The organism is [Ruminococcus] torques ATCC 27756, from assembly GCF_000153925.1.
Taxonomy (GTDB): Bacteria; Bacillota; Clostridia; order Lachnospirales; family Lachnospiraceae; genus Mediterraneibacter; species Mediterraneibacter torques.
Genome location: NZ_DS264344.1, coordinates 171,750 through 221,713 on the forward strand (window position 1 = coordinate 171,750; position 49,964 = coordinate 221,713).

The window sequence follows — 49,964 nt, forward strand, 5'->3', positions numbered from 1 at the left end:
AAAAGACGGCAAAATTTCCGTCAATCAAAGCTCGGTCAAACCCAACTATAAAATCAGTGAAAACGATAAGATCGAAGTTTTTATTCCGGATCCTGAAGTATTGGATATTCTTCCCGAGAATATTCCGCTTGATATTTTATACGAAGACAGTGATATCCTTATTGTTAATAAACCCAAGAATATGGTCGTTCATCCGGCGCCGGGGCATTATGAGCACACTCTTGTAAATGCAGTAATGTATCACTGCAAAGATAATCTGTCCGGAATTAACGGTATACTTCGTCCGGGAATCGTACATCGAATCGACATGGATACAACAGGTTCGCTTTTGATATGCAAAAATGATAAGGCGCATCAGATCATAGCAGAACAGCTAAAAGAACATTCGATTACCCGACGATATCATGCGATCGTTCATGGAAAGATAAAAGAAGATAACGGAGTGGTAAACGCTCCTATCGGAAGGCATCCCATTGATCGAAAAAAAATGAGTACGAAAGCAAAGAACGGAAAACATGCAGTTACCCATTATACCGTCCTGCGCAGATTTAAAGATTATACTTATATCGAATGCGAACTGGAGACAGGACGAACCCACCAGATTCGTGTTCATATGGCAAGCATTGGACATCCCATTCTAGGAGACAGTATGTATGGTCCGTCAAAATGTCCGTTTAAACTTCAGGGTCAGACATTACATGCAAAAGTTCTTGGAATCACTCATCCTTCCACAGGGAAATATATCGAAGTCGACGCACCTCTTCCGGAATATTTTAATAAACTTCTCAAACAATTAGAAGAACGCTGATTTTGTTGAAGGAAAAAAGAAAAGAAAATAGAAATTTGATTGTATTTTTCTTTGTTTTTAGTTATAATACTCACATATAGTTCATTTGTATATGTATTTTTTATGCAAAATCACATATTGTTGACGTAAAGGAGAGTGACCTTAAATGAAAACAAATACGATCATTACTATTGGAAGAGAATTCGGAAGTGCCGGCCGGGAAATCGGATATAAAGTAGCCAAAGAATTCGGAATCAAACTTTATGACAAAGAAATGCTGGCCCGTGCAGCAAAAGAAAGCGGAATCTGTGAAGAAATATTTGAATCACATGACGAAAAACCTACAAGCAGTTTTCTCTATTCACTAGTAATGGATACATATTCAATGGGATATTCCGGAAACACCTATACAGATATGCCGATCAATCATAAGGTTTTTCTTGCACAGTTTGATGCAATCAAAAAAATCGCAGATGAAGGACCTTGTATTCTTGTCGGAAGATGTGCAGATTATGCACTTGAATCATATAAAAATGTAGTAAGCGTTTTCATTCATGCCGATCTTGATGCAAGAATACGCCGTATTGCAAGGATCTATAATCTGACGGATGCGAAGGCAAAAGATATGATCTTAAAAACAGATAAAAAACGAGCAGGTTATTATAATTATTATACAAATAAAAAATGGTCCGACTCAAAAAGCTACGAACTTTGTCTTACAAGTTCCGAACTTGGCATAGACGGAACGGCGAATGCGATTATTGACTATGTAAAACTAAAAGAAAGTATTGCGAAAGAAAGCAAACGAATTTAAATAAAGAAACTTAGAATAACTTAAAAAGCCCGAAAACTATAAAACCGATCTTGAAATTAAGATGATGTTTTATGATTTTCGGGTTTTTATTGTGTAATTTCATAATTTTTATTCATTGATTTTAGTTGATTTGTGTAGTATCATTAAAATAATAGGTAATTTTTGTATGAAATAACGAAAAAGGAGCGGGAACATTTTATGAAAAAGCTGAAACTCTTTAGGAAAATCAAAAGCATATTGAGCATTTTGCTCATATCACTACTTATCATACCTCTATGCAGCGGTATCGGAATTCATGCCAAGGAAAAAAACACAGAATCAAACGAATATAAAATTTATCCGATTCCTCATTCTGTTGTATATGATAACGAACAATTTGTGATGTCAGATAGAGTTCATGTTGTCTTCGAGGAAGGTATAGATAAAGCTACACAGAACTTTTTGGAAGAAGTTATAACAGACTATGGGAAAACAGTTGTACATTCTGAAGAGATCGTCAACGGAGAAACTACGATCCTGTTGGGAATAAAAGGTTCCAATGGAAAAGCGGACAGCTATATCAATAAAAATACAACGATTAAAACGTCTGATCTTTTCAATCGAACTGATTCATATATACTTAGCGCCAAAGAAAATATTATCTCAATCGTAGGAAAAGATACCGACAGTACATTTTTCGGTATCGCTACGTTACAGATGATGCTTACATCTTATGAAGATCCAGCCCTTCGCAGCGTACAGATCGAGGATTTTTCTGACATACAATATCGAGGATTTATTGAAGGCTTTTACGGAGGGTGGGATTATAAATCACGGGAAAGCCTTATGAGATTTGCACGTGATGTTAAAATGAACCATTATATTTATGCATCAAAAACTGATCCTTATCATACATCAAAATGGGGAGAACTTTATCCGCAAAGCGAAATCGATCAGATACAAAAACTTGTAAAAGTAGGTGAAGAGACAAAATGTTACTATACATGGTCCGTACATATTTCGGGATTTTTCACCAATTTAGATACATCGAATGAAACCGCCTATAATGAACGGTATCAGAAACTACTTGCAAAATTCCGTCAGCTTTATGACGCAGGCGTTAGAAAATTTGACATTTTAAATGACGACTTCGGACAAGGAACTCATGAAGATGTAGTAAATCTTTTAAATAAGCTGACAAAAGAATTCATTATTCCAAACAACTGCAAGCCGATCACTTACTGTATGCAGGGATATAACAAAGCATGGTCAAAAGAGGCTGAATTAAGTGCATTAAAAAAACTTGACAAGTCAATTATCCTATATTGGACAGGTGATGACGTAAACTCGCCGATCACACAGGAAACAATCGATTATGTTTCAGAGAAAACAGGACACAAAGTTTGTTTCTGGCTGAATTATCCGGTAAACGAACATGGAAAATCAGGACTTTATCTTGGAGATATCACACATTACGCCCGCGATGGCATAACAGGACTTACAGGAGCTGTCTCAAACCCTTCCCGCTTTGCACAGAGTAATAAAGTCGGTCTGTTCCAGCTTGCATCACTATTCTGGAACAATACTAATTACACTGCAAACGCGCAAACTGTTTGGCAGGATGCATTCCGTTATCTTGAACCTGAAGTACAGGACGCTTACTTTAAAATTGCATCTAATGTTACAAACTGTCCTCGTTCCGTACGTGTACCGCAAGGCTTTCCGGAATCAGAATATCTGAAAGAAAAGCTTGAAAATGTTACAGCTAAAATCAGTAATGGAGAGAACTTGAAAAATGATAAAGAAACGGCAGCTTTAAAATCGGAATTTGAATCTATTCTTGCTGCAATCGAAACATTTAGATCAACATGTGACAATGCTGATTTAAAATCAGAATTAGATCCATGGCTGAAATCACTGCAAGATATCGCTTCAGGCGGAAAGGCAATTATCGAAAGTATCATTGCTATTCAAGAAAAAGACATAGATACAGCTTGGGAAACGTTTGCAACAGCAGGCAAGGCGCTACAAACATGGAATACATATCCGACAGCAGAAGGAGTAAAAGAAGGCGCAGAAGCAGGAAGTAAACGTATCCAACCGTTCGTATCGAAAGCAGCCGCAACGGCAAAAAATAAATTAACACCGTTTTTCGATCCTGATAATACGAATGTAATTCCTTCGTTTTATGCAGTTCTTGCAGGTGTAAAACGAACAGATGATACTGTTTCCGCAAAATTATTTGACAAAGATCCATCAACTGCCGGCGAATGGAATCAAAACCAAAAGATAGGAGATTACTATGGCGTAGATTTAGGTCGTGTTATCCCTGTAACAGATATTACAATTCTTCAGGGAGCATCAGAAACTGATCATGACTATTTCCACAATTTCGTTTTAGAATATTCTGAAACAGGTGAAGACGGTTCATGGGTCACAATTCAGGAGTACAAAGAAACAGATGAATCACATAAAATAGAAAAAACAGGGTTAAACATAAATGCACGCTATGTGCGTCTGCGTCTTACCAAGACAGGAACGACAACTCCGAACAAAGCAAATTATTGGACAAAAGTACGCGAATTTACAGTAAATAAGAAATTTACTGACGGGGAACGTATTTATACAAATATTGAAAAATTAAAAGAGACTCCGATCCACATTTACGAAAACGAATTTCGTATAAGAGACATTAAGGATTTAGAATTAAAACCGAATGAATATGTCGGTATCAAAATGACCTCCCTTGTCTCAGTGTCTGATATTTTTTCCGAATCAGACGAATTTGAAAAAGCAAAAATACAATATTCAACAAATGGAATTGAATGGACAGATGCGAAAAATTTCAAAGGGCCACAACCGATGCGATATGTCCGTCTTGTCAATCAGACAAATGAAACGCTAAAAGGATCATTGACAAAACTAGGTATTTCCGTAAATAATCTTAAGATCACACCGAAGATGAGCGAAACAAGTTTTACAAATCCGCTTAAAGAAGGTACGTGGGAGAATATGTTTGATGGAGATTTTACAACCCATGCCTGGACGAATCAGGGTCAAAATAATGGCGGATACATTATTATAGACCTCGGAACTTCAACACCGCTTTATGATGTTACAATCGTCACAGCGGATGGAAAACCTCATTTATACGATGCAGATATACAAATCTCCTCTGATAAAAAAGAGTGGACCACGATCGCGTCTGTAAAAAATGACAATACAAAAGTGGAACCTCCCTATCGTTATGTAAGAGCAAATGCCCAGGGAGCTAAGAGCAGATATCTTCGTATTCTCGTAACAGATGACGTTATCGGTAAATATGATAATCCGTTCCTTTGTATCAAAGAAATTGAATTTAACAAAAATATTGAAGAAAATACAAGTACATATCCGATTGCTTCGAGTGCAGAAGGTAATCTTGAAAAATGTATCGATCAGGATCTGTCCACTGTATTTACAACAGAAAACAAAACTGCCGGATGGCTGGAATATAAACTGACAGACAATACAAAATTAAAATCGTTCTCTATTTTGCAAGATGTACATACTATTTCCGAAGCTAATGTAAAGGTACGAACCGGAACTGATAAATGGAAAGACTTAGGTACATTTGATAAGGGAACAAAAACTTTTGATGTATCAGAATATGACAATATTTTCGCGATTCGACTTGAATGGGCAGAGGGAAAAGCGCCTTCTATATATGAAATTTATACAAACGAAGATGAAAAACAAAATACAGATGATATCGGAATCTATGTAGAACAAATCATCGATACAGAAGCAGATTCCGAAAAACCAAAGCCTGAACAACCTGAAATCCCGGATTCAGAAAATCTTGCTATAAACCGTCCGGTAGAGGTATCAGGAACCGAGCTTGACAGAGATCAAAAAGATTTTGCCGTGGACGGGAACCGTGAGACAAGATGGAACAGCAATTACATCAAAGGCGATCATGCATCTGAAGAAGCATGGATCATCGTTGATCTCGGTGAAGAAACAAATATCATCGAATCACTTACTGCAGAGTATTTTAATTTAGTTTATCCGACAGACTATGACGTTCTCGTATCTGCTGATAAAGAAAACTGGATCACTGCAAAAACGATAAAAAACGAACCGAACGGAGCAGCCCATCCAACAGATGAAATTTCACTTGATCAACCAATCATCGGAAGGTATGTCAAATTATTATTCCGTGAATTAAACAGTGCTGCTGTCGGAAACTGTGTAGGTTTAGAAGAGCTTACCATAACAGGAAAGAGGATATCCTCCGAAACAGAATTAAAAGAATATATGCCGATCAGCGATATTAAAATCGACAAAGGTACGTCACAAGAAGAATTAAGAAAGCTGCTTCCTTTAATTATCAGTGGAAAGCTTGCATTAAAAGACAGTGATAAAATACTGGACTTGGCATCATTATTTGTAAACTGGGATCTTTCAGAATATACTTCTGCTGAAGATACGATCCTCACTTTAAAAGGGAATTTGATCGGTGCAGGAAAAGCAACTGGAGACGAGATTTCCCTAAATGTGATCATAGGCACCGGATCAACAGAACCTCCTGTTGACCCTGAAGGTCCTACTGATCCGGATACACCTGATTCAGGAAAGATTGAACAATTAAAACAGGAATTAGCTCTACTCATTGAAACTGCTCAAGCAAAAGTGGAATCCGGTAAATACACAGACGAAACAGTCAAAATACTTAAAGAGCAAATCATAAAATCTGAGGCGCTTTTAACAGACAACGTCACTGCCGAACAACTTGAACAGCAAATCAATAGTATTAAAAAATCAATCAACGGATTAACCGAAAAAAAAGCCGACTTAGAAACTTCTGACCGGCCAAATCAAAACATCACTCATTCAGAAAAAAGTACAGCAGTAAAAACAGGTGACTCAACTCATATAATACCTCTATTTCTGCTGATGATTTGCACCGGATTTTCCTTGATCCTATTCAGGAAAAGAAATACTTATAATAAATAATAGGTGTTGACATGCGATAATGTCACATATTATAAAAACACATCCGATGGATTAAACATCGGATGTGTTTTACTTGCCGCTAGTTTATTCACTTTTAAGATCTTATTTAACGTCTCGATATCGTGCGCTGCGGCCAACCTTTAATATCTCCTGTTAAAATAGCGTGAAACATTCGTTCTTTTGTTCCCGGATGTTCTTTGTTAAGTTCTCTTAAAAGTTCTTTTGCATATTGCCGCTTCGTATGTCCGTCTACAGGACATTTTCCTTTTACAACCGGAAGAGAATATTTATTGCGAAAACCGATTACTTCCATTTCATCTATAAACATCATAGGACGGATAACAGTAAGATCCATACGATCTAAATATGTTTTTGGAGAAAAGGAATAAAATCTTCCTTCAAAAATCAATGAGAGCAACATTGTTTCAATAATATCATCTTTATGATGAGCATAAGCCACTTTATTACACCCCATCTCCTTAACCGCCTCATTTAAGGCGCCTTTACGCATTTTTGCACAAAGCGAACAAGGATTACTCTCTTGGCGTACATTAAAAAGAATATCATAAATATCTGATTTTACTATTTTATAAGGAACTTCTAATTCCCTGCATAAATTTTGAATCGGTTCCAAATTAAAATCTGCAAATCCAAGATCTACAGTTACAGCACTTAAATCAAACTTACGGGGATAAAACCGTTTTAATCCATGAAGCGCATAGAGCAGGGTAAGGCTGTCTTTTCCGCCCGAAATACCTACCGCAATATGATCCCCTTCCTGTATCATACTATATTCATCCACTGCTTTACGCGTATAACTGAGTAACCGTTGTAACTGCATTTTCTTCCTACCTTTCATGATTGATCTGTAATTATAACGTTTATATTATATCGGCAGAAGAATATAAATACAAGTCGAAAACTTACAGAAAATCATAGAATCACCGGTTGTTTATGAAAAAAATCAGATTACGATCCGTAAGTTAAAAATAGTAATAAATAATCAAAGAATTTGATTGAAATTCATCTCTGATAGAGATAAGATATTGTTTAGGGAAAATTTATTTTTTATTTTTTTGTAAATAGATGTCCCGTAACTATATTTTACCAGAAAAGAGAGTATTAAAATGAAAAACAAAGGAATATCTATTCGTGAAATATTAATCATTACATTTGGAATGTTTCTTGTAGCCGCAGGGGTTTATTTCTTCATGATTCCCGGAAATATCGTAGCCGGAAGTGTTTCCGGTCTGGCTCTCGTATTATCGAAATTGTTAGGGATACAAGTTTCTGTATTAACATTTATCTTAAATACATTCCTTCTTATTATCGGGTTTATCTTCATCGGAAAAGAATTTGGAGCAAAGACAGTGTACACATCTATGCTTCTCCCTGTATATCTTTGGATTTTCGAGCATTTCATACCACTTGACAAATCGATTACCAATGAACAGGTAATCGATCTCGTAATTTATGTTCTGCTGATTGCTCTTGGTCAGGCATTACTGTTCCATGTAAACGCATCTTCCGGAGGATTAGATATTGTGGCAAAGATGCTGAATAAGTTTACACATATTGAAATAGGAAAAGCACTGACAATTTCCGGGCTTATCACTGCAATGACTTCTATATTTGTTTACGATATACCGACACTTATTATCAGTCTTCTCGGAACATATGCAAACGGAGCAGCAGTAGACTATTTTATTGACGGCTTTAAAAAACGAAAACGCGTATGTATTATTGCAGATGATTACCGTCCGATCCAACAATATATTATTCATGATCTAAATCGCGGAGCAACTTTATATACAGCTCAAGGCGCTTATGACGAAACACACAGAACCGAATTGATCACAATTATCACACAACAAGAATATCGTACACTTTTAAATTATCTTCATTCATGTGGGCAGAAAGTATTCGTTACCGTCTCTACTGTAAATGAAGTGATCGGTCAATGGAATTCAAAATAAATACTTATACCTCGCGAAGTTTCACTATGTTTGCAGCCTGCCGGCGTCTGTCTTCATCAATGGCTGCATAATGCTTTTTCGTTGTATTTACATCTTTATGTCCGAGAACATCGGCAACAAGATAAATATCTCCTGTTTCTTTATAAAGGGAGGTACCGTAGGTACTTCTAAGCTTATGAGGAGTTATTTTCTTGTTAGGCGTTACTTCCCGGGCATATTTTTTTACCATATTCTCAATAGCTTGAACGCCCATACGTTTTCGCTGAGTAGATAAGAAAAGCGCATTTTCATGCCCCGGAAGCGGGAGAGTAGTTCTCCGTGTTGTATACATATATGTCTTTAGTGCATTTTCCACTTCTTCGCCAAAATATACAATCATTTCATTTCCGCCTTTTCGCATCACTTTGATTCCATTATTTTCAAAATCCACATCATTGATATCCAGCCCCACGCATTCCGAAACACGAATGCCCGTTCCTAAAAGTAAAGTTAATATAGCAAGATCTCTGTTTCTCGTTTTCTCAAAATAAGCCTTTTTCTGTCCGGTTAAATGATCGCCTCCATGATCAACATAATCAAGCAATCGGACAACTTCATCCGCATCAAGACGAATAATTGCCTTTTCGTGAAGTTTAGGCATATCTACAAGAAGAGTCGGGTTTTTCGATATTGCCTGACGTTTAAAATAATATCCATAAAAGCTACGAAGCGCTGACATTTTTCTTGCAAGTCCTTTTTCTGTATTTGTAACTTGCTTTTCATCATTTTTATATACTTTTAAATATTCTTGGTATTCCTCAATATCAACCGGTTCAAGATTTTCTATATCTGCCAATGTAAACTGATCGATCGTATAGTTTTTATAAACCGGATTATTTTCCATTAAAAAACGGAAAAACACACGAATATCGTATGCGTAGGAAATTCGTGTGTTAGCGGATGTCGTTGGCTCTATAGCTCTGAAATAATCTTTCGCAAACGATGGTAATGTTTTTAATATTTCCCTTAGCCGTAATGTATAATCGATATATTTTTGTTCATGATATGTTTTTACATCATAACTTACACGTAAACCTTCATCTGAAGTATTTTCCTTATTTGCCATAATTATATTCCTCCTTTATTTATTCGGATATACATATTATATCAAATGTATATCTTTACGTCCATATCTTTTGGAAAAATCAGTATTTGTCGTATAGATTGATCTATATTATAAGACAGCCGATAAAAATGAGTATTACTTCTATTTCTCACGGCTGTCGGTTGGAGTGTATATATCAATACATAGGGTGTATATTGATACCGATTTAAACATATCATTCAGTCATATACATAATCATAAGATTTTCTCCCGAATAAATTTTATCAGAAGAAAGTCCGTTTATCTCCTTAAGAACTTTAACATATTCTTCTGTCGAACTATATTTTTCAGGAAGATTTTCATTTGCGATATCCCACAAAGTATCGCCTTTTTCAATCTTAATACTTTTATAATAGATATAAGTACTTTCGTGATCCGGCGTATCCTTTTCCTTTGCGGAAACAAAAAATGCACTAAACGACATACTTACAAATAAAACAATAACAACTCCCACGAATAAATTACGAGCATGTTGTTTTAATATAGCCGATTTTTTTGATCTTTTTTCATTTCTTTTTCCCTTCATAATAGTATCCCCTTTATCTCTGCTTATTTTTACACTTTGTTTTCTCTTATTATTTTGTAATATTCAGTCTGCAAGAAAAATGTATACATGTATTCTTCGATTCGAATATTTGTTCCGCGAACTTATGTTCTATATTTGGATTATACAATAAGAACAAATGTTTGTCAACACGGAAATCGAACATATTTTCGCAACAAATGTTTGCTTTTTGTTCTTCGTTGTGTTACCATTATTTTAATAAAATAAACGGACTATAATATCGGAGGAAACTATGTCACAAGGAAAAATAAGTAAAAAACAACAGGAAATTTTAGAATATATTAAATCACAGATTCTTCAACGGGGGTTTCCGCCTGCTGTTCGGGAAATATGCGAAGCTGTAAATTTAAAGTCTACTTCTTCTGTTCATTCACATCTTGAAACATTAGAAAAAAACGGTTATATTCGGCGCGATCCGACAAAACCCCGTGCGATCGAAATTTTGGACGATATGTTCAACCTGACGCGGCGTGAAATGGTTCATGTACCGATTATCGGGCAAGTTGCCGCAGGAGAACCGATTCTGGCTCAGGAAAACATTGAAGATTACTGGCCGGTTCCCGCTGATCGTATGCCGAATAAACAGACATTTTTTTTAAAGGTAAAAGGAGAAAGTATGATCAATGCCGGTATACTTGACGGCGATATGGTTCTTGTGGAAGAAGATTCCACAGCTTCTAATGGAGATATGGTCGTTGCGTTGATCGAGGACGGAGCAACCGTAAAAACATTTTATAAGGAAGAAGGAGTTTTTCGTCTCCAGCCTGAAAATGATTTTATGGATCCGATCATTGTAAAGAATGTTACTATTTTAGGTAAAGTTATTGCTGTGATGAGATTTTTCTCATAACTTCCGAATATAAAGTACCGAAAAAATCATAAGACAAAAAGAGAAGTATCCTGTATTTAAAGATTTTGGATACTTCTCTTTTTGGTTTTTAATCAGGTTTTCTAAAAACTTGCTTCTCTTCCGCTGACTGCACCGCTCGCCCATGCCCATGTCAGATTATATCCACCGCACATGCCATCTACGTCGAGTATTTCTCCTGCAAAATAAAGTCCCGGAACATAACGCGATTCTAAAGTATCAGGATGAACGTCCTTTGTATCGATACCTCCTCGGCAAACCTGTGCCTGCTCATAAGAATTTGTTTCTGTTACAATCACTTTAAAATTCTTGATTAAACGGACAAGCTGCTGAATTTCTTTTTCTGCAAACACTCCGACTTTTTTCTCTTTTGAAATCCCTGCTTCTTTCACCCAAAGATCGGACAACTTTTTATTAGATAACCCTGTGAAAAATTGATCTGCTCTCTTATACGGACGCATTTTCGCCCGTTTTATTAAAAACTTTTCCAGCTCATCTTCCGAAAATTCCGGCATAAAATCAAGAATCGCCTGAACTTTTTTCTTTTTATATAATGCAATCGCCGCATATCTGCTCACTTGAAATACAGGAATACCTGATATGCCATAATTGGTCAGTTGTAATTCTCCCGTATCTTTTGCCAGACATTGATTTTCCGACCATATCGAAACAGTTCCCTGAACTCTTACTCCTGCGATTGATTTAAAAAATTTTTCTTCACATCTTAATTGTACAAGAGCAGGAAGAACAGGAATTATTTTATGTCCGAGTTTTTTTGCCAGATCATAACCGGAACCATCGGATCCGCTGGCAGGGAAAGCTCTGGATCCCGTACACAGGATTACATGATCCGCATATATTTTCCCCTTTTTCCCGTCTTTAACAATCTGAAGAGTAAACCCCTTTTTACGAGGGAAAATATCCGTGCATTCTGTTTGAAGTCTTACATCGATTTGCAGACGCTCTAATTCCATTTTCAAAGCCTCAGTTACAGACGATGCCTGATCCGAATAGGGATACATGTATCCATTTCTGTTTTTCGCATAAACGCCGAGTTCTTCGAACAATTTTATAATCTGCTCTGCATTAAATTTCTCAATGATCTTCCATGGAAATGATTCGTTATCAGAGTGATAACAGCTTCGATCCTGATAAGTATTTGTAAAATTGCATCGTCCGTTCCCTGTCGAAAGAATTTTTTTCCCGACGCGGTCCATATGTTCCAATACAACTACTTCTGCCCCGTTTGAAGCTGCTGTGATCGCTGCCGTCATCCCGGCTGCTCCCGCCCCGATTATCGCTACTTTTCTCATAATATAAATCCTTTTCTTTTCTAAGCATCAAAACACTGTTTTAAAGCGACTGAAGTTTGGATCTGTCAATAACTCCTGCATCAATCAAACTTTGAAGAGATTTTAAAATGCCCAGCTTCGCATGCTGCCATGTAAGACCGCCTTGAAAATAAACGGCATAGGGAGGTTTGATCGGACCATCTGCAGATAGTTCAATCGAGGACCCTTGTACAAATGCTCCGGCAGCCATGATGACTTCACTGTCGTATCCCGGCATTGCCCAAGGTTCGGGAGTTACATAACTGTCTACCGGAGCCGCTGCCTGAATTCCCTGGCAAAATGCAATCACTCCATCTGCACTGCCAAACGTAACTGCCTGAATAATATCATGACGGCTCTCGCTTGCATTTGGAACAACCGAATACCCGAGTTTTTCATAAATATTCGCTGCAAAAACAGCTCCTTTAAGCGCTCCGCATACAACTGTCGGCGCCATAAAAAATCCTTGATAAAAAGACTGCATCACTCCGAGAGACGCTCCCACTTCTTTCCCTAATCCGGGGGATGTCAATCTATACGCACAGTTTTCGATAAGTTCTTTTTTGCCTGCCACATATCCTCCGATCGGTGCAAGACCGCCGCCGGGATTTTTAATCAATGAACCGACAATCATATCTGCACCTACATCGCTTGGTTCGATCCGTTCTACAAATTCTCCGTAGCAGTTATCTACCATACAAATAACATCCGGTCTTTTCTTTTTTATAAATGCAATCAGTTCTCCTATTTTTTCTACAGAATAACTCGGACGTGTCTGATATCCTTTTGAACGCTGGATCGTCACAAGCTTTGTTCTTTCGTTTAATGCTTTTTCGATTGCCGGATAATCAAAATAACCGTCTTCCAACAGATCGACCTGTTTATATGTCACTCCATATTCTGCGAGAGATCCTTTAGACTGGCGAATGCCGATTACTTCTTCCAGTGTATCGTAGGGTTTCCCTACAGGAGATAACAATTCATCACCGGGTCTTAAGTTTGCCGATAACGCAAGTGCAAGTGCATGTGTACCGCATGTAATCTGCGGACGCACAAGAGCCGCTTCTGTATGAAATGCCGCCGCATATACTTCTTCCAGCGTATCGCGTCCTTGATCGTTATAACCGTATCCACTTGCATAATTAAAGCAGCTTTCATTTACCCGGCATTGCTGCATGGCAGAGATCACCTTCAGTTGATTATATTCTGCATTACTGTCGAATTCTGCAAATCGTTCTTTCAGACCTTCCTCTATCTTCTGCCCATATATCCACACATCTTCTGAAATTCCCAACTGTCGGTATATCGTTTTTGTTTCTGTATTACTCATATATATTTTCCTCTTTTTTTATTAGTTTTTCTCTTTAATCTTGTAAAGTTTTCGTTATATTGATCCATTATTTTGTTGGTTTTATATTTTATACTAAAATCTGCTTTTTTCTCAACTCTTCGATCATAAAATCAAGAATATGTTCCTCGTCGTCTCCGATAACGGCACGATCTATCCATGTGACATCCTTTTCTCGCTTAAACCATGTAAGCTGGCGCTTGGCAAAATGTCTTGTATCGCGTTTTATAATACGTACCGCCTCTTCCAATGAATACTCTCCGTTCATATATGCATACAATTCTTTATACCCAAGTCCCTGCATCGCTGTAGAAGTTGAACTCACGCCTCGGTCTTTTAAGAAACGAACTTCCTCTTCTAAACCTGATTCCATCATAAGATCTACGCGTCGGTCAATACGTTCATACAGTTTTGCTCTGTCGTCTGTCAAAACAAAATATGCATATTGATACGGAGATTCCTTTTCTCTTTCCGCTTCATTATGTTCGGATATTTTCATTCCTGTCTGATGATAAAATTCAAGCGCACGTATTGTCCGTTTTATATTATTTGTATGAATCTGCAATGCCGACTTAGGATCTACTTCCGTCAACATTGTATGCAAGTATTCTGCCCCTTTTTCCTTTGCGAGAATCTCCAGTTTTTTCCGATAATCATTTGGAGAATCATTTTCCGTAAAATCAATATTATAAAGAACCGATTGGATATAAAAACCGGTTCCTCCTACAATCAAAGGAATTTTTCCCTTTTCATAAATCTGTTCCATTTCCTCAAGAGCCATCTTCTGAAAACGAACAACATTAAATTCCTCTTCCGGCTCGAGAATATCAATCAAGTGATGCGAAATCCCGCTCATTTCACTGCGCGTAATCTTTGCCGAACCGATATCCATATGTTTATATACCTGCATAGAATCTGCCGAAATAATTTCTGCCCCTATTCTTTTTGCAAGCCCTATAGATGCTTTTGTTTTTCCGACCGCTGTAGGTCCGGCCAAAATAATCAGTGGTTTTTTCATTTATACAATCCTCTTAAACTTCTTCTCTAATTCTCGTTTCGTCATGGCAATGATCGTCGGTCTTCCGTGGGGACAATGATACGGATTATCTAAAGTAAGTAATTCACCGATCAGAGCGTCTACTTCTTTTGCCGATAAACGGTTATTGCCTTTTACCGCCGCCTTACAAGACATAGACGCTACCTTTTCATCAATCAAATCAGGAGTCATAGATGTGTTTATCCCATCTGCCAGATCGTCGATCATCTCCATAAGAAGTTCTTTTTTTGCGATACCGAACAAATTATCCGGCACTGCCCTGACAGCATATTCTTCTCCTCCAAAATGTTCGATTTCAAAACCGATTCTCGTAAAACGATCTATATGCTCCTCCAAAAGCTGAGCTTCCTGCATCGAAAGCGATAAAATGATCGGAGGGCTTAAATACTGAGATGTATATTCCCTGGATTTCATCTCTTTTAAAGTTCTCTCATACATCACTCTTTCATGCGCGGCATGCTGATCTATAATATAAAGACTGTCTTGGAATTGTACAAGCCAGTATGTATCGAACACCTGACCGATCAATGTGTATTCTGCCTTCACTTCACGCTTCAAGAAATTTTCTTCAAACAGATCCATCTGCTTCGGAGTCTTGTCTGCCTCTTTTGCCCGATATGCAGCAGCTTCCCGGATTCGTTCTGCCTGTTGCTGCGGACGATAAATTTCCCCACGGTCTAAAACTTCTGCAGACGAGGAGCGTTCATGATATGCCTTCACCCTTTCCCGCATTTTCCTTATAAAATAATCTTCATCATGAATTTGAGGTTCAGACTGCAAAACAGATTCTTTATCTGCCTCGATAGCAGACGTCTGTTTCCGGGCTTGCCCCTGTTCTTCATCCTGTACTTTTTCCCGTACTTGCTCCGGTTTCGTTTCCTGCGCTTTCTCCCGTACTTGCTCCGGTTCTCTTTCCTGCATCTTTTCCCGGATTTTTTCTATTGGATCATATTTTGTATTTTCTATAGATTTGGGTTTCAGCAAAAACGGACTTTCTTTTTTCTTTTGAGCTGCATCTGCCGGATCCGGAACTGTAGCTGTTTGAATCAATTCAGGTTCAAGAAGCCTTCTGTGAACAGCTTCGTACATTGTATTGTAAACTTCCTGCTGACGTTGAAAACGAAGCTCCATTTTCGTCGGGTGAACATTTACGTCAATAAGATCCCCTTCTACCTGGAAATGAAGAACAGCAAACGGAAATTTATGCTGCATCGTAAAATCTTTATAAGCGTCTTCCAGCGACTTAGAGAGCATTGCACTTTTTACATAACGCCCGTTCACAAAGAAATTTTCAAAATTCCGGTTTCCTCGGGTGATGACCGGTTTACCTAAAAATCCGGAAATAGAAAGACCGTCTTTTTTATAATCAAGTTCCAAAAGATTCGACGTCACTTCGCGTCCATATACATTATAAATCACATCTTTTAGTTTTCCGTTTCCTGACGTCCGAAGTTTTTCTTGTCCGTTATTGATAAATAAAAATGAAACTTCCGGATGTGACAGCGCCAGATGGATCAACAGATCCTGCACATGCCCCGCCTCTGTCACCGGTGTTTTTAAAAATTTTCGCCTCGCGGGTATATTATAAAATAACTGATGAATAAGAAAAGTCGTTCCGTTGGGAGCTCCTGTCTCTTCCAATGCAGTCTCTTTTCCGCCTTCTATGACATATTTTATTCCACTTTGTCCTTCCTCTGTTTTTGTGATAACTTCTGTTCTTGTTACCGCGGCAATACTCGACAAAGCCTCCCCACGAAATCCGAGAGAATGTATGGATACAAGTTCTTCCGCTGTACGGATCTTACTAGTTGAATGGCGCAAAAAAGCACATCTTACTTCATCTGCTTCAATCCCGCATCCATTATCTGTAACACGGATAAATGAAATTCCTCCGTCTTTAATTTCGACTGTAACAGAGGTGGCTTTCGCATCAATCGCATTTTCAACCAGTTCTTTCACAATAGACGCGGGTCTTTCAATAACTTCCCCGGCTGCGATCTTATCAATCGTTATCTGATCTAAAACTTGAATATGAGGCATGACTGCTCCTTTTCTTTTTGATTTTATCAACTTTACCAACGGTTCTTTAATTTATTCTGTAATCTGTATATCGTATTAAGAGCATCGATCGGAGTCATATTTCCAACGTCAAGATTTTTCAATTCTTCAAGAACATCGTCATCTTTTACTGTGTCAAAGAGCGACATCTGCGCAATATCTACATCATCGTATTTTTTTACTTTCGGTTTCTTTTTTACGACACGTTCTTTTGACGCAATCTCACTTACTCTTGCCGTAATATCTTCATCACTTAGCTCTTCTACAATCTCTTTTGCGCGGCCGATCACAAGCTCCGGAACACCTGCAAGTTTTGCAACTTGAATTCCGTAACTTTTATCTGCTCCGCCTTTGACAATCTTTCGTAAAAATACAATGTCATCACCTTTTTCTTTTACCGCGATACAGTAATTGTTTACATTATCGATTTTTCCTTCCAGTTCTGTCAGTTCATGATAATGTGTTGCGAACAGCGTTTTTGCACCTAAAAGTCTGCTGTCGCTTATATATTCGATCACCGCCCAGGCAATCGACAATCCGTCAAACGTACTTGTGCCTCTCCCGATTTCATCAAGAATCAACAGGCTTTTTGACGTAGCGTTTCTAAGAATATTTGCAACTTCCGTCATTTCAACCATAAATGTACTCTGACCGGAAGCAAGATCGTCCGAGGCTCCGACTCTTGTGAAAATACGGTCTGAAAGACCGATATTAGCGCTTTTGGCAGGTACAAACGAGCCGATCTGCGCCATAAGAGCAATGAGCGCCGTTTGACGCATATACGTCGATTTTCCTGCCATATTCGGTCCTGTAATAATAGAAATCCGGTGTTTTTTATCATCAAGATATGTATCGTTTGAAATAAACATTTCATTCGGGATCATCCGCTCTACAACAGGGTGACGTCCTTCTTTTATATCAATTACTCCTTTTTCGTTGATCTTAGGCCGAACATAGTTATTGCGTTCCGCAACGAGAGCAAGGGAAGCAAAGGCGTCAAGCGCCGCTACTGCTTTAGCGGTTTTTTGGATACGCTCTATCTGACTTGCAATCAAATCTCTTACTTCACTGTACAGTTCATATTCCAATGCATAAAGTTTGTCCTCCGCTCCAAGTATCATGTCTTCTAATTCTTTCAGCTCGGGAGTAATATATCTTTCTGCATTTGCCAATGTCTGTTTCCGTGTATAATATTCCGGAACCATTTCTTTGTAAGAGTTTGTCACCTCTAAATAATATCCGAATACTTTATTGTACTTAATCTTTAGATTTTTAATCCCGGTCTTTTCACGCTCGTCATTTTCAAGCTTTGCCAACCAGTCTTTTCCATCGGACTTTGCGCGGCGCAGCTTATCAACTTCTTCGTTATAACCGTCATTAATAATATTTCCTTCTTTCATCGCAATGGGAGGATCTTCCCGGATTGCTTTTTTTACAAGTATACAGAGATCTTCAAGAGGATCAAGATCAACAGCAAGATCTTTTAAAAGTTCTGCTTTCATTTCTTGCAATATATACAAAAGTGCGGGAAGCATCTCCAGAGAACTTCTAAAGGCAGTCAGGTCTCTTGGATTGGCAGATCCGTACGCTATCTTTGTGATCAGTCGTTCCAAATCATACACAGGAGACAGATATTCTCTGATTTCTTCACGAGAAATCGCCTGTTCTTTCAATTCCTGTACTGCATCCAGACGACGAATAATCTCTGTCTTATCGATCAGCGGCTGCTCCACATATTTTCTCAATGTACGAGCTCCCATTGCTGTCTTTGTTTTATCGAGAACCCACAGAAGAGATCCCCTTTTTTGTTTTTCACGGAGAGTTTCGCAAAGTTCAAGATTTCTTCTTGTCGAACTGTCGATCATCATAAACTTGCCTGCGGCATAAGGCGTAATATGTGTCAGATTTGAAAGCGAGTTTTTCTGTGTTTCCAACAGATACTGCAGAAGAGCTCCGGCGCTGATGATTCCGCAATCATAATCTGCAAGTCCAAGTCCGGCAAACGAGGAAACCTCAAAATGTTCCAAAAGTTTTTTACGGCATACTTCATCGTCAAAATACCATGATTCAAGCGAATAAATCGTAATTCCAAGCCGATCTTTCATTCCGTCCATGTCGACGCCGCTCATATAAAACGCTTCATTGCATATAATCTCCGACGGTGAGAATCGATAGATTTCATCTAATAATTTCGCACTGTCCGGAATCTCCGTTACAAAATAATCTCCCGTCGAAATATCGGCAACAGAAACGCCGTACCTGTCTGCAATATATACAATACACATAATATAGTTGTTCTTTGTTTCGTCCAACGCTTGTGTATCAAGATTTGTTCCCGGGGTTACGATACGTACAACTTCCCTTTTAACGATTCCTTTCGTCGTTTTCGGATCTTCTACCTGTTCGCAGATTGCCACTTTATAGCCTTTGGCAACAAGTCTGTTTAAATATCCTTCTACGGCATGATACGGAACTCCGCACATAGGCGCCTTTTCTTCCTGCCCGCAGTTTTTCCCGGTTAAAGTGATTTCCAACTCCCTTGATGCAGTCAGGGCATCTTCAAAAAACATTTCATAGAAATCACCCAATCTATAAAATAGAATGCAGTCTTGATATTGAGACTTTGTCTCCATATACTGCTTCATCATTGGTGTTAATTCAGCCACATTCCTACTCCTTTGTACATAAAAATAACAGTTTTAAACATAGTACCACTACGCTCTTATTCTATGGTAGTATAGCATTTTTAGACAATGCGTTCAACATCAAGAATTCTAATGAGCAAAAATCGGCATCAGTTCATTTTGACAGCAATATAAATTTATAGAATATGAAAACCCGGCTTTATTTCTCTGTATAAATAGCAAAGCAGATATCCGCTTATAATAATCCCGAATGTACATAGTCCCGAAAAAAGAACAGCGAACGGAAAGCAGATCTGCCCCATAAGGTGAAACGGCTGATCTGTATAATCCCAGACATTCCATCCCATAACTTTATTTACTATGATCCCTGTGATAAATTCAGCAGATACTACAAACGCCGTACACCAAAGGACTTGTTTCCAGAGAGGCTCTCTCCACTTCGTCCATAACCCTTGTTGTGCGAAAAATATAAAACAGATTCCGCCCAACAAAAACATCGACCAATGAGAATATCCTCTGAAAATAATTTCTATCATATAATAAAGCGTTCCTCCCAACGCTCCCATAAACAAATATTCACTTAATTTTTTCATTTTCATCTTCCGGACTCATCTCCTGTTTTTATCTCTTATTATAGTCTGAACATTTTAAAAAAATATATAACATATTCCTTTTCGACTTTCAAAATAATTGCCTAAGTTATCACTGTATGATATAATAAATAAGATTATGGACAGTTCAAAGTATCCGAGACCACTGAAAAATATATTTTTCGTAAAATATGTTTTTCAGTAGTTTCGGGACATTTGTAAAAACCGTTCACGATTGATGACAACATAGATTGAAAAGGAGAATAACATGTACAAAATGTATGAAATGGAACTTGCAGGCAGAACACTGCGTGTAGATGTAGACAGAGTTGCCAAACAGGCAAACGGCGCTGTTCTGATGCATTACGGAGACACAACTGTTTTGTGTACATCAACGGCATCTGAAAAGCCAAGAGACGGAATTGATTTTTTCCCTCTTAGTGTTGAATATAACGAAAGACTTTACGCTGTCGGAAAAATCCCGGGAGGATTTAATAAAAGAGAAGGGAAAGCATCCGAAAACGCAATTTTAACCGACCGAGTTATCGACCGTCCGATGCGCCCTCTTTTCCCGAAAGATTATCGAAATGACGTAACTTTGGAAAACCTTGTAATGTCAGTAGATCAGGACTGCAGCCCGGAACTTACCGCAATGCTTGGAGCTTCTCTTGCGACAAGTATTTCCGATATTCCGTTTGACGGCCCGATATCTACAACACAGGTCGGACTCATTGACGGAGAGTTTGTGTTTAACCCGACGGCAGCTCAAAGAGAAGTTTCTGATCTCGCACTTACGGTTGCTTCTACAAAAGAAAAAGTGATTATGATCGAAGCCGGAGCGAACGAAGTTCCGGAAGACCGCATGATCGAAGCAATTTTTGCAGCACATGAATTAAACCAGAAAGTCATTGCTTTTTTCGATACGATCGTTGCAGAATGCGGAAAGCCGAAACATGAGTATGAAAGCTGTGCGATTCCCGAAGAACTGTTTGACGCAATCAAAGAAATCGTACCGCCTGCCGAAATGGAACAAGCTGTATTTACAGACGAAAAGCAGATAAGAGAAGACAATATTCGTCAGATTACAGAAAAATTAGAAGAAGCATTTATAGATAATGAAGAATGGCTCTCTCTCCTTGGCGAAGCCATTTACCAATATCAGAAAAAAACTGTAAGAAAAATGATCTTAAAAGATCACAAACGTCCGGACGGACGCGCTATCGATCAGATCAGACCTCTTGCAGCAGAAGTGGATCTTCTTCCAAGAGTCCATGGTTCTGCAATGTTTACAAGAGGACAGACCCAGATTTGTACGGTAACGACACTGGCGCCTTTGTCTGAAGCACAAAGACTTGACGGTCTTGATGAATCAGAAACGACTAAGCGATATATGCACCATTATAATTTCCCTTCATATTCTGTAGGTGAAACAAAACCGTCAAGAGGACCTGGAAGACGTGAGATCGGACATGGTGCGCTGGCAGAAAGAGCTCTTCTCCCGGTACTTCCAAGCGAAGCCGAATTTCCATATGCCATCCGTACAGTATCTGAAACATTTGAATCAAACGGCTCTACTTCACAGGCAAGCGTATGCGCATCCAGTATGTCGCTTATGACAGCCGGAGTACCGATCAAAGCTGCAGTAGCCGGTATTTCCGCAGGTCTTGTAACTGGAGATACAGACGATGACTATCTTGTTCTTACCGATATCCAGGGACTGGAAGACTTCTTCGGAGATATGGACTTTAAAGTAGCCGGTACACATAAAGGTATTACAGCTATTCAAATGGATATTAAGATTCACGGACTTACAAGACCGATCATTGAAGAGGCAATTTCTGCGACAAAGAAAGCCAGAACCTATATCATTGACGAAATCATGAATAAGGCAATTTCTGAGCCAAGAGCAGAAGTCGGTGAATTTGCACCTAAGATCATTCAGATGCAGATCGATCCGCAAAAGATCGGCGATGTTGTAGGACAGCGCGGAAAAACGATTAACGCAATCATCGAACAGACAGGTGTGAAGATTGACATTGATGATGAAGGTTCCGTTTCCATTTGTGGTACAGAAAAAACAGCAATGGAAAAAGCTGCGAAGATCATACACACGATCGTAACCGACTTTGAAGCAGGTCAGGTCTTTGAAGGAAAAGTTATAAGTATTAAAGAATTTGGCGCTTTTCTTGAGTTTGCACCGGGAAAAGAAGGTCTCGTTCATATCTCAAAAATCGCTAAAGAACGTGTAAATAAAGTTGAAGATGTACTCTCTCTCGGAGATGTTGTAAAAGCTGTTTGCCTTGGAAAAGACAAAATGGGAAGATTCAGCTTCAGCATCAGAGACGTTGCAGAATAATAATTAAGGGCAAGTTGAGATAGCGTAGTAGAGGCAAAATTTCCCAATCGCCCTCATCCCGCCCAAATTAAAAATTGAGACTCAGTACGGAGGATGATTCCTCTGTATTGGGTCTTTTTCTAAAACGGTCGTACACACCAAGATCCTTCCAGACAAGGAATTAGACTTTCCGTCATATAAAAAAGGAACAGATCAAATCTGCCCCTTTTTTGCTTACATTGAAACCTCTGACTATTTTCTGAGTCCGAGTTTCTCAATCAATGCACGATATCTTTCAATATCTACTTTTTTAAGATATGCAAGAAGACCTCTTCTCTGTCCTACCATCTTAAGAAGACCTCTTCTTGAGTGGTGATCTTTCGGGTTTGCTTTGAAGTGATCTGTCAGTTCGTTGATTCTTGCTGTAAGAATTGCGATCTGTACTTCCGGTGATCCTGTATCACCTTCGCTTCTTCCATACTCTTTGATGATTGCCTGCTTTTTGTCCTTTGCGATCATGTTGTAACTCCTCCTTAAATACTTTTATAAACGCCTGATATTAAGTAACGGTCGGAGTGATCCGATTACCGAACATCGGCTGGTTTTCTAACCTCAAGTAGTATATCATATGCCACTTACAATGTAAAGAATTTATTTTAGATTTCTTTTGAAGCCTTAAAGTAGTCTTTTCCATAACGGAGATCTTTCGCCACTTGTTTTTTTAATTCGTTCACAGAAGAAAATCTTATCTCGGGTCTTTCAAAATCACAAAATTCCACCGTAATTTCTTTCCCGTATGCATCTCCTTCATAATCATAAACAAATACTTCGACAAGACGCTTGTGTTCTTCCGTAACTGTCGGCTTCACCCCTACGTTTCCAATGCCGTTGTACCATTTTCCGTCTATATTGATACGGCAGACATACACTCCGAATCTTGGCAGTATTTTTTTTTCTTCAGGCTCGACATTCATTGTAGGAAAGCCGAGCGTCCGCCCCAGTTGTCTGCCATGCCGAACAATTCCGGTTACTCCATACCGATATCCGAGAAGCTCTGCCGCAAGAGTTACATTGCCTTGTGAAAGGACATCTCTGATATAAGTACTGCTGATCACGATCTGATCATATCGTTCTTTTTCGATGACATCCAGCGTATATCCCCCTTTTTCGGAAAACATTTTCAACATTTCTGTATTTCCTCGTTTTTCATGACCAAAAGCAAAGTCTGTTCCTACAACAATATGCGCCGCATGAAGTTTTTCGCACAAGATGTTCTTAATAAACACTTCCGCTTCCATTTCACGCAGTTCTTTCGTAAAAGGATATTCGATCAAACAATCGATTTTCCCTTCAAGATGACTCCGCCTCTCCTGCTTTGTCATTAACGACTCCCGGTGCATATCGAAAGCACAGAGGACGCTTTTACAATTTTCTCCCGAATAAGCGCATATTTTATCGATCAGTTTTTGATGTCCTTTATGAAGACCGTCAAACTTGCCGAGAGTTAACGCTGTCTTTTCTATTCCTGCATATTGCTCAATCCCCGTGATGTACTCCATGATCTACTCTTCCTTTTATCCGCTTCATATCATTCTCATCTCATTTACATAATTTGAAACGAATTTTTCTATTTTCCATCAGGATCGAAAAACATTTTTTCGATTCTGAATAACTGCCTTTGTTTTTGATAAGAGTATATAGCGATAAACCGTCCCTGCTCATCGTATACTCTATATTTTTTATATCTAGAAAAAATGTCGGAAAGATCATCCTCTCCTCCGTCTTTTCCGGGTAAAATCAAATTTTTCGCAGACTCTTTCGGAAAAGGATTTCCGTTATATGCCAACTGAGCCTGGCGTCCTGTTACGATTATCTTAGGATATTCGACAAATACTTCATCCAGAGGCAATATTATTTCTTCTGTCCTTCCTTCATTCTTCGCCTTTTCAATATCTGCAAGCTTCATACTGTCTTTTAACTCAAACCGACTGACTTTTGTACGAAGCAGTGATTCCATACATCCGCCAACGCCAAGAACTTCTCCTACATCATTACATAAAGTACGGATATATGTTCCCTTTGAACAAGAAACTTCCATCCGTATGCGAGGAAGTTTCATTTCCTTGATCCGAATGTCATAAATCTGTACTTTTCTGCTTTTCCGTTCTACGACTTTCCCTTCCCGAGCCAATTCATAAAGCTTTTTTCCATTTACTTTTAGTGCAGAATACATAGGAGGAATCTGATCATATTCCCCTATAAAACTTTCAATACATTTTTTTGCTGTTTCTTCAGTGATTTCCGATGGATCACATTCTTTTAAAACAGTCCCTGTAATATCTTGAGTATCTGTTTCTTTTCCAAGCAAAAGCACCGCTTCATACGTTTTATCTTTATCTGTCAGCAGATCACATACTTTTGTTGCCCGTCCAAGACATACCGGAAGCACTCCTTCCGCATCCGGGTCAAGCGTTCCGGTATGACCGATCTTCTTTTGTCCGAAGATTCCCCGAAGACGAGCCACCACATCATGCGATGTATAACCTTTTTCTTTGTAAATATTTAAAATTCCGTTTATCATACTTCTGATTCTAGTCCTTATTTCATTGCGGAATCACTGATTTTTCTTCCAGTTTTTCAAACTGACGGGCGATCTGCTCGGTAATATTGTTGATCACGTCATGTGCAGATCCTGTCATTGTCACACCTGCCGCCCGTATGTGTCCGCCGCCTCCGAAATGTTTTGCGATTACACTCACATCAATATATTGTTTAGAACGAAGGCTTACTTTATATTTTTGAGGTTCAAGCTCATGTAAGAAGATAGCGACTTCCACACCTTTTGTCTGCCTGAGAATACTTACTACCCCTTCCAGATCAGACGGCTCTGCATGGAAAAATTCCATCGAACTTTTGCGGATAACCGACACAACGCATTGACGATCCATAATGAGCATACTCTCAAGGAGCGCTCTTCCCAAAATCTGGTTTTGCACATATGTTTTTTCGTAAAAGGTTTGCTCAATGATCGCGTTTCCGTTTATCCCTTTTCTCATCAGTTTAGCCGCATTTTCCATCGTTTCCGGCGATGTGCACGAATATCTGAAAACACCTGTATCGTGAGCAATTCCCATATAAAGAGCTTCTGCCGATTCTTTTGATATTTTCTCTTCATCGAGCAAAGTAACTACAAGCTCAGACGTAGAACTTGCATCCGGAACAATATAGTTCAAGTCTGCAAACGATTCGTTGCTGATGTGATGATCGATGCAAACCGTCTCTTTTGCGTTTTCAAAGACCGAACTTGAAAATCCAAGTCTCATCGGATCTGCACAATCAAGACAGATAAACAGATCATACGGCGTTTCGTTATTGTTTACTTCTGAACGAACTTCATCTGTTCCTTTGATCAGACGAAATGTCTCAGGTATTTTTTCCAGATAAACGTCTGTCTGAATATGCGGATATTCTTGTTTTAAATAAAGATATAACCCCATTACCGATCCGATGCAATCGCCATCCGGGCGGACGTGTCCGCCCAGGGCAATTTTTTTCTTCTCTTTCAGCAGCTCTTTTAAATCAATTTTTTTACTATTCATCAATATCACCGGCCTCATCTTTCAGATCCTTTGTAACCTCGTCGATCTTCTTGCTGATATTTACGCCATATTCGATCGACTGATCTACAATAAACTTAATCTCCGGAGTGTTTCTCATATTAATCGTTCTGGCAAGCTCACGACGGATAAATCCTTCAGCGCTTTGCAGCCCTTTGATCGTATCCTGCTGTGCCTTTTCATCTCCGAGTACGCTGATATATGCTTTGCATGTTTTCAGATCCGGCGCCACTTCCACTGCCACCACAGATGTCATGGGCGACACTCTCGGATCTTTGATCCCGCCACGCAGTATATTGCTCAGTTCTCTTTGAACTTCCGCATTTACACGGGTATTTTTTATGCTGTTTTTTCTCATTAATGCTCCCTCTTTTCATCTGCGAAACTAATCATTCGGTTTTTTTGAATCAAATTTATTTTCTCTCAGTCTCAACCATTTTATAAGCTTCAACCTGATCTCCTTCTTTGATATCATTATAATTTTCAAATACAAAACCACATTCATATCCGGCTCTTACTTCTTTTACATCGTCTTTAAAACGTTTCAAAGATGCCAGCGGTCCGTCAAATACTACGATTCCGTCACGGATAAGACGTACAGAACAGTTTCTTTCAAAAATACCGTCCTGAACATAAGATCCTGCAATCGTTCCGACTCCGGATGCTTTAAATGTCTGACGCACTTCCGCGTGACCGAGAATTTTTTCCTCAAATACCGGATCAAGCATTCCTTTCATTGCAGCTTCCACATCTTCTATCGCATTATAAATGACTCTGTAAAGTCTTAAATCAACGCCTTCTCTATCGGCGATTTCTTTTGCCGTCGCATCCGGACGTACATTAAATCCGATAATGATCGCATTGGAAGCCGATGCAAGGCTGACGTCCGATTCATTGATTGCGCCTACTCCACCGTGAATGATCTTGATTACAACTTCATCATTTGAAAGTTTCAAAAGACTCTGTTTGATTGCTTCTACTGAACCTTGAACATCTGCTTTTACGATAATGTTGAGTTCTTTCAAATTGCCTTCCTGTATCTGGCTGAACAGATCATCAAGAGACATTCTTGATTTTGTCTCATCAAGAAGTTTCACTTTATTCTGAGCGATAAACGTCTCTGCAAAACTTCTTGCATCCTTTTCGGAATCACATCCGACAAACACTTCTCCCGCATTTGGAACATCATTTAATCCGAGAATCTCTACCGGCTGTGACGGACCTGCCTCTTTCACCCTTCTGCCTTTATCGTCCATCATCGCACGAACGCGACCATGTGCGCTTCCTGCCGCGATTGCATCTCCGACATGAAGAGTACCTTTCTGAACAAGAACTGTCGCAACAGATCCTTTTCCTTTATCAAGTTCCGCCTCGATCACAAGACCTCTTGCCGCACGGTTCGGATTTGCTTTTAACTCCATAACTTCTGCTGTCAGAAGAACCATTTCAAGAAGCTCCGGAATTCCTTCTTTTGTATGTGCGGATACAGGAACAAAAATCGTACTTCCGCCCCAATCTTCCGGAATCAACTCATATTCTGTCAGTTCTTGTTTCACACGTTCGATATTTGCACTTGGTTTATCAATCTTATTGATTGCAACAATAATTTCAATTCCGGCAGCTTTTGCATGATTGATTGCTTCTACTGTCTGAGGCATTACTCCGTCGTCTGCCGCTACGACAAGAATGGCGATATCCGTAGAGCTTGCACCGCGCATACGCATTGCCGTAAACGCCTCATGTCCCGGCGTGTCGAGGAACGTAATTTTTTCTCCGTTTGCTTCCACAACATATGCTCCGATATGCTGAGTGATACCACCTGCTTCACGATCGATCACATTTGAGTGACGGATCGCATCAAGAAGAGATGTTTTACCATGGTCAACGTGTCCCATAACACATACGACCGGAGGACGTTTTACCATCATATTTTCATCTTCCTCTTCCTCTTTTAACAGTTCTTCGATCACATCTACGACTTCTTCTTTTTCGCAGAGAACTTCAAATTCCATTGCGATCTCTTCTGCAGTATCATAATCGATTTCCTGATTCACTGTTACAACTTTTCCTTGAAGGAACAGTTTTTTCACGATAACAGAAGGAACAATCTTCATTTTATCTGCAAGTTCTTTGATCGTAAGAACTTCCGGAATTACAATCTGTTTAATCTTTTCTTCTTTCTTCTCTTCTTTCGGCTGCGGTCTTTTCACTTCTGCTACCTGTTTTTGTTTTTTGCCTTTTTTGCCTTTTCCGTCAAAGGCTTCGTCTCTGTATTCTTTTTTCTTATTATCACGTTCTTTATCTTTCGCCTTATTACGCTGGCTCTTCTGCTGCTCCACGATCGGTGCCGCCACATCATCTCTTCGTGACTCTCTTTTCTCTCTGTCAGATCGACCATTTTGTCCTCCCGGTCTGCGGTCTCTGTCTCCGCCTCGGCTCTGTCTTCCGTCACCGAACTGACGATTTCCCTGTGGTCTTTCCTGGCGCGAACGATCATTGGATCCGCGATCGAATCTGCCTTGTCTGTCAGACGGTTTTCCGTCTCTTACCGGCTTTCCGTCTCTGTTTTCTCTTACCGGACGATCATTGGACTGTCTTGCTTCACGATTTTCTCTTGCCGGACGGTCATTCTCTGTTCTTTTCTCCTTTTCGGACTGTACCTGTACCGGTTTTTCCGCACGTGCCGGCTGTTGCTTTTCCTGACGTACTCCCTGCGGCTTTTCCGCTGCTGACTGCGCTTGCGTACCCGGTCGTTTTTCTGTAGTTGAATGTTCGGCAGCAGTTTCGGCTTTTACAGTTTGAGCAGGAACCGGCCGCGCAGCCTGTGACTTTTCTGCACCTGACTTTTCCGAACGTGCTCCCTGTGATGCCGGACGCGTCGTCGCTGCCTTTGCCTCGTTTTGACGCGCACTCTGCTGTGGACGCGCAGACTTTTGAGCCGGACGTTTTCCCTGTATGCGACTGCTGTTTTTAGAGTTTTGCGGACGAATCACAAATGCCAGATTTTTCTTTTTCGGAGCTTCTTCTCCCTCTGACTTTCCTTCTGATCTTGTGTTTTTTTCTTTTCGGATCTCATCTGCTATATTGTCCTCGATCGAACTCATATGATTTGACACCTCCACATTTTTCTTATGCAACAAATCGATGAGCTCTTTATTTTCCATTCCAAGCTCTTTCGCAAGTTCATGTACCCTCATTTTTGTCATATTAAAACTACCTCCTTATGCAATATCCTCTCGGTTTTTCAGCTCTCTTTGAATTCCATCTGCAAATCCTTCGTCAAGTATCGCCAGAGATGCACGGAACTCTTTTCCCATTGCATGCCCTAAGGTATCTTTATCTCCGTAGAAACAAAATGGAACTTTATAAAACTTACACATATCCCCGAATTTTTTCTTCGTGTTCTCCGATGCGTCACCGGCGACAATGACAAACTTCGCTTTTCCTGATTTCGTCTCGCTTTCTGTCATTGTCTCGCCGCTTACACATTTTCCGGCCTTCATCGCCAGTCCGATCAGGGAAAGGACCTTATCTCTCTTACTCAAGCTCTCCCATCTCCTTTTCCATTCTCTCATATACTTCCGGCGGTATTGCCTGCTTAAACGACCGTTCCAATCCACGGTTTTTCACAGCTTTCTGAAAGCATTCTACGCTCCGGCAAAGATAAGCGCCTCTGCCGTTTGCTTTTCCAAGTGCATCCACGACGAATTCTCCGGTTTCTGTCCTGAGTATTCGCAGCAATTCTTTTTTAGGTTTCATTTCTCCACACCCTACACATTTACGCATAGGAATTTTTTTATTAACTGCCAAATAACCCACTCCTTTAGATATTACTCATTCTCTGTCTCGATAAATTCAATTTCTTCCGACTCTTCGTTCTGATCTTCTGCCGCTTCATCATAAGACTCTTCACTGTATTCTTCGTTATACTCTTCCTCGTAATCTCCTGTATAACCTTCTTCACCGACAAGTCCCATCTCTTCCATATAATTTTCTGGAAGTTCTCCTGCCTCTATCGCCTGTGTCTCGCTCTTAATATCAATCTTATATCCTGTAAGTCTTGCAGCAAGACGTGCATTCTGCCCTTCTTTTCCGATTGCAAGTGAAAGCTGATAGTCGGGAACGATCACACTCGCGATTTTTTCTTCCGGATCTGCCATTACAGAAATCACTTTTGCAGGGCTAAGTGAATTTTCTATCAGAAGCGCCGGATTCTCATCCCAGTTGATAATATCGATTTTTTCACCGCGAAGTTCCTGAACAACTGCGTTTACTCGTGCTCCGTTCATTCCCACACAAGCGCCTACGGGATCTACATTCGGATCGTTTGACCATACAGCCATTTTTGTACGGGAACCTGCTTCTCTTGCAATGCTCTTAATTTCAACTGTACCGTCTCTTACTTCTGCCACCTCTGCTTCAAAAAGACGTTTCACAAGTTCGGGATGTGTACGGGATACAAGTATCTTCGGTCCTTTCGGAGTATTTTTCACTTCTACTACATACAGTTTAATACGTTCTGTAGGTTTAAAATGTTCCCCTTTCACCTGCTCGTTCTCAGTAAGCATTGCATCTGCTCTTCCAAGATTAATACTGATATTTTTCCCGACATATCGCTGAACAACACCTGTCACAATATCTTTTTCTTTTTCAAAATACTGGTCAAATACAACTTTTCTTTCTTCTTCTCTTATTTTTTGAAGAATCAGGTTCTTTGCATTCTGAGTCGCAATACGCCCAAACTCTTTTGAGTGTACCGGAATCTGTGCGATATCGCCGACCTGTAATGCAGAATCCAGCTTTTCCGCTTCTTCGAGACTGATCTCCAACGCAGGATCTTCTACCTCTTCTACTACATTTTTCTCTGCATATACAGCATAATCGCAAGTATCACGATCCATGATTACTTTAATGTTATCCGATGTTCCGAAATGATTCTTACATGCGCTGATCAGCGAATTTTCAATCGCATCCATCATAACATCTTTACTGATATTTTTTTCTTTCTCAAGAATTGTCAACGCTTCCATTAACTCTATGTTCATTTTGTCATTTCCTCCTAAATTTTAAAAATCCAAAGCAAGACGAATCAATGCAATTTCTGCTCTGTCAAATACTTGTTCTGTTTCATCTTCATATATAATGGTCACAGTGTTTTCATCAAACCCTTTCAAAATACCGGTAAATTCTTTCTGACGATCGATTGCCCGGTAAGTACGGATCTCTACTTCTTCTCCGATACTTCTCTTAAAATCTTTTTCTTTTTTTAACGGTCTGCCAAGCCCCGGTGAGCTCACCTCAAATACATAAGAATCCGGGATATAATCTTTTTCATCGAGAATATCCGAAAACTTTCTGCTGACCGCCTCACAGTCATCTACCGTAATCCCGCCCGGTTTATCGATATACGCACGAAGATACCATGTTCCGGCTTCCTTGACATATTCTACGTCAACCAGTTCAAATCCAAGTGCAGACACGATCGGTTCTAAAAGTTCTTCTGTTTTCTGTTCATATTCTTCTCTTTTTGACACGCTATACTTCCTTTCTTCTCATTTGGCAGAAGCTATCTGCCGCTTATGTTTCTTTTGTTATCGTGAATTTACAACTGAAAATATCTATAAGATATTTTTTGTCGTATGCATAGCAACAAAGAAGAGTGAACTTTCGTTCACTCTTCTGCCGGATTTCTATGTAACTATTTCATAGTATAGCACTGTTTTTTTTATATTGCAAGGCTTCTTCTCTATTTTCTTGCTTTTGTTCCTGCTCCATCACGTTTCGCCGTTTTCAATCGATTTAAGGAGACCTCTTTTTCATTATATAGAATCTTTGTTTCCGTTCCTTCTTCAAAAAGATATACCTTTTCCAGTTCATCTTTTTTCTGAAGACGGATACCTCTGACACCGACTGCAGCTTTTTTCTTTATAGGAACTTCCGTGGCCGGGAATCTCAAAAAGTACCCGTTCTTTGTCTGAAGAACGACATGCTTATTTTCATTAACAACCCGAACATCGACCAGAGAATCTTCTTCCTGAAGTTTTGTAGCCAGAATTGTTCGTTTTGCCACCTGAAATTCACTTCCGCTGACTTTTTTTACCATTCCCTGCGCCGTTGAAAACAAAAGCATGGCAAATCTCATCTGCTCGGAATCGTATACCGAGACAATCTGTTCATCAGAACTGGAGTAATTGCTGACATTGTCGATCGGAACTCCTTTATCCCTGAATTTTCCATAAGGAAGATCAATTACTTTCACCTGGTGCATTTTCCCGCTATTGGTAAAAATACATATTTTCCCCGTGTTCATACAATGGACAATATACTTATTCTCACTATCCGCCGCTTCCTTATTTCTTTCGTAAACGGCAACGTCTACTATTCTTGCATATCCGAACCGATCCATCAAAAATACGACTTCCTGTTCTTCGATCTTCTTCTCTTCAAAAACGGCTTCTTCAGCATTTTCAATGACTGTACGGCGCGCTTTTGCATATTCTTCTTTAAACGATTCAAGTTCTTCCACAATAACTTGCGCCATAGAATCATAATTATTGAGAATATCTTCATAACGCGCAATATTCTTCACCGTCTGTTCATGTTCCGCGATCAAAGCCTGTACTTCCAGACCGATGAGGCGATATAAGCGCATCTCGAGGATGGCAGCAGCCTGACGTTCTGTAAAGCGTAAAAGCACCGCCATCTTTTTGGAAATAGAAGATTTAAACTTAATATTATCTGTTACGCCATTTACAAGACATGCTTTTGCATCTTTTACAGATTTACTGCCTCGAAGGATTTCAATAATAAGATCGATCACATCACATGCTTTGATCAACCCCTCCTGCACCTCACTTTTTTCCTGTTCTTTTGCAAGAAGTGTTTTGTATTTTCTCGTCGCCAGTTCAAATCGAAAATCTACATGATGCTCAATGATCTTCTTAAGTCCGAGTGTTTCCGGTCTTCCGTCTGCAACTGCAAGCATATTCACGCCGAATGTGTCTTCAAGGCGCGTCTTTTTATAAAGCATATTTTTTAGATTTTCTACATCTGCGCCTTTTTTTAATTCCAACACAATCCGAATTCCTTCTTTGGAAGATTGGTTTGAAATATCTGTGATATCTGTTGTTTTCTTTGTCTCTACCAGACCGGCTACATCATTTAAAAACTTCCCTATTCCCGCTCCGATCATCGTGTATGGGATCTCACTGATCACAAGCTGCTTTTTGCCGCCTTTTAATTCTTCTGTCTCTACTTTTCCCCGGACTTTGATCTTTCCCTGTCCCGTTTCATATATATTGATCAGATCATCTTTATTAACAACAATTCCGCCTGTCGGAAAATCAGGCCCTTTTATGTATTTCATCAGTTGTTTTGTAGTGATCGAATCGTTTTTAATATATGCCTTTACCGCATCGATCACTTCTCCGAGATTATGAGGCGGTATACTTGTCGCCATACCTACCGCAATTCCTTCCGCTCCGTTTACGAGGAGGTTTGGCACACGCATCGGAAGTACAAGCGGTTCTTTTTCTGTTTCGTCAAAATTCGGTCCGAAATCTACCACATCTTTATCTAGATCTGCAAGGCAGACTTCCTGCGTGAATTTCGTCAGTCTTGCCTCAGTATAACGCATTGCCGCAGCGCCGTCACCTTCTATCGAACCGAAGTTTCCGTGACCGTCTACAAGTACCATTCCTTTTTTAAACTCCTGAGCCATAACAACAAGAGATTCGTAGATCGAACTGTCGCCGTGAGGATGATATTTACCCATCGTATCTCCGACAATACGCGCGCATTTTCTGTACGGCTTATCATAGCGGATTCCCAGTTCGTACATATCATAAAGCGTACGGCGCTGAACCGGCTTCAGTCCGTCTCTTACATCCGGAAGTGCCCTGGAAATAATTACGCTCATCGCATAATCAATATATGATTTTTTCATAAGATCCGAATATTCCGTTCTTATGATCTGTGATTCACTGTTCATTTCTCGTCTCCTTCATTTCATTTTGCTCATATGACACAAAGCAAATCCATTTTCTGACACAAATCACGTCGACTCTGTTTCGTCATACAGATTATATATCAAGTTCCGCCTCTGTCGCATTTTCATAGATGAATGCCCGCCGCGGAGGCACTTCCGTTCCCATAAGCATCTCAGTCACACCGGAAGCCATTCTCGCATCTTCAATCTCAACAAGCTTTAAAAGACGTCTTTTAGGATCAAGTGTTGTTTCCCACAACTGTTCTGCATCCATCTCTCCAAGCCCTTTATACCTCTGAAGAGTAAACGGTCCTTTGTGTGTCCTTCGATATTTTTCAAGCGCCTTATCATCGTAAAGATATTCCTCTTCTCCGCTTTTCGGCATTGCCTTATAAAGCGGCGGCATTGCAATATACACGTGCCCCTCATAAATCAGTTCCGGCATAAACCGATAGAACAGCGTCAGCAAAAGTGTTGAAATATGAGCTCCGTCTACATCTGCATCTGCCATAATTATGATCTTATCGTATCGAAGCTTTGTAATATCGAAGTCATTGCCGTATCCTTCGGAAAATCCACATCCGAACGCATTGATCATCGTTTTTATTTCTGCATTCGCAAGGACTTTATCAATACTTGCTTTCTCCACGTTTAATATTTTCCCGCGAATAGGAAGAATCGCCTGAAAGTTTCTGTTTCTGGCCGTTTTTGCCGAACCTCCCGCCGAATCTCCCTCAACAATAAATATCTCGCACTTTTTCGGATCTCTGCTCTCGCAGTTTGCGAGTTTTCCGTTACTGTCAAACGAATATTTTTGCTTCGTCAAAAGATTCGTTTTCGCCTTTTCTTCTGTCTTACGGATTTTCGCCGCCTTTTCCGCACTTGACAATACCGTTTTTAAAACGTCCAGGTTACGGTCAAAATAAAGAACAATTTCATCTCCCGCAACTTTACCGACCGCTTTTGCCGCGTCGGGATTGTCCAGTTTTGTCTTTGTCTGCCCTTCAAATCTAGGATCCGGATGTTTGATCGAAATAATCGCTGTCATCCCGTTTCGGATATCAGCTCCCGTAAAGTTCGTATCCTTCTCTTTTAAAATACCGATTTCTCTTGCATACTGATTCATAACCGTCGTAAATGTCGTTTTAAATCCGGTTAAATGCGTTCCGCCCTCGGCATTGTAAATATTGTTGCAGAAACCGAGCACATTCTCATGAAATTCATTAACATACTGAAATGCCGCCTCCACTTCAATACCGTCTGCTTCCCCTTTAAAATAAACAGGCTCATGAAGCGCCTCTTTTTTCTTATTCAGATCTCTGATAAACCCGATGATTCCCTCCGGTTCATGATATTCGATATGCTCGGTCTGATCTCCTCTTTTATCTTCGAATATTATCGTCAGTTCCGGGTTAAGATATGCTGTTTCATGCAGCCTGCTTTTTACTTCCTCCGCCCGGAACTTCGTCTTTTCAAAAATCGTATCATCAGGCAGAAAATTAATTGTTGTTCCTGTCTTTTTTGTCTTTCCGATCTTAGGAAGAAGTCCGTTTTCCAGTTCAATGACAGGAACTCCGCGCTCATATCTGTCATGGTATACCGCCCCATCACGGCTGATCTTAACATCCATATATGTAGAAAGTGCATTTACAACAGAAGAACCGACGCCATGAAGACCTCCGCTTGTCTTATACGCCGAATCGTCAAATTTTCCCCCTGCATGAAGTGTGGTAAACACAAGCCTTGCCGCAGAAATTCCTTTTTGATGCATATCAACCGGAATTCCCCTCCCGTTATCGGTTACTGTTGCCGTTCCGTCTTTTTCTAAAACAACACGGATTTCCGTACAAAATCCTGCCAGATGTTCATCCACGGAATTGTCCACAATTTCATAAATAAGATGATTCAGACCTTTTGTCGATACACTTCCGATATACATTCCCGGGCGTTTTCGTACCGCCTCTAATCCTTCCAATACAGAAATACTCCCTGCATCATATGTATTATTTCCAGCCATTTACCTTCTCCTTTACCGGATCATTCCTTCTATTTTTCTCGACTTCTTTTCTTATGCCGCACTAATTTTGTTTCACGCTATAACGAGATTGTACCCTCAGATGCCGGATGTTGTTCCTTTCATCTGAGGGTATTATTTTCTATGATACCACCCGTTTTCGATCTTGTAAATAGAATCCTTGTCATTCCAGTATAACTTCACACAGCGTATCTGCCACGACCTCCATCGCATTTTTCATTTCTTCTACAGTATTTGTCTGCGCACCGGCTTCAATCAACAGAGACTTCGGCAGCAGATGCAGATTATATCTATATGCCCGCAGATAAATATGTCTTGCAAACCCGGGATACATTCGTTCTGACGCAAGCTGCATCTGAAGAGAAAACGCCAGATTATCCTGTATGTACGGATTATAAAGATAATCGATATCTCCGTTTGTGCGAGATCGGCTCAATCCATTAAAATACATGATCTTTGCAGTCGGCTTTCCGTTTACTTCTGTGACTAAGTGCGTTCCCTCGGCAACGCCATCCCTATGAAGGTCGATTGCCACCTCGATCGTTGGGTTTGCCTCCAGAATCGGTCTGACAGACGCTTCTGCGTTTTCATATGCATTACTCCTGTCGAGCTGTCCGTTAATAATATCATATACCCCTGTGTCATGGATTGTTTTGATTCCCCGCTTATTTAAAAGCTCTGTCAGATATTCCCCTATTCCGATAATACTTGTGGCAGGATCTCCCGGAATTGAATCGACAAATTCCTCCTGTGAATGAGTATGAAATATCAATACTTTCGGACCATCTTCCTTTTTATTGATCTTCATACTCCTCCCAAGAAGGTCATCTGCATTCAACTGTTCAGGACCAATCATCGTAGAGCTGTCTACCGTATAAAAATTACTAAGCAAATAATCAAAATCTCTTAACCTCTCAATAGACATATCGACAGAAGAAAGTGACGTTTCTCCCGACGGCTGCACATTTTGCGCCGTTTCAGGAGACTCTTTACTAATAAGATTTCCGTTTTCATCGATACAGTTCTCATCGTTTGCCTGCGCCTCTAAAATTTGAGCAACAGTTTCTTGATCTTCTGCCGTAAATCCCTCTCTCCTATGCTCCATCGCATACCCTGCTGTCGGAAGAAACAGATAAGATTGTTCTATAAAAAACTCGTGAACTGTTTTTTGCGGGCTTCTGTTCAAATATGCAAGCCGCGGCATGTACATCTCTTCCGCACCCGAAAAAATATGAGTTTGGAAACCATACATTCGAGCCGACCACATTCCTTCCGAAATCAAACAAATCATTGCCAGAAAGAAAAACAGAAACCGGATCATCCGCTTCTTCCGTTCTCGTTCTTTTTCTAATATCCGAAATCGATCCGCCATCAGACATCGTCCTTTCTATTACTTCTGACAGTGTATGCTTTGTTCTTTTCTCTTATGCTTCCGATCTGCCTGAACCGGCCGAAAAAAGCATATTGATCGCTTCCGATAAAGTATGACTGATATGATGAACCATTTCATCAACATCTTTAGGCGTGACAAACATTCCGTTTAAATGAGGAGAGATCAGCTCTTTTACAAATTCATATTTTTCTCCGGCGTTATAGGAACGCAGCACTTCCCCGACTCCTTTTAAAGAATCCGAAGATTCAAGAGCCCTTATAAAGTTTTCCATTGTATCATTTACAATCGTTGCTGCGTCTACAACTGTCGGCACACCGATTCCGATAACAGGTACTCCTAATGTTTCCATTGTCATCCCGTTTCTGTGATTCCCCACTCCACTTCCGGGATGAATCCCGGTATCTGCGATCTGAATCGTCCGGTTCAATCGCTTACTGTTTCTTGCTGCCAATGCATCAACTGCAATAATAACATCAGGATTCGTTTCCGATACAATCCCACGCACGATCTCCGCACTTTCCATTCCCGTTTGCCCCATCACTCCCGGCACGACAGCGCTGATCATCGGCGCGTCGTCGACTCCTATTGCATATTTTCCATATTCTTTTACAATATGCCGCGTCACGGATAAATGATCTGCCACGCAAGGTCCCAGTGAATCCGGAGTAACTTCTCTATTCCCCAGCCCTACTACAAGAATAGATAGATCTTTATCTTTTACTTCAAATTTTCGGATCAGTTCCTTTATAAAAGAACATACCTTTTCGGCAATCACGGTCTGACTTTTTTCATCAGGCATTGCCAAATTAGGAGTTTCTATCGTCAAATAAGTTCCTACAGGTTTTCCCATTGCCTTTGCTCCGTTTTCTGTTTTGATCTCCACTCTTGTAACACGAAGTTCTGATGCTTCATCATAATCTTCTTCAAGAACTACCCCTGATATTTCTACATGATCTGATTCAAACCTTTCTTTTTCTTCAAGCGCAAGATCTGTCCGCACACTATAATTTTTTATCATATCTCATCCTCGCTTTTTATGTTCTTATTATAGTATTCCTGCTGTTTTTATATTCAAACCGTCTTTTTAATGCAGATACTGTGTTTTTTTATTCCGGTTTTCCAAATAATGCAGTTTTTCTCTATATATGTTCCATAATTCCCAATATTTATTAAAATATGTATTGACAACCCTTTAGAGTTGGCATAAAATAAATGAGTATGTTTCAGCAGAACGTCCGTGTCCGAGTCTGCGGAAACTCAAATTACATTTGAAATCATAGATATATTTGGAGGTGTACGCATTGGCTAACATTAAGTCTGCTAAGAAAAGAATTTTAGTAAACGAGACAAAAGCTGCAAGAAACAAAGCAATTAAGTCTAAAGTAAAAACTGCTGTAAAGAAAGTGGAAGCTGCAGTTGCCGCTAAAGACGCTGAAACTGCTAAGACTGCTCTTCGCGCAGCGATCGTCGAGATTTCCAAAGCTGGAACAAAAGGTGTTTATCACAAAAAAACTGTTTCCAGAAAGATTTCTCGTCTTTCCAAAGCTGTAAGCAGCATTGCTTAATCTTATTAATAGAATTGATAAAAATAGAAAAGACATTTGCTCCCGTCAGGCAGATGTCTTTTTTTGTACATAATCTTATCATCATAAACAAAAAGACATTTTCATACAAAAAGACGCTTCGCGTAATGCAAGGCGTCTTTTTGTAATTATATCCTATTAGTTATTGATCAGTTTATCTTCATCGCTCCAACTGTAAAGTTTTCTGATCTCTTCTCCTACTTTCTCTGCCGGATGCTCTGACGCAAGTTTTCTCATTGCGCGGAAATGTGCCTGACCTCCGGCTTCGGACATATCCAGAAGAAAGTCTTTTGCAAACGTACCATCCTGAATATCTGTCAAAATCTGCTTCATCGCTTTCTTCGTATCATCTGTAATGATCTTCGGTCCTGTTATGTAATCACCATATTCGGCAGTATTGGAAATCGAATATCTCATTCCTGCAAAACCGGACTGATAGATCAAATCAACAATAAGCTTCATCTCATGAATACACTCAAAATATGCATTTCTCGGATCGTATCCCGCTTCTACAAGTGTCTCAAAGCCTGCCTGCATAAGAGCGCACACACCGCCGCAAAGAACCGCCTGTTCGCCGAAAAGGTCTGTCTCTGTCTCTGTACGGAATGTAGTCTCGAGGATACCGGCTCTTGCTCCTCCGATCGCAAGACCATATGCGAGAGCTTTATCAAGAGCTTTTCCTGTATAATCCTGCTCTACAGCTACAAGGCAAGGAGTTCCTTTTCCAACCTGATACTCGCTTCTTACAGTATGTCCCGGAGCTTTCGGAGCGATCATTGTCACATCTACGTTCGCCGGCGGAACGATTTGTCCGAAATGAATGTTAAAGCCGTGTGCAAACATCAGCATATTACCTTCTTCAAGATTCGGCTCAATATCGTTTTTATATAAAGCAGCCTGTTTCTCATCATTAATCAGGATCATAATAATATCTGCTTTTTTTGCCGCTTCTGCCGCTGTATATACTTCAAATCCCTGCGCTTCTGCTTTTGCCCATGATCTGCTTCCTTCATAAAGTCCGATCACGACATTGCATCCTGATTCTTTCAGATTCAGTGCATGAGCATGTCCCTGACTTCCATAACCGATGATCGCGATTGTTTTTCCCTCAAGAAGTGAGAGATTACAATCTTCCTGATAATAAATTTTTGCTGCCATTTTGCATTCCTCCTAAATGATAATTAAAAATATGCTACATCCTTACTTCCTCTGGAAAGACCTGTAATACCTGTTCTTGCAAGTTCCAGTATCTCATATCCTCGAAGAAGATTCAGAAAAGCTTCCAGTTTACTCTGAGTTCCGGTGAGTTCGATGATCAGCGAGTCCTCTTCGACATCAACTATCTTCGCTCTGAAAATATCTGCCACTGAAATAATCTCGCCCCTTTGGGATGCGTTTGCCCGCAGTTTTACCATGATCAGTTCGCGGTATACTGACTCTCCGTCTTTCAAAACTTTTATATCAACGACATCTTCCAGCTTCCTTACCTGTTTTTCTATCTGGGATAAAATCAGCTCATCCCCCGATGCAACTACTGTAATCCTCGTAAACCTCGTATCGGTCGTCGCACCTGCCGTGATGCTGTCTATACTGTATCCGCGTCTGCTGAATAACCCTGCAATACGGCTCAACACTCCCGGATTATTGTCTACAAGCAATGAAAATACCTGACTTCTCATGTGTTCCTCTCCTTCTTCTCTAAAAAAACAGAGTGCGTTCTGTTTTTATATTTTATAATATTACCAACTCAGCTATTCTTTGTCAAGATGTTGTGCTAAAATTTTTACATATTTGATGACCGTTCAGTCAGTCTAAAATCAAGAATGAAATCAAAAGTTATACGCAGCCGATCTTTTCTGCAATCTCGTTTAAATAAACCCATCTTTCTGTTTTTTCGTCAAGCTGTGCCTGTACTTTCTCCTGTTCCTCAAATAACTCTTTTAGTTTAACAGAATTGGTCGCATTCGCATTGATCTGCATTTTAATTTTTTCTATTCTTTCTTCAAGCGCTGCGATATCGTCATCAATCGTCTCAAATTCTCTTTGTTCTTTATAAGAAAATTTAACCTTCTGCGGCGCATTTTGTTTCCAGCTTTTCGGATTACTTTCCGCAGGATCTTTCGGAAGATTTCCGCGCGAATTTTCGGTTTTGTCTGTAAACTGCGTTGATGCAGATTCTCTTTTCTTTACATTCAAATAATCGGTATATCCTCCTTCAAACTGACGGATATGCCCCTTCCCATCTAACTCGAAAATGCGATCCACAATGTTATCTAAAAAATAGCGGTCATGCGATACGGTGATCACGATTCCCGAAAAAGAGTTTAAATAATCTTCCAAAATCGTAAGTGTGGGAATATCAAGATTATTTCCCGCCTCGTCAAACAAAAGAACATTTGCATTTTCGGCAAGTACGCCAAGAAGATGCAGCCTTCTCTTCTCTCCGCCCGAAAGTTTACCTATCGGAGCATACTGCATATCAGGAGTAAACAAAAAACGCTCCAACAACGCTGACGCACTGATTTTTCCTTCTCGTGTCGTAATATATTCTGCAATATCTTTCACATAATCGATCACTCTTTGAGAAGGATCCATCTCTTGTTCTTCCTGTGCAAAATATCCGATCTTGATCGTTTCTCCGATCTCAATGTTTCCACTGTCCGGAATCACCTGTCCCGCGATCATTTTCATAAGAGTTGATTTTCCGCATCCATTTGGTCCTATGATTCCAAGTCTTTGATTTTTTAACACAATATAACTGAAATCATCCAGTATCACTTTTTCTCCGTATTTTTTACTCACATGATGAAGTTCGATCGTCTTTTTCCCCATTCTGGTTTCTACCGAATCAAGTTCTACTGTTTGATCTTTTATCGGAGTATTTCCGTTTTTCAGTTGTTCAAGACGCTCCAGTCTCGCTCTTTGTTTCGTTGTTCTGGCACGACACCCGCGTTTCGCCCATTCAAGTTCCATTCTCAAAACACTCTGTCTCTTTCGTTCAGATGCTGATTCCATCTCTTCTCTTTGCGCCTTCAGTTCAAGAAACCCTGAGTAGTCAGAGTCGTATCCATACATTTTTCCATGACTGATCTCCAAAATACGATTTGTAACTCTGTCAAGAAAATACCGGTCGTGAGTTACCATAATAACGGTTCCTTTATAGGACCGAAGATATTCTTCCAGCCATCGGATCATCGCTTCATCCAAATGGTTCGTAGGCTCATCCAGCAAAAGTACGTCAAAATCATCTGACAGTATTTTTGCAAGCACAACCCGTTTTTTCTGTCCTCCTGATAAATGCTCGATTTTCTGATCAAACCGGGTGATATTTAATTCCGTCAGATTACTTTCTACTTTCCAATTCTCTTCCCCTTTTTTTAATGCATATGACCGAATCGTACTGTCTTCTGAAAAAACCGGATTTTGCGGCACATAGGCAAGCTTCAGTCCATTTTGTTTTATAATCTGTCCTTTATCCGGTGTTTCTTCTCCTGCTATCATTTTAAGAAGCGTTGATTTTCCGGTACCGTTGATCCCTACGATCCCGATTTTATCTCCTTTTTGAATTCCGAATGACGCATCGTCAAATATTATTTTCTCACCGTATATTTTATAGAGATGTTCCACATTTATAATATTCATAAAAAACTCCTTGCAAACCATTTTCTCTCATTCATTTTGAGATGTCTGCAAGGAGTTGTCAAGTAGATTTTACCTATGCTTTTTTATTATTTTTATGATTATCTATTGTTTCTCTTTTATTCGTTTTCAATCTTTACATTCCGGCAAACCGTCGATTTATACCGAATTTTATTTACCAAAACAATAATAAGACTGACAATGAGCAAAAAGTAGAAATTAATTCCTCTGCTTACAAGCATGGACGGTATAAGATATGTACCGGTAAATACATGGGCAAACACAGTTTGATACATCAGCTCTGTAATTCCCTGCGCTCCCGGAAGCGGAAGCATATCTACCGCTATATAGACTGCGGCTTGAAGAAGGATAACTTTCATCATTCCGGTTCCGTGCAGCCCGAATCCAAGGTATACCATATATGTCAAAAGAAATACGCTACATCTTTGTAAAAATGTAACAAGCACAATAAACAAAAGCTTTCCTTTATGTGTCCTAAGCCATGAAACTGCGTTTTGATAACTTCCGATAAACTCGTGAATTTTTTCAGGACGCTTTTCAGAAGGTTTCAAAATGCTCATTTTAACAAACAGCTTTTCAAAAAAAAGCGCACATCGCAGCATAATATTCGGCATCAACATAATTCCCGCTATGACCACAACTAAAATTACATTTAATAAAAGTCCGAAAAGATAGAGAGGGAAAAATTTCCCTAACTCCGAATAGAGAGGCCGGTACCAAAATAATAAAATCGCCGCTCCTAAAATTACAAGTACAAATTTATAAACAACAGCAACTGTCATAAGCACAACCGTACTGTCCGATCCTCTGTTCCCGTCTTTGCTCATATAATAGAGCTGCACAGGCTGTCCTCCTGTTGCAGACGGCGTAATGCCAGAATAGAAAAATCCGATAAAAGAGTATTGGATACAACGAATCAAAGAACTTCCTTCTTTTCTTCGGTTTGCTTTCATTGCCTGAAGCAGATACCAGATCATATATCCTTCTGCGCATACAAAAAAGATAGCAAGAGCAGCCGCCGGAACCAAGTATCCTACTGACATTTTTGAAACGGCATTTGCAATTTCACCAAGATTTTTCCCACTGAAAAGTGTATAAAACGTCAAAAACATTACAAGTAAGAAAATCGTTACTTCAAGAATTCGTTTCTTAACGCTCATACCTTCTCCTCCGTCCTTTTCTTTCTTCTTCCCGGACATTATGTACATGCGCCATTGTTATATAATTTCCCGCAGCAGATAGATATGCCGGGCGGGATATCGGCGGAAAAGTAAGTGTTCCATACTCCGGATATGTCTTTTTCTCTCTTTCGGTAAGTTCTCTCAAACTACCTTCAAAAATTTTCTGTTTCCCCTTATATTCATAAAAATCCTTTGGCGTAACAAGCGAAAAATGCTTGTTCCATGTACAGACGCCTGCCTTTTCAAGCAACTCGGCAGCATAGGAAGAACATGTGTAATGATTTTTTTGATAAAACGGTTTTCCGAAAAGTAAAAACGGAAGTCCGAGAATTGTATAATGATAGCGATATCTGTTCTTCATCGCCTCATGAAGCTCCTCTTTAATAAACTGCTTTTGTTCTTGAGTGCATGGAATTGAGCAGATCATATAATCCGCTCCCGGAAATGCCCGCAAAATTTTTCTTTTCTCTTCTTTTTCAAATCCTGCAATCAGAGGAATCGACGGATGTCTCCTTCCGATACTGTATGCTTCATCCAGATTCTCATCAAGCCCGATTGCCACATGAATATATTTTTGTTTAATTACTCTTCGAATAATCGAAGCAAAAATTCCCGGTGTATCTACAAATGCTATGTATATTTCTGTCATATTAGTTCATCCTTTCCCCCTGTAATGTAAATCTTCCGGATTAACAATACATTTTTCCTTTTGTCTTTTTTACCGATCATCGTTCTTTATTGAAAGCGATATACTTTTTTTGCAAGACGATATCCCCCGATTGTCAAGCTTGTGCCGATCTTTCCGGGTAAATATGTAAAACCGCTCAAAGTACGAAAGCGAAGCCGATAGTAAAGAGCTTCATTATACTCTTTTACATGATTCCACATATCTTTTCGCTTTTTATAGGAATCGGCTGTATCGATAAGGAGCAGATGGATAGATGAAATTGTAAGCATAATTGAAATATTTCGCACCATGTATGCTTCTAATTTCGGATGGATTTTCTTTACTTCCGCCAGATCAACGCTGCGGGTTACAAGATCTGTTACCAAGATCTGCTGATCGATCCTTTTCATAAGCACCTTTTCATTTACAGATTGATCATCTCTGCCCAGGTAATAATGATACAGATCGATGTCCATATAATAAATAGTCTCGGCGTACGGAAGCGGCTTATATGAAAACAGATTATCTACATAAAATGTATGCTCCGGCAGTTTCACTTCAGATTCTCTGAGCACTTTCGTCTGAAACATGAGCGAGTGCATGATCAAATATTGGGACGGATAAAACTTTCCGATTTCATCCCATGTGCACTGTTTTTCAATCGGAAATACATTTTTGTAATCCATTGATTTTTTTATTCCTTCATCAAGGTGATCGTATACATAATTACATACGATCAGATCCGGACGCTCGCCTGTAAACGCTTTTAGCTTGACAAGAAGTTTCTGATATGATTCTTTATCAAACCAGTCATCCGAATCTACGACTTTATAATAAATACCGTTTGCCAACTCGAGTCCTTTATTCACACCGGAACCATGTCCCCCGTTTTCCTTATGCACAACACGTACAATATCCGGGTATTCAATCTCATATTCATCGGCAATCTGTGCAGTACGATCAGAAGAACCGTCATCGATCAGAATAATTTCTACATCTTTCCCTCCGATAAGAAGAGAATCCACACATCTTCTCATATAATTTTCAGAATTATAACACGGAACTGCAAACGTAATGTATTTCATATAACTTTTCCTCCTCAGTGTGTTCCATATGCTCCTAACGGGCTGAAACACAGCGTTTTTTCATCTCTCATTTCTTAATGCTATTATTTACAGCCTAAATAATACTTGACCCTTCTTAAGATAACATCGAGGTATTTCTTAAGATTTGGGAAAGATTTTTAAAACAATATGAAAATATAGAAGAAATCATTCCAATCGGCATAATGATCAAAACAATAAATAAGATCATCAGCCATCCGATCAGCCGTCCGACAATTCTGCTCACAGACAATTTCATCTCATTTTACCTCCTAAATATCTGTATGTATTTATTGTAGAAAAAAGAAAAATTTTTTCCACATGGATTGTCTTACATTTCCAAGCATGCATCTTACACTTTCGTAAGGCGCATAAAGAACAATGAAAAATTTCTTAAATTCTCTTTTATCACTTGTATCTCTTTTGGAAAAGTTATAACATAAGGAAATAATTTTATATCAGCTTATCCAAAAAAGGAGTTTTATTTTATGAGAAAAAATCCTGAATTTGAAGAGTTATTTGATGATGATTTTGAAGTGACATATGAGGAATACGTTCCAAATGAATATAGGTCAAGTAACGACATCTATAACGACTATGATGATGATGACGATTATTATGATGACGATTATTATGATGATGACTATGAAGATGAATACTACGAAAGTGATGATGAAAACAGTGACTATGATCACACCGATCCCGATGACCGTACCAAAAAGAAAAAACGAAGAAAAAATTCTAAAATACCTCTGGCTGCACCTATCAGAAAAGGAGGACGTATCCTTTCCAACATTTCCGCTTCTCTGATCCGCAGCCTGACGGCTCTTTTAATTTTAGCTGTCATGATATTCGCCTCTTGGACATTTCTCCGTGCAAGTGCGCCCTACGGAGATATTATGGAAGCTGTTAATACAAAAACCGTTCCTCTCTCACTTGCCGCATACTTATCTGTTGCGCTTATTTTTCTTTTAAGCGAATTTATTGCACTTCTCTGGTCTATGACGAAAGTAAGAGTTCGAGATCAATGGGGAGTTCACAAAGAAGATACCGGCAGAGGACTGAATTCTTTCTTACTTGTATTTCTCACCTCCTATGCTGCATTCTGGATCAATCGGTTTCTTCCCGAAACTCCGGATATCATCTATGGACTAAAGGGCGGACTTGAAGTATACGGTTCTATGCATAATGTTTTATTCGGACTTTGTGCAGCGGGGATCATCTCCTGCCTGATCCGCAAATACCTTTAAAATATTCCACAGCAGAAAATAGCAAAAGGTTTTTCTATATCGGACGCTCGATTCGGATCTTCACAAGATCTGCCGAGCGTTTTTTCAGATTCTTTTTATATCCCATCCCTTTGTACCGTTTGATCTGACACACAGTTCTTCCCATTTGATCCGATACCTGTTCTTCAGTCGCACCATATGCAAACAAATTAAACGCACAGCAATTTCTCACTGCTTCTGCGCTGTAAGATGGAATTTTTGCCTTTTCACAATACTTCTTCATCATTCGGCTGATATACATCGTATTCAGAGGATTTTTGCTCCGATTATAAAAAAGGGATCTTCCTTCTTCCCATTCTTCCAAATAAGAAAACAAAATTTCTTTTGCATCTTCCGGTATATAACACGGCTCTTGCCTTCCTTTTAAAAACACATACAATCCGTCGCCATACTGTACAAAATCTTCCGGCCCTTTCAATGCTATAATTTCCGTAGAGGACAGTCCTGCCCTATACATTAAAGTTAAGATCGTATACACCATATGATTTTCCGCCGATGCTGTCAACAATCGATCTATATGCTCCAAAGGAATCATCCTCGCCAACTCTTTTTCCTTTACCAGTTGTTTCAAATACGGTTCAAAATAGTCTTTAAACGAACTTGTTTTTGACTCATCTTCTAATCTGTCGCTCCACTCTTCTAACAAAAATTTTGAAAAAGAATGAAGTTCCCTGAATTTTTTTGTCACTGTCAATGGACCGATCTGTCCATTTTTTATCTTTTTTTGCATATAGATATAATATTTCTGTACATCCGAAAAATCTGTTTCCTGAAAACACTTTTCCGTAAAGCGACAAAATTCTGACAGATCGGATTTATATGATGCTGCTGTAACATCACTTTTAAATTTCTTGCAAAATAATTCCCATACTTCTTTTTTTATACAACTTTTAAAAAAATCAAATTTTTTATTTTTCGTATTGACAAATTTTGATTCTGCGTTTTGGCTCATCAGTTTATCTCCCCCGCCTTGTTTGTATCAAGCTTTTTAAATGTTATTAGTTTTATTCATACTATAACATTTTATTTCTTTTTTAACAAGCAGCATTTTAATATGCTACTCGTCAAATTCCAATACTGCAATATGAAACTGCGGCGTTTCTTTTAATTCTTTCACAATTCCTCTTCTGGTTTTTAACCGCTCTGCCTGTTTGAAATTAGCGCTCATCCCGAGTGCGTGCTCGATCGTGTAGTAATAAGACGTCGGAAGGACTCCTTCTGTCACTCCCACTTCCATCCCCGGCTTTAAAGCTTCTGTGTCTTCAATCGTAAACTCCATTTCGCGCATACTTTTCTCCACTCCTCTCTTCTATGACTGTGCGATTCAAATATGACAGCTTCCATTCGCTGCGCTGCTGTTTTTCTTTTCGTTTATCAGTATATCATAAAACAAAACTTTTGAAAGCTCTTCTTCGGCAGTCTTAGACTTTAACGACCACTGTTGAAAAAACTGTACTGCAAACGAATTTCATATCTATTTGCAATACAGTTTCTTTTTTATCATTCTTCTTATTTTATATCAAATTCAGGATGTTCATCTAAATGTTCCGATACATATTTTCCGTTTTTCTTTCTCTGCCTTACACACTCGGTCAGCAAATATTCAATCTGCCCGTTGACTGAGCGAAAATCATCTTCTGCCCAAGCTGCCACGGCATCATACAATTTTGCAGAAAGCCGAAGCGGAATCTGTTTCTTTTTCTGATCTGCCATGATCAATACAAACTTCCCGAATTTACAATAGGCTGCGCATCTTTGTTGCCGCACAAGACGACAAGAAGATTTGAAACCATTGCAGCTTTTCTTTCTTCATCCAGTTCTACAACTTTCTTTTCGCTGAGACGATCAAGCGCCATTTCTACCATTCCGACCGCTCCATCTACAATCATTTTTCTTGCGTCTATAATAGCCGATGCCTGCTGTCTTTGAAGCATCACTGCCGCAATCTCCGGCGCATAGGCAAGATATGTGATTCTTGCTTCCAGAATTTCCAGACCTGCCTCACTTACTCTTTTTTGAATCTCATCACGAATTCTTGCAGCCACTACCTCGCTGGAGCCTCTCAGACTTCCCTCGTCTGCTACACCATCGCCGGTTGTATCTACATTCGGAGAAACATCATACGGATAAACACGTACAATATTCCTAAGAGCTGTATCACACTGAAGAGAAAGATATTCTTTATAATTATCTACGTTAAAAACCGCTTTTGACGTATCTACAACTCGCCACATCACCGCAATACCGATTTCTACCGGATTTCCGAGACAATCGTTAATCTTTTGACGGCTGTTGTTCAAAGTCATAATCTTTAAAGAAATCTTCTTTCCTGCCGATTCCAAACCGGATTTTTCCGAAGTGCCTGCCAATAATCCTGAAAGTGAAGATTTTCTTGTACTGTTGTCAACATCACCACTTTGATTTAGATGTGTATCCGCCGCCGGATTTACACTTGTACAAAACGGATTTACCGCATAAAATCCTTCTCCTTTCAATGTGCCTGTATATTTTCCGAACAATGTCAACACAAGCGCTTCTTGAGGTTTCAGCACACGCAGTCCACAATACGGAAACCAGCCTACACACATCCAAAAAATACTGATCCCGAGCAGCAACGGATTTCCGATCATAGCTCCCACAACGCAGACTGCGATTGACAATAGATACAACAATGTTGTTAGAATCAAGACAAGCATTCCGTTTTTCTTATTATTCAGTACTTTTTCTTTCATCATTATCCCTCCTGTTCTTGTTTGATATCATTATGATATCATTTTGTTTGTATTTTGTAAATAGTAATTCAAATATTTTATTTTTTGAGTATTGACAAAACATTCTTCCGTACATATACTATACTCAAAGCTAGTTAGTTACTCAACTAACAAACTAATGCACAAGGTGGTGATACGATGCATATCAATCCTAATATAGAAAAACCTATTTTTATTCAAATA

The 49,964-nt window shown here is 39.5% G+C and carries 42 protein-coding genes (1 of these 42 only partly in view); 8 read left to right on the forward strand and 34 right to left on the reverse strand.

Annotated elements, in window-relative coordinates:
• The 3 genes from RUMTOR_RS00990 to RUMTOR_RS01000 form a co-directional block, all read left to right on the forward strand.
• Positions 1 to 808, forward strand: partial view of an RluA family pseudouridine synthase gene (locus tag RUMTOR_RS00990; RefSeq protein WP_004845133.1) — the 3' portion only. The gene continues 104 nt to the left of window position 1, outside the view; only the last 808 of its 912 coding nucleotides appear in the window; its start codon lies off the left edge, out of view; its stop codon occupies positions 806 to 808.
• Between the two features lie 145 nt (positions 809 to 953).
• Positions 954 to 1,601, forward strand: coding sequence for a cytidylate kinase-like family protein (locus RUMTOR_RS00995; protein ID WP_004845134.1), 648 nt, complete (start codon positions 954 to 956; stop codon positions 1,599 to 1,601).
• 198 nt (positions 1,602 to 1,799) lie between these two features.
• The gene (locus tag RUMTOR_RS01000) at positions 1,800 to 6,578 is read left to right on the forward strand and encodes a beta-N-acetylglucosaminidase domain-containing protein (RefSeq protein WP_004845135.1); all 4,779 of its coding nucleotides are present in this window, start codon (positions 1,800 to 1,802) and stop codon (positions 6,576 to 6,578) included.
• 106 nt (positions 6,579 to 6,684) lie between these two features.
• Here the strand turns inward: RUMTOR_RS01000 and RUMTOR_RS01005 are convergent, their stop codons facing one another.
• Positions 6,685 to 7,419: a tRNA lysidine(34) synthetase gene (locus RUMTOR_RS01005; RefSeq protein ID WP_009242648.1), complete on the reverse strand. Its 735-nt coding sequence runs from the start codon at positions 7,417 to 7,419 to the stop codon at positions 6,685 to 6,687.
• A 286-nt stretch (positions 7,420 to 7,705) separates the two neighbouring features.
• On the opposite strand from RUMTOR_RS01005, the gene RUMTOR_RS01010 reads away from it, so the two are divergent.
• The gene (locus RUMTOR_RS01010) at positions 7,706 to 8,554 is read left to right on the forward strand and encodes a YitT family protein (RefSeq protein ID WP_004845138.1); all 849 of its coding nucleotides are present in this window, start codon (positions 7,706 to 7,708) and stop codon (positions 8,552 to 8,554) included.
• Positions 8,555 to 8,558: 4 nt separating this feature from the next.
• Here the strand turns inward: RUMTOR_RS01010 and RUMTOR_RS01015 are convergent, their stop codons facing one another.
• Entirely contained in the window at positions 8,559 to 9,659 is a 1,101-nt protein-coding gene (locus tag RUMTOR_RS01015; protein ID WP_004845139.1) for a tyrosine-type recombinase/integrase, read from the reverse strand.
• A 214-nt stretch (positions 9,660 to 9,873) separates the two neighbouring features.
• A complete protein-coding gene (locus tag RUMTOR_RS01020) occupies positions 9,874 to 10,224 on the reverse strand; it encodes a LysM peptidoglycan-binding domain-containing protein (RefSeq protein ID WP_004845140.1) in 351 nt (116 codons plus the stop codon).
• Positions 10,225 to 10,495: 271 nt separating this feature from the next.
• On the opposite strand from RUMTOR_RS01020, the gene lexA reads away from it, so the two are divergent.
• Positions 10,496 to 11,113 carry a transcriptional repressor LexA gene (gene lexA, locus RUMTOR_RS01025; RefSeq protein WP_004845141.1) on the forward strand — a complete coding sequence of 206 codons (618 nt, stop codon included), beginning with the start codon at positions 10,496 to 10,498 and terminating at the stop codon, positions 11,111 to 11,113.
• 101 nt (positions 11,114 to 11,214) lie between these two features.
• Here the strand turns inward: lexA and RUMTOR_RS01030 are convergent, their stop codons facing one another.
• The 6 genes from RUMTOR_RS01030 to RUMTOR_RS01055 form a co-directional block, all read right to left on the reverse strand.
• A complete protein-coding gene (locus RUMTOR_RS01030; RefSeq protein ID WP_004845142.1) occupies positions 11,215 to 12,444 on the reverse strand; it encodes a BaiN/RdsA family NAD(P)/FAD-dependent oxidoreductase in 1,230 nt (409 codons plus the stop codon).
• A 40-nt stretch (positions 12,445 to 12,484) separates the two neighbouring features.
• Positions 12,485 to 13,792 (reverse strand): methionine gamma-lyase family protein, encoded by a 1,308-nt coding sequence (locus RUMTOR_RS01035; protein WP_004845143.1) that lies wholly within the window; start codon positions 13,790 to 13,792, stop codon positions 12,485 to 12,487.
• Positions 13,793 to 13,880: 88 nt separating this feature from the next.
• Positions 13,881 to 14,828 carry a tRNA (adenosine(37)-N6)-dimethylallyltransferase MiaA gene (gene miaA, locus RUMTOR_RS01040; RefSeq protein ID WP_004845144.1) on the reverse strand — a complete coding sequence of 316 codons (948 nt, stop codon included), beginning with the start codon at positions 14,826 to 14,828 and terminating at the stop codon, positions 13,881 to 13,883.
• Positions 14,829 to 16,907 carry a DNA mismatch repair endonuclease MutL gene (gene mutL / locus RUMTOR_RS01045; protein WP_009242644.1) on the reverse strand — a complete coding sequence of 693 codons (2,079 nt, stop codon included), beginning with the start codon at positions 16,905 to 16,907 and terminating at the stop codon, positions 14,829 to 14,831.
• 32 nt (positions 16,908 to 16,939) lie between these two features.
• Positions 16,940 to 19,591, reverse strand: coding sequence for a DNA mismatch repair protein MutS (gene mutS, locus RUMTOR_RS01050; RefSeq protein ID WP_009242643.1), 2,652 nt, complete (start codon positions 19,589 to 19,591; stop codon positions 16,940 to 16,942).
• 155 nt (positions 19,592 to 19,746) lie between these two features.
• Positions 19,747 to 20,169 carry a putative ABC transporter permease gene (locus RUMTOR_RS01055; protein WP_004845147.1) on the reverse strand — a complete coding sequence of 141 codons (423 nt, stop codon included), beginning with the start codon at positions 20,167 to 20,169 and terminating at the stop codon, positions 19,747 to 19,749.
• Positions 20,170 to 20,428: 259 nt separating this feature from the next.
• Here RUMTOR_RS01055 and RUMTOR_RS01060 point away from each other — a divergent pair, with 259 nt between their 5' ends.
• Positions 20,429 to 22,516: a polyribonucleotide nucleotidyltransferase gene (locus RUMTOR_RS01060; protein ID WP_004845148.1), complete on the forward strand. Its 2,088-nt coding sequence runs from the start codon at positions 20,429 to 20,431 to the stop codon at positions 22,514 to 22,516.
• A 231-nt stretch (positions 22,517 to 22,747) separates the two neighbouring features.
• Here RUMTOR_RS01060 and rpsO read toward each other — a convergent pair whose 3' ends face one another.
• The 14 genes from rpsO to gpr all read right to left on the reverse strand — a co-directional run bounded on the left by rpsO (position 22,748) and on the right by gpr (position 38,545).
• The gene (gene rpsO, locus RUMTOR_RS01065) at positions 22,748 to 23,014 is read right to left on the reverse strand and encodes a 30S ribosomal protein S15 (RefSeq protein WP_004845149.1); all 267 of its coding nucleotides are present in this window, start codon (positions 23,012 to 23,014) and stop codon (positions 22,748 to 22,750) included.
• Positions 23,015 to 23,151: 137 nt separating this feature from the next.
• Positions 23,152 to 24,054, reverse strand: a complete 903-nt coding sequence (locus RUMTOR_RS01070; RefSeq protein WP_004845150.1) for a bifunctional riboflavin kinase/FAD synthetase — start codon at positions 24,052 to 24,054, stop codon at positions 23,152 to 23,154.
• 68 nt (positions 24,055 to 24,122) lie between these two features.
• Positions 24,123 to 25,076, reverse strand: a complete 954-nt coding sequence (truB, locus tag RUMTOR_RS01075; protein ID WP_004845151.1) for a tRNA pseudouridine(55) synthase TruB — start codon at positions 25,074 to 25,076, stop codon at positions 24,123 to 24,125.
• Between the two features lie 22 nt (positions 25,077 to 25,098).
• Positions 25,099 to 26,094, reverse strand: coding sequence for a DHH family phosphoesterase (locus RUMTOR_RS01080; protein WP_004845152.1), 996 nt, complete (start codon positions 26,092 to 26,094; stop codon positions 25,099 to 25,101).
• Positions 26,087 to 26,470, reverse strand: a complete 384-nt coding sequence (rbfA, locus tag RUMTOR_RS01085) for a 30S ribosome-binding factor RbfA (protein WP_004845153.1) — start codon at positions 26,468 to 26,470, stop codon at positions 26,087 to 26,089. Before rbfA ends, RUMTOR_RS01080 begins: the two co-directional genes overlap by 8 nt.
• A gap of 55 nt (positions 26,471 to 26,525) precedes the next feature.
• Positions 26,526 to 29,318, reverse strand: a complete 2,793-nt coding sequence (gene infB / locus RUMTOR_RS01090; protein ID WP_004845154.1) for a translation initiation factor IF-2 — start codon at positions 29,316 to 29,318, stop codon at positions 26,526 to 26,528.
• 15 nt (positions 29,319 to 29,333) lie between these two features.
• Complete coding sequence (locus tag RUMTOR_RS01095; protein ID WP_009242640.1) at positions 29,334 to 29,657, reverse strand: L7Ae/L30e/S12e/Gadd45 family ribosomal protein; 324 nt, start codon at positions 29,655 to 29,657, stop codon at positions 29,334 to 29,336.
• Complete coding sequence (gene rnpM / locus RUMTOR_RS01100) at positions 29,650 to 29,922, reverse strand: RNase P modulator RnpM (RefSeq protein WP_009320585.1); 273 nt, start codon at positions 29,920 to 29,922, stop codon at positions 29,650 to 29,652. The genes RUMTOR_RS01095 and rnpM overlap by 8 nt, the downstream gene beginning before the upstream one ends.
• Positions 29,923 to 29,942: 20 nt before the next feature.
• Positions 29,943 to 31,157, reverse strand: coding sequence for a transcription termination factor NusA (gene nusA, locus RUMTOR_RS01105; RefSeq protein ID WP_004845157.1), 1,215 nt, complete (start codon positions 31,155 to 31,157; stop codon positions 29,943 to 29,945).
• A gap of 21 nt (positions 31,158 to 31,178) precedes the next feature.
• Positions 31,179 to 31,646: a ribosome maturation factor RimP gene (rimP, locus tag RUMTOR_RS01110; RefSeq protein WP_004845158.1), complete on the reverse strand. Its 468-nt coding sequence runs from the start codon at positions 31,644 to 31,646 to the stop codon at positions 31,179 to 31,181.
• A gap of 212 nt (positions 31,647 to 31,858) precedes the next feature.
• The gene (locus RUMTOR_RS01115) at positions 31,859 to 34,102 is read right to left on the reverse strand and encodes a DNA gyrase/topoisomerase IV subunit A (RefSeq protein ID WP_004845159.1); all 2,244 of its coding nucleotides are present in this window, start codon (positions 34,100 to 34,102) and stop codon (positions 31,859 to 31,861) included.
• Between the two features lie 91 nt (positions 34,103 to 34,193).
• Positions 34,194 to 36,116, reverse strand: a complete 1,923-nt coding sequence (locus RUMTOR_RS01120) for a DNA gyrase/topoisomerase IV subunit B (protein WP_004845160.1) — start codon at positions 36,114 to 36,116, stop codon at positions 34,194 to 34,196.
• A 181-nt stretch (positions 36,117 to 36,297) separates the two neighbouring features.
• Positions 36,298 to 37,506 carry a stage II sporulation protein P gene (spoIIP, locus tag RUMTOR_RS01125; RefSeq protein WP_004845161.1) on the reverse strand — a complete coding sequence of 403 codons (1,209 nt, stop codon included), beginning with the start codon at positions 37,504 to 37,506 and terminating at the stop codon, positions 36,298 to 36,300.
• 52 nt (positions 37,507 to 37,558) lie between these two features.
• Entirely contained in the window at positions 37,559 to 38,545 is a 987-nt protein-coding gene (gpr, locus tag RUMTOR_RS01130) for a GPR endopeptidase (RefSeq protein ID WP_004845162.1), read from the reverse strand.
• A 283-nt stretch (positions 38,546 to 38,828) separates the two neighbouring features.
• Between gpr and rpsT the strand changes: the two genes are divergently transcribed.
• Complete coding sequence (rpsT, locus tag RUMTOR_RS01135; RefSeq protein WP_009242635.1) at positions 38,829 to 39,092, forward strand: 30S ribosomal protein S20; 264 nt, start codon at positions 38,829 to 38,831, stop codon at positions 39,090 to 39,092.
• Positions 39,093 to 39,248: 156 nt separating this feature from the next.
• Here the strand turns inward: rpsT and ilvC are convergent, their stop codons facing one another.
• The 7 genes from ilvC to RUMTOR_RS13075 all read right to left on the reverse strand — a co-directional run bounded on the left by ilvC (position 39,249) and on the right by RUMTOR_RS13075 (position 45,980).
• A complete protein-coding gene (gene ilvC, locus RUMTOR_RS01140; RefSeq protein WP_004845164.1) occupies positions 39,249 to 40,268 on the reverse strand; it encodes a ketol-acid reductoisomerase in 1,020 nt (339 codons plus the stop codon).
• A gap of 23 nt (positions 40,269 to 40,291) precedes the next feature.
• Positions 40,292 to 40,789 carry an acetolactate synthase small subunit gene (ilvN, locus tag RUMTOR_RS01145; protein WP_004845165.1) on the reverse strand — a complete coding sequence of 166 codons (498 nt, stop codon included), beginning with the start codon at positions 40,787 to 40,789 and terminating at the stop codon, positions 40,292 to 40,294.
• Positions 40,790 to 40,946: 157 nt separating this feature from the next.
• Positions 40,947 to 42,752, reverse strand: coding sequence for an ABC-F family ATP-binding cassette domain-containing protein (locus RUMTOR_RS01150; RefSeq protein ID WP_044997870.1), 1,806 nt, complete (start codon positions 42,750 to 42,752; stop codon positions 40,947 to 40,949).
• Positions 42,753 to 42,868: 116 nt separating this feature from the next.
• Entirely contained in the window at positions 42,869 to 43,930 is a 1,062-nt protein-coding gene (locus RUMTOR_RS01155) for a lysylphosphatidylglycerol synthase transmembrane domain-containing protein (protein ID WP_009242632.1), read from the reverse strand.
• Positions 43,920 to 44,600: a hypothetical protein gene (locus tag RUMTOR_RS01160; RefSeq protein ID WP_004845168.1), complete on the reverse strand. Its 681-nt coding sequence runs from the start codon at positions 44,598 to 44,600 to the stop codon at positions 43,920 to 43,922. Before RUMTOR_RS01160 ends, RUMTOR_RS01155 begins: the two co-directional genes overlap by 11 nt.
• Positions 44,601 to 44,686: 86 nt before the next feature.
• Positions 44,687 to 45,703 carry a glycosyltransferase family 2 protein gene (locus RUMTOR_RS01165; protein ID WP_004845169.1) on the reverse strand — a complete coding sequence of 339 codons (1,017 nt, stop codon included), beginning with the start codon at positions 45,701 to 45,703 and terminating at the stop codon, positions 44,687 to 44,689.
• 115 nt (positions 45,704 to 45,818) lie between these two features.
• A complete protein-coding gene (locus tag RUMTOR_RS13075) occupies positions 45,819 to 45,980 on the reverse strand; it encodes a hypothetical protein (protein WP_009242630.1) in 162 nt (53 codons plus the stop codon).
• A 229-nt stretch (positions 45,981 to 46,209) separates the two neighbouring features.
• On the opposite strand from RUMTOR_RS13075, the gene RUMTOR_RS01170 reads away from it, so the two are divergent.
• A complete protein-coding gene (locus tag RUMTOR_RS01170; RefSeq protein ID WP_004845170.1) occupies positions 46,210 to 46,971 on the forward strand; it encodes a hypothetical protein in 762 nt (253 codons plus the stop codon).
• Between the two features lie 34 nt (positions 46,972 to 47,005).
• Here RUMTOR_RS01170 and RUMTOR_RS01175 read toward each other — a convergent pair whose 3' ends face one another.
• The 4 genes from RUMTOR_RS01175 to RUMTOR_RS01190 form a co-directional block, all read right to left on the reverse strand.
• Positions 47,006 to 47,740 (reverse strand): site-specific integrase, encoded by a 735-nt coding sequence (locus RUMTOR_RS01175; protein ID WP_242647667.1) that lies wholly within the window; start codon positions 47,738 to 47,740, stop codon positions 47,006 to 47,008.
• A 327-nt stretch (positions 47,741 to 48,067) separates the two neighbouring features.
• The gene (locus RUMTOR_RS01180; protein WP_004845172.1) at positions 48,068 to 48,298 is read right to left on the reverse strand and encodes a hypothetical protein; all 231 of its coding nucleotides are present in this window, start codon (positions 48,296 to 48,298) and stop codon (positions 48,068 to 48,070) included.
• 221 nt (positions 48,299 to 48,519) lie between these two features.
• Positions 48,520 to 48,723, reverse strand: coding sequence for a type II toxin-antitoxin system antitoxin (locus tag RUMTOR_RS01185; protein WP_004845173.1), 204 nt, complete (start codon positions 48,721 to 48,723; stop codon positions 48,520 to 48,522).
• A 2-nt stretch (positions 48,724 to 48,725) separates the two neighbouring features.
• Positions 48,726 to 49,742, reverse strand: coding sequence for an SPFH domain-containing protein (locus RUMTOR_RS01190; protein ID WP_009242626.1), 1,017 nt, complete (start codon positions 49,740 to 49,742; stop codon positions 48,726 to 48,728).
• Between the last annotated feature and the right edge of the window lie 222 nt (positions 49,743 to 49,964).

Coding starts and splice junctions, on each gene's coding strand:
- RUMTOR_RS01055 (WP_004845147.1), bottom strand. CDS start 20,169: ATGAAAATGAAAAAATTAAGTGAATATTTGTTTATGGGAGCGTTGGGA.
- infB (WP_004845154.1), bottom strand. CDS start 29,318: ATGACAAAAATGAGGGTACATGAACTTGCGAAAGAGCTTGGAATGGAA.
- RUMTOR_RS01180 (WP_004845172.1), bottom strand. CDS start 48,298: ATGCGCGAAATGGAGTTTACGATTGAAGACACAGAAGCTTTAAAGCCG.
- RUMTOR_RS01030 (WP_004845142.1), bottom strand. CDS start 12,444: ATGAGAAAAGTAGCGATAATCGGGGCGGGAGCAGCCGGGATGACGGCA.
- RUMTOR_RS13075 (WP_009242630.1), bottom strand. CDS start 45,980: ATGAAATTGTCTGTGAGCAGAATTGTCGGACGGCTGATCGGATGGCTG.
- rbfA (WP_004845153.1), bottom strand. CDS start 26,470: ATGAGAAAAAACAGCATAAAAAATACCCGTGTAAATGCGGAAGTTCAA.
- ilvN (WP_004845165.1), bottom strand. CDS start 40,789: ATGAGAAGTCAGGTATTTTCATTGCTTGTAGACAATAATCCGGGAGTG.
- RUMTOR_RS01120 (WP_004845160.1), bottom strand. CDS start 36,116: ATGGCTGGAAATAATACATATGATGCAGGGAGTATTTCTGTATTGGAA.
- rpsO (WP_004845149.1), bottom strand. CDS start 23,014: ATGATCGCAAAGGACAAAAAGCAGGCAATCATCAAAGAGTATGGAAGA.
- mutL (WP_009242644.1), bottom strand. CDS start 16,907: ATGCCTCATATTCAAGTTTTAGATCAGATAACGATTGATAAGATCGCA.
- RUMTOR_RS01185 (WP_004845173.1), bottom strand. CDS start 48,723: ATGGCAGATCAGAAAAAGAAACAGATTCCGCTTCGGCTTTCTGCAAAA.
- spoIIP (WP_004845161.1), bottom strand. CDS start 37,506: ATGGCGGATCGATTTCGGATATTAGAAAAAGAACGAGAACGGAAGAAG.
- RUMTOR_RS01035 (WP_004845143.1), bottom strand. CDS start 13,792: ATGAGTAATACAGAAACAAAAACGATATACCGACAGTTGGGAATTTCA.
- RUMTOR_RS01115 (WP_004845159.1), bottom strand. CDS start 34,102: ATGAACAGTGAATCACAGATCATAAGAACGGAATATTCGGATCTTATG.
- RUMTOR_RS01190 (WP_009242626.1), bottom strand. CDS start 49,742: ATGAAAGAAAAAGTACTGAATAATAAGAAAAACGGAATGCTTGTCTTG.
- gpr (WP_004845162.1), bottom strand. CDS start 38,545: ATGATAAAAAATTATAGTGTGCGGACAGATCTTGCGCTTGAAGAAAAA.
- RUMTOR_RS01020 (WP_004845140.1), bottom strand. CDS start 10,224: ATGAAGGGAAAAAGAAATGAAAAAAGATCAAAAAAATCGGCTATATTA.
- RUMTOR_RS01010 (WP_004845138.1), top strand. CDS start 7,706: ATGAAAAACAAAGGAATATCTATTCGTGAAATATTAATCATTACATTT.
- RUMTOR_RS01060 (WP_004845148.1), top strand. CDS start 20,429: ATGTACAAAATGTATGAAATGGAACTTGCAGGCAGAACACTGCGTGTA.
- RUMTOR_RS00995 (WP_004845134.1), top strand. CDS start 954: ATGAAAACAAATACGATCATTACTATTGGAAGAGAATTCGGAAGTGCC.
- RUMTOR_RS01000 (WP_004845135.1), top strand. CDS start 1,800: ATGAAAAAGCTGAAACTCTTTAGGAAAATCAAAAGCATATTGAGCATT.
- RUMTOR_RS01150 (WP_044997870.1), bottom strand. CDS start 42,752: ATGAATATTATAAATGTGGAACATCTCTATAAAATATACGGTGAGAAA.
- ilvC (WP_004845164.1), bottom strand. CDS start 40,268: ATGGCAGCAAAAATTTATTATCAGGAAGATTGTAATCTCTCACTTCTT.
- RUMTOR_RS01080 (WP_004845152.1), bottom strand. CDS start 26,094: ATGAATAGTAAAAAAATTGATTTAAAAGAGCTGCTGAAAGAGAAGAAA.
- RUMTOR_RS01160 (WP_004845168.1), bottom strand. CDS start 44,600: ATGACAGAAATATACATAGCATTTGTAGATACACCGGGAATTTTTGCT.
- lexA (WP_004845141.1), top strand. CDS start 10,496: ATGTCACAAGGAAAAATAAGTAAAAAACAACAGGAAATTTTAGAATAT.
- RUMTOR_RS01015 (WP_004845139.1), bottom strand. CDS start 9,659: ATGGCAAATAAGGAAAATACTTCAGATGAAGGTTTACGTGTAAGTTAT.
- RUMTOR_RS01070 (WP_004845150.1), bottom strand. CDS start 24,054: ATGGAGTACATCACGGGGATTGAGCAATATGCAGGAATAGAAAAGACA.
- RUMTOR_RS01155 (WP_009242632.1), bottom strand. CDS start 43,930: ATGAGCGTTAAGAAACGAATTCTTGAAGTAACGATTTTCTTACTTGTA.
- RUMTOR_RS01165 (WP_004845169.1), bottom strand. CDS start 45,703: ATGAAATACATTACGTTTGCAGTTCCGTGTTATAATTCTGAAAATTAT.
- RUMTOR_RS01175 (WP_242647667.1), bottom strand. CDS start 47,740: ATGCAAAAAAAGATAAAAAATGGACAGATCGGTCCATTGACAGTGACA.
- truB (WP_004845151.1), bottom strand. CDS start 25,076: ATGATAAACGGAATTTTAAATATTTACAAAGAAAAAGGTTATACATCG.
- nusA (WP_004845157.1), bottom strand. CDS start 31,157: ATGAACATAGAGTTAATGGAAGCGTTGACAATTCTTGAGAAAGAAAAA.
- miaA (WP_004845144.1), bottom strand. CDS start 14,828: ATGAAAAAACCACTGATTATTTTGGCCGGACCTACAGCGGTCGGAAAA.
- RUMTOR_RS01005 (WP_009242648.1), bottom strand. CDS start 7,419: ATGCAGTTACAACGGTTACTCAGTTATACGCGTAAAGCAGTGGATGAA.
- RUMTOR_RS01170 (WP_004845170.1), top strand. CDS start 46,210: ATGAGAAAAAATCCTGAATTTGAAGAGTTATTTGATGATGATTTTGAA.